Below are 44,956 nucleotides of genomic sequence, written 5' to 3'. Positions count from 1 at the left end.
CACACCGCAGAATTGATGGCGCTCATACCAGCCTCTTCCCGGCTGAAGCCAGTCCGACGTCGGGTTGTGTCGTGGGACCGGCTTAAGCCGGGAAAGCGTTGAGCATGCTCGACCTGCACGGCCCAGGCTCCGACATTTCCGGATAACCATCATCAATGTCTATAGCGTCACAGTGCTCTTATTCTTTGCCTTCAGATCCAGAAGGGAAGCAAAGGAATGCAAGGATATGCCCACGAACGTCTTCTTCGCACCAATCGATTCTCCAGGCCTGGCCACAGCTACCTGATAACTTGCGTCATAAAAGATCGCCACCCCGTATTCAGCGACTTCCATATTGGTCGCATGCTAGTCAGTGAAATGAAGCGCCTGCACAACTCTGATGTCGTGAACTCACTGGCATGGGTGATTATGCCGGACCATTTTCACTGGCTGCTTGAGTTGAAGTCAGGATCGCTGGCGACGCTCATGCAGTCGCTGAAAGGCGGTAGCTCCTTCGCAATCAACAAGGCATACGGTGCCAAAAAGCTCACATGGCAGAAGGGTTATCACGATCGCAGGGTACGGGTCGAAGATGACTTGGCGGAGATGGTTCGGTACGTCATAGCCAATCCGGTAAGAGCCGGGTTGGTTGAGCACAAAGGGGATTACCCATTATGGGACTGTGTATGGACATGGGACGTGCTCTAGCCGGGAAGGTGTGAGGCGTCACACCGCATAATTGATGGCGCTCATACCGGCCTCTTCCCGGCTGAAGCCGGTCCCACGTCGAGTTGTGTCGTGGGACCGGCTCTAGCCGGGAAAGCGTCAGGTTTCACACCGCAGAATTGTGGCTCCCCTATCAACCCATCCACCATCGGTCTGCGCGAGTCTCCGCGCCCGGCGAGGCCGCGTAATTCCTTATTCAGGTACCAACCAGAATAAAACGCCGACACCCCATAGCCCCTCGCAATAACAATATTGTATCTCGCGATAAAAATCTCGAAACCACTTCAAATGATTCTCACACACAACATAGCAAACAGCACATCCCCAAAATCAACGTACTACACTAACACTCGAGTACACACGCCAAACGACCGAATAACACCACCCACCAACACGGAGATATAACTCCATGTTTAAAACTTTACTAAATCGCCACTACCATAATACTGACAAGTTGCACTTACACATCAGAACAACTAAATAGACCTGCTCAACATATGCCGCCCAAAGCTATGTCATATAGCACGGGAGAATTGGTAGCATGGCAAATTACCGAACGCTTTAACGAGACGCGCGTCAACTGTGGAACTGCAACACAACCGGCGTTTCTATGTAGTGGCGTGCTCATCAGATATGCCGATTTTTACCCAACTTACCATGTCTGGGATAACTCTATAGAGGCCCACACGAAAGGCGGCGTTTCCTTTGGCTGGCTGAGAACAGACTCACAATTCATAGAGCTACTGGGGGAGGACGGCTATCTCTTCTCACCGCCCTTTTATGCCATTGGGAAATTGGCGCCAGAAGTGCTTTGCTCGTTCCCACAGACTGCGCTCTCGTTCCTTCGGGAGGGAACAGGCTGTGGCGCAATGCCTAATTTTCCGACCAGTGAACCCTGCCAATCCCAAGGCGTTACTAGCGCAAGCGGTTGGTATGACCATTTTACGACGAGCCAAGGAGGACAGGAAACTACGTGCGGCTTCGATGTAAGGCGTGCCTTAGGTGCTGGCGCAACGACCGCTTTTATCGCAACACTAGAGGCAATGGAGCTTTATAAACGCAATCACGGAGAGGGCGTTTTCGCGCGTAGCAATGAATTAGTGCTTGCGGTATGGCCTGACGGCGAGGGCCGCAACCTGCCCTTACAAGCGTTTTGGTATAACACCGCCTGGAATTTTGGGGCACGTGAAAATGCGCAACGCAATCAGCTCGATTTTAAAAATGTGACAGGCCTCAGTGTACCTATCACTGCTATTCAAACCCTACATACGGCGGAGGAGTTCAGATTCGACTACCTACCCGAGGATCAAGTTATTGATATCCCTTAATCTCATGATTGATCTGAACGCTTTTCTGGTCACTCCATGACCCTCTAGTGTAAAGGTGATTATATCCAGCAAGCGTTAACTCGTTAGCGAGCGCCTGTGCAGAGCAATCAAAACTATTGCATGCTGAAAATCAGGCTCTTATTAGATTAGACGCAAAATGATTATCTGAATTGACATGCTTTCCTGCAAGAGCGTAGACGCGCCTGGACGACGGGTGATCTCACCGCAGCTCTCCAGACGCGCCCCACAAGCCTCTCATCACTCAGCAATCAACCAATCCATCTTCCAGTCACCCTTGGTTTGTCCCAGCTTCTGCGCCAGATACGGCAGCAGCTCGCGCAGTTCTTCTTCCAGGCCCCAAGGTGGGTTGGCGATGGCCAAACCTGAGCCGTTGAGGCTGGCGGGGGTGTCGAGCGGGTGGACGTACAGCTCGACGCGCAGCAGTTTCGGCGCGCCGGTTTCGGCCAGGTCTTGGTAGAAACGCTTGAGCAGGCGCTGATCCTTGACTGGATACCAGATGGCCGCCACGGTCTGGCGCATACGGCCGATGGTTTCTTTCAGGGCGACTGCGCAGCGCTTCATTTCGTCGAGCTGCTCAAAAGGCGGATCAATCAGCAGCACCGCCCGCTTCTCGCCTACCGGCAACAGCGCGCGGGGCACATGCCAGCCTTCCCCCAGATGCACTGCCACGCGACGATCGCCCTTCATGTTTTCTTTCAACAGGCGCCCGTCTTCCGGGTGTTTTTCGTTGAGCAGAATACGGTCGTTGGCGCGGGTCGAGCGGCGGGCGATTTCGGGGGAGCCGGGGTAGTAACGCAATTCCCCATCGGGGTTCATGTCATGCAGCAATTGCATGTAATCGGACGCCAGCGCAGGCAAATCCGGCGCATCCCACAAGCGGGCGATGCCTTCCAGGTATTCGCCGGTGCGGCTGGCCTGATCGCCTTTGAGGTCATACAGCCCTAGCCCGGCGTGGCTGTCGATATAGGCGAACGGCTGCTCCTTGCGTGCCATCAGGGCAAACAAGCGAGTCATGATCAGGTGTTTGAGCACATCGGCGTGGTTGCCGGCATGGAAAGCGTGGCGGTAATTCATGGCAGCTCCTCGAAGGCTGCGCAGTTTAGCAAATTGACGCGGGCATTATTTGATCGCAGCCTGGGCTATCCGAAAACGACCTGATCATAGGCATGACGGCCATCCCTGCAAACGGACCTTGCCGATGCCCCCTGGCACTACCAGAATCACCCCATACCTAAACAAAAAGGAGCGCATGGGATGATGCACGTGGACTTGATTGACCAGGAAGATTTGATCAGCCAGCTCAGGGCAATCGGCTTCGAGATGCCCTCCGGCGCAACTGCCGAGCAAGCCTGCGCACAAGCCGTCTGCGGCCTCACCGACGACCGAGCCACAGCCCTGCGCCGCCTGGTAGAACAAATGCTCAGCGGCAGCGCAACGATCTTGCCAGCAGTAAGGCAGGCGATCGATAAACAGTTGTTGCCGGCATTGGTCGAGTACAAGCAGGCGCGTGGGTGAACTCAATTTCGTCACGGGCCCCATATTGGCGTGGGACCGGCTTTAGCCGGGAAGGCGTCGCGCGTCATAACTCAGAACAGCGCTCAGACCGGCCCGTTCCCGACTGAAGTCGGTCCCACGACAACAGTGGCGTCTTACAACCGCACACTCGCAAAGGTCGACTCGTTCCGGGCCTGGCTCAAGGCCGATAGCGGGCCTGACAGCGGAGCGAGGACCATGGCTTGCGGGATTGGCATCATGGCGACTTGCTGGGTGGTGTTGGAGCCCACGCGTTCGTCACGCGGCGGGATGCCGAAGTATTCGCGGTAGCATTTGGAGAAGTGTGGCGTTGAGACAAAGCCGCACACGGAAGCCACTTCGATGATCGACATCGGCGTTTGCTTGAGCAATTGCCGAGCGCGGATCAGGCGCAGTTTCAGGTAGTAACGCGACGGCGAGCAGTGCAGGTATTTCTGGAACAGCCGCTCCAGCTGACGCCGGGAGACGGCGACGTAGACCGCCAGCTCATCCAGGTCGATGGGCTCCTCAAGATTGGCTTCCATCAGCGCGACGATTTCCTGCAGTTTCGGCTGATTGGTGCCCAGCATGTGCTTGAGCGGCACGCGCTGGTGATCCTGCTCATTGCGGATGCGCTCGTAGACAAACATCTCGGAAATCGCGGCCGACAGTTCACGACCATGATCGCGACTGATCAGGTGCAGCATCATGTCCAGCGGCGCGGTGCCGCCCGAACTGGTGAAGCGGTTGCGGTCCAGGGTGAATAACCGAGTGCTCATGGCGACCCGGGGAAAGGCTTCCTGCATCGAGGCCAGGCATTCCCAGTGCACGCTGCAATCAAAACCATCGAGCAGACCCGCGCAGGCCAATGCCCAACTGCCGGTGCACACCGCACCCAGACGCTTGGACTGACGCGCCTGGCTCTGCAGCCAGCTGACGTGCTCACGGGTAACCGTGCGCTGAATGCCCACACCGCCACAGACAATGATTGTGTCCATGGCTGGGGCCTTTTGCATGGCGGCGTCAGGGGTGATCTGCAGACCGTCGCTGGCCCAGACCTGACCGCCGTCGGCAGTTAGTGTGGTCCAGCGATACAGCTCACGACCGGACAACTGGTTAGCCATGCGCAGAGGTTCAACCGCTGATGCGAGAGAGATCAGAGTGAAGTTATCCAACAGCAGAAAACCGATGGATTGTGGTGCGCGATTCTGGGGTTGCGCCCCGGAGTTGAACGAAGTCATCACGGTATCTCCTCACACAATGCGGTTGGAGGCCTCAGGTGGAGGCTCTTGTTATTGCCCCATGTAAAGCAGGGCTTTGTGATGACAACGCAAATGCCATGCCTAAACTTGAATGGCCATTCAATAACCCCTGAAAACGACGTCGTGATGTGTCTATTCAGCAGCGACGCGGGTTGTCGATTTGCGACGCGAGCAAGCTATGCGAGCCGCATGGCATGGGTTGGGTGAGCACTTCGGTAGCACTTGTGTAGGTGAGAAACCGGCCGTCGCACGGCAGTGTCACTCAACGCACGGAACGGCCTGACTGCAGCGCGCCCATAGACATAGCATTGCGCCATATTCATTGGCTTTCGCGCCAAAAGGTCGCAGTGGATGAGGTCGGTGACCAATAAGAGCGCAGCCTATGGCATGACGCCAAAATCCTGTGGGAGCGACCGGGGTGGCGCTCCACCTTGCTCGCGAAGACACCGGCACATCCGACACATCATCTGGGTCGGTTAGACCGTCTTCGCGAGCAAGCTCGGCTCCCACAGGGATATGCATCGTTCGATCCATTAGGGAACGTACCACTCAAATGACCATCCAAAACCACCGGGGCGGGTGAATTGAGGGGTCAGCAGACGTTAAATGCAGCTGCTACGCTGCATCATCGGGCCATTGCAAGTGCTTGCATCACCCCATACCGACTCACTCATACCCACCAACGCCGCCCGCCAGTCAAAGGGTCGTCACGCGCCGGTTTTCGCCGCTTTTACGCAGCAAAAGTGTCCTTGCGGCATGGAAAAAAGCTGTAAGCGACGTCACCGGCACTGGATACGACTCCCTATGTACTGGTTACGACCCCCCCTGTAGGCGTTTGATTTTTGCTGTTACATGATCGCTATCGACTCAATCGCCAGCCGCAGTGAAAGAGCCTTGATCAAACGCTTTGTACTACAGCCGAAAAAAACACAAACCGCATTGGCTCGCGTAGCTGATGACGAGAAGAAAATCCAAAGGGAGTGCTCTTGATGAAAGGTTCTAAATCGCTGCTACTGGCTGTTGCTTTAGGCATGCCGGTGCTGGCCCAGGCCGCCGAGCCCGCGCAGTGTCATACGGTCAATTTTTCCGACGTGGGCTGGACTGACATCACCGTGACCACGGCCGTGACCAGCGCAGTGCTCGAGTCTTTGGGCTACAAGACCAAGACCACCATGATCTCCGTACCCGTGACCTACAAGTCCCTGGCTGACGGCAAGAACATGGACGTGTTCCTCGGCAACTGGATGCCGACCATGGAAAACGACATCAAGCCGTATCGTGATGCCGGCACCGTGGAAACCGTGCGCGCGAACCTGGAGAACGCCAAGTACACCCTGGCGGTCCCAGAGGCCCTGTATAACAAGGGCCTGAAGGATTTCTCCGACATTGCCAAGTTCAAGAAAGAGCTGGACGGCAAGATCTACGGCATCGAGCCAGGCAACGATGGCAACCGCCTGATCCAGAGCATGATCGACAAGAATGCTTTCGGCCTGAAAGACGCCGGTTTCAAAGTGGTCGAGTCCAGCGAAGCGGGCATGCTTTCGCAGGTTGATCGTGCATCGCGCCGTAACACCGACGTGGTATTCCTGGGTTGGGAACCGCATCCGATGAACACCCGTTTCAAGATGAAATACCTGACTGGCGGTGATGAGTTCTTTGGCCCGAACTTCGGCCAGGCGACCATCTTCACCAACACGCGCAAAGGCTACGCTCAAGAGTGCAGCAACGTGGGTCAATTGCTGAAAAACCTGTCGTTCACCCTGCCGATGGAAAGCACCCTGATGGGGAAAGTCCTGGACGACAAACAGAAGCCTGACGTAGCCGCCAAGGCGTGGCTCAAAGCCAATCCGCAGGTGCTCGACACCTGGCTGGCCGGTGTAACAACAGTGGACGGTAAACCAGGCCTGGAGGCCGCCAAAGCCCAGCTGACGAAGTAATCCGACAGGCAGGCGGGTTCGCTCGCCTGTTGTCCCCTTTCCTCCCGCAAGCGGAAAATCGATACCATGCTGACTGATCATAAAATCCCTCTAGGCGAATACATCGCGGCCTTCGTCGACTGGCTGACCCAACACGGCGCCAGTACTTTCGACGCGATCGCCTCAACGCTGGAAACCATGATCCATGGCCTCACGTTTTCGCTGACCTGGTTCAACCCTTTCGTTCTGATCGGCCTGATCGCCGTGCTCGCCCACTTCATCCAGCGCAAGTGGGGCCTGACGGCTTTCGTGATCCTGTCGTTCTTGCTTATCCTCAATCTGGGGTATTGGGAACAGACCATGGAAACCCTGGCGCAGGTGCTGTTCGCAACCTTCGTCTGTGTATTGATCGGCGTGCCGCTGGGCATCATTGCCGCGCACAAGCCGATGTTCTACACCATCATGCGGCCGGTTCTGGACCTGATGCAGACGGTGCCAACCTTCGTATACCTGATCCCTACCCTGACCCTGTTCGGACTGGGCGTGGTGCCCGGCCTGATTTCCACAGTGGTGTTTGCCATCGCCGCGCCGATCCGCCTGACGTATCTGGGTATCCGCGATGTGCCCCACGAATTGCTGGATGCCGGTAAAGCCTTTGGCTCTTCACGCAGCCAACTGTTGACCCGCATCGAACTGCCTTACGCCATGCCAAGCATTGCCGCCGGTATCACCCAATGCATCATGCTGTCGCTGTCGATGGTCGTGATCGCGGCACTGGTAGGCGCTGACGGCCTGGGCAAACCCGTGGTCAATGCACTCAATACCGCCGACATCGCTCTAGGCTTCGAAGCGGGTCTGGCGATTGTATTGCTGGCCATCATGCTCGACCGCATCTGCAAACAACCCGAAGCTAAAGTGAGGGCTGACGCATGAGCATTATTAAATTCGATAACGTTGACGTTATCTTTTCCAAAGACCCGCGCGAGGCGCTCAAGCTGCTCGATCAGGGCATGACCCGCGATCAGATCCTGAAAAAAACCGGGCAGATCGTCGGTGTTGAAAAGGCCACGCTGGAAGTCGAAAAAGGCGAAATCTGCGTGCTGATGGGCCTGTCCGGCTCGGGTAAATCCAGCCTGTTGCGCTGCATCAATGGCCTCAATACGGTGAGCCGTGGCGCGCTCTATGTGGAGCACGAAGGCTCGCAGATCAATATCGCGAACTGCACCCCCGCCGAGCTGAAACTGATGCGCACCAAGCGTATCGCCATGGTGTTCCAGAAGTTCGCCCTGATGCCCTGGCTGACGGTGCGCGAGAACATCAGCTTCGGCCTGGAAATGCAGGGCCGTCCTGAAAAAGAACGTCGCAAACTGGTGGATGAAAAACTCGAACTGGTCGGCCTGACGCAGTGGCGCAACAAGAAGCCTGACGAACTGTCCGGCGGCATGCAGCAGCGCGTGGGCCTGGCCCGTGCGCTGGCCATGGACGCCGACATCCTGTTGATGGACGAACCGTTCTCGGCCCTGGACCCGTTGATCCGCCAAGGCTTGCAGGACGAACTGCTGGAGCTGCAAAACAAGCTGAGCAAGACCATCGTTTTCGTCAGCCACGATCTGGACGAAGCCCTCAAGCTCGGCAGCCGTATCGCGATCATGAAAGACGGCCGGATCATCCAGTACAGCGTGCCGGAAGAAATCGTCCTCAACCCGGCCGATGATTACGTGCGCACTTTCGTCGCCCACACCAACCCGCTCAACGTCCTGTGCGGTCGCAGCCTGATGCGCACGCTGGATAATTGCACCAGGGTCAACGGCTCAGTGTGCCTGGACCCAAGCGTCGATTCGTGGCTGGAGCTGGCAGAAGGCAACACCATCAAAGGCGCACGCCAGGGCGCGGGTCAGCTGGATCTGCAGAACTGGACGCCGGGCCAACCGATGGACAGCCTGGACCGCAAACCGACCCTGGTGCATTCCAACATCGGCATGCGCGACGCACTGCAAATCCGCTACCAGACCGGCAACAAACTGGTGCTGCAGGATGGCAATCAGGTGGTGGGGATACTGGGCGATAGCGAGTTGTACCACGCGCTTCTTGGTAAAAACTTGGGGTAACAGCCTGACACTGTAGGAGCGCGCTTGCCCGCGATGGCGGTGTGTCAAACGCCAGATTTGTCGCAGACAGACCGCCATCGCGGGCAAGCGCGCTCCTACAAAAGAATTGCATTCCATTGACTGACAGGGTGCATTTTAGAGGCTTTGCACGCGTCCACCCTTTTTTATTGATTGAACGTTCAATAAAAAACCTTTAGAGTAGCGGAGCCTTTTCGGGCAGTGCAGCAGCCCGACGAACCAGGAGATTTCAGCTAATGCCCAAGGTCGGTATGCAACCCATCCGCCGTCAACAGTTGATCCACGCCACGCTAACCGCGGTGGACCAAGTCGGCATGGGCGAGGCCAGCATTGCGCTGATTGCTCGTCTGGCAGGTGTTTCAAACGGCATCATCAGTCACTACTTTCAGGACAAGAATGGCCTGATCGCAGCCACCATGCGCCACCTGATGAATGCCTTGATCGAGAACGTCGGCGAACGCCGGCTGGCCCTCACCGATGACAGCCCACGGGCGCATCTGCAAGTGATCATCGAGGGCAACTTCGACGCCAGCCAGGTCAATGGCCCGGCGATGAAAACCTGGCTGGCCTTCTGGGCCTCCAGCATGCACCAGCCGTCATTGCACAGGCTGCAGCGGATCAACGATCACCGCCTGTATTCGAACCTGTGCTGTCAGTTCCGTCGTGTACTGCCACTGGAGCAAGCGCGAAGCGCGGCTCGTGGCCTGGCGGCTCTGATCGATGGTCTGTGGTTGCGCGGCGCACTGTCGGGCGACGCCTTCGACACTGAACAGGCGCAACAGATCGCCTACGAATACATGGATTTCCAACTGGCGAAAGCGGTGAGCTGAAACGCTTCACTTTCCTGAAGCGAGCACCGAACGACTGCATGACGGCGTTGCCCAATCTCACATGGCAAGCTGACAACAGTCATCGCCAGCCACTGAAGAATTTGCGAGGACTTTATGGCCCGTTTCGAACAGCAAAAACTCTACATCGACGGCAACTACGTAGACGCCACCAGCAATGCGACCTTTGATGCCATCAACCCAGCCAATGGTGAGGTGCTGGCTCAAGTCCAGCGCGCCTCCAAAGACGACGTTGAACGCGCTGTAGTCAGCGCCGAAAAAGGCCAGAAAATCTGGGCCGAGATGACCGCCATGCAGCGTTCACGAATCCTGCGCCGCGCCGTGGAGATCCTGCGTGAGCGTAACGATGAACTGGCAGCGCTGGAAACTCTGGACACCGGCAAGGCGTTCTCGGAAACCAAATACGTCGACATCGTGACCGGTGCCGATGTGCTTGAGTATTACGCAGGCCTGGTTCCCGCCATTGAAGGCGAACAGATCCCGCTGCGTACCTCTTCCTTCGTTTACACCCGTCGCGAGCCATTGGGCGTAGTGGCCGGTATCGGTGCCTGGAACTACCCGATCCAGATCGCCCTGTGGAAATCCGCACCCGCCCTGGCGGCTGGCAACGCGATGATCTTCAAGCCAAGCGAAGTCACTTCCCTGACTACCTTGAAGCTGGCCGAAATCTACACCGAAGCCGGCGTTCCGGATGGTGTGTTCAACGTATTGACCGGCACTGGTGCAGAGGTCGGCAACTGGCTGACAGAGCATCCGCGTATCGAGAAAGTCTCGTTCACCGGTGGCGTTCAGACCGGCAAAAAAGTCATGGCTGCTGCTTCCAGTTCTTCTCTCAAGGAAGTGACCATGGAGCTGGGCGGCAAGTCGCCGCTGATCATCTTCGACGACGCCGATCTGGATCGCGCCGCCGACATCGCGATGATGGCCAACTTCTACAGCTCGGGTCAGGTCTGCACCAACGGTACTCGGGTGTTCGTGCCCAATGCCTTGAAGGCAGCGTTTGAAGCCAAAATCGTCGAGCGGGTGAAGCGTATCCGTGTCGGTAACCCGGAAGACGAAAACACCAACTTCGGTCCGCTGGTCAGCTTCGCTCACATGGAAAACGTGCTGGGCTACATCGCCTCCGGCAAAGAGCAAGGCGCACGCCTGCTGATCGGTGGTGAGCGCTTGACCGAAGGCGAGTTCGCCAAGGGCGCGTACGTAGCCCCAACAGTCTTCACCGACTGCAGCGACGACATGAAAATCGTCCGCGAGGAAATCTTCGGCCCAGTGATGAGCATCCTCGGTTACGACACCGAAGAAGAAGTCATCCGTCGCGCCAACGACACCGAATTCGGTCTGGCGGCGGGCATCGTCACCAAAGACCTGAACCGCGCCCACCGCGTGATTCACCAGCTCGAAGCCGGCATCTGCTGGATCAATGCCTGGGGCGAATCGGCCGCAGAAATGCCAGTCGGTGGCTACAAACAATCGGGCGTCGGCCGCGAGAACGGCATCAGCTCGCTGGCGCAGTACACGCGGATCAAGTCGGTGCAGGTTGAGTTGGGTGAATACGCGTCGGTGTTCTAGTCAGTGTAGACGTGGGACCGGCTTCAGCCGGGAAGAGGCCCTTACATCCAATGCATCTCTGTGATCAGGAATGCAGTCTTCCCGGCTAAAGCCGGTCCCACGACCTAAGCAGCACCGCGCACTTGTATGGGGTGCAAGGGGTCGAATGAGTACGTCATTCCCCCTCCCCGACTACTTTCAAAGAGGGTGCAGTAATGTCCCAGGAATTCGATTACATCATCATCGGCGCAGGATCGGCCGGTAACACTTTGGCAGCCCGTCTCACCGAGGACGCAGGCGTCACCGTTCTGCTGCTTGAAGCAGGCGGCCCGGACTATCGTCTGGATTTCCGCACACAAATGCCTGCCGCACTGGCATTCCCGCTGCAAGGCCGTCGCTACAACTGGGCCTATGAAACCGATCCAGAGCCACACATGGGCGGCCGCCGGATGGAGTGCGGGCGCGGGAAAGGCCTTGGCGGTTCTTCGCTGATCAACGGCATGTGCTACATCCGTGGCAACGCCATGGATTACGACGGCTGGGCGAAAAATCCGGGCCTGGAAGACTGGACCTACGCCGACTGCCTGCCGTATTTCCGCAAGGCGGAAACCCGTGACATCGGCCCCAACGATTACCACGGCGGCGATGGCCCGGTCAGCGTGACCACGCCAAAAGCCGGTAACAACCCACTGTTCCACGCCATGGTTGAAGCGGGCGTACAGGCCGGTTACCCGCGCACCGATGACCTCAACGGTTATCAGCAGGAAGGTTTCGGCCCCATGGACCGCACCGTAACGCCCAGAGGTCGTCGGGCCAGCACAGCTCGCGGTTATCTGGACGAAGCCAAGAAGCGCTCGACCCTGACTATCGTCACCCATGCCCTGACCGACCGGATTCTGTTCGACGGCAAAAAAGCTATCGGCGTTGCGTATCTGGTGGGCGACAGCGATGCACGCATCGAGGCCCGAGCCCGCAAGGAAGTCTTGCTGTGCGGTGGCGCGATTGCCTCGCCGCAGATCCTGCAACGTTCAGGTGTCGGCCCGGCTGAAGTCCTGAATGCGCTGGACATCCCCGTGGTGCATGACTTGCCCGGCGTTGGCCAGAATCTTCAGGATCACCTGGAGATGTACCTGCAATATTCCTGCACCAAGCCGGTGTCGCTGTACCCGTCTCTGCTGTGGTGGAACCAGCCTGCCATCGGCGCAGAGTGGATGTTCCTTGGCACGGGCATTGGCGCCAGCAACCAGTTCGAAGCGGGCGGTTTCATTCGCTCCCGTGAAGAATTCGAATGGCCGAATATTCAGTACCACTTTCTGCCGGTAGCGATTAACTACAACGGCACCAAGGGCGTACAGGAGCATGGTTTCCAGGCCCACGTGGGCTCGATGCGTTCGCCGAGTCGTGGCCGGGTGCAGGTCAAATCGAAGAACCCACGGGACTACCCGAGCATTTTGTTCAACTACATGTCCAGTGAGCAGGACTGGCAGGAATTCCGCGACGGCATCCGCCTGACCCGGGAAATCATGCAACAGCCCGCGCTTGATCAGTACCGTGGCCGTGAAATCAGCCCCGGCATTGAAGTGCAGTCTGACGAAGAGCTCGATACCTTCATTCGTGAACATGCCGAGACGGCCTATCACCCGTCGTGCTCGTGCAAGATGGGCACGGACGAAATGGCTGTAGTCGACGGCGAAGGCCGCGTAGATGGCATGCAGGGCCTGCGGGTTGTGGATGCGTCAATCATGCCGCTGATCACCACCGGCAACCTGAACGCGCCAACCATCATGATCGCCGAGAAAATCGCCGACAAGATTCGCGGCCGCGCCCCATTGCCACGCAGCACGGCTGACTACTTCGTCGCCGCTGGCAAGCCAGTGCGTGGCAAGCCGGTACGGGAAGTGAGTCGTACGGCTAACTGACACCCGTCCCGGCAGGTACAGCGCAAAGCCCCTGTGGGAGCGGTGCTTGCCCGCGATAAGGTCGCCGCAATTCTAAAGTGAACCGCGTCCAGCCTTATCGCGGGCAAGCACCGCTCCCACATTGGATCGTCGGTGCCTGCCCCCTACCGTTTTTATCTTGAGGCTTGAAGCTTGCCGCTTGAAGCTCCCGCGCCAGCGGCCTAATCTAGCGTCAGTCCCAAGATCAACCCCCCCGCTTCAATCGACAAGCCGGCAATGACTGGCCACGAGGCTTACACATGTTTGATGTAGTTTCTTCGAGCAAATGGCCCACCGGATATCTGATCAACCCCAACGCCGAGCCGCTGGACCCGAAGTGGCTGACCGCTTTCAGCAAGATTCCTGCTGCCGCCGTCAGTGACTGCCTGGGTCGTAACGTTGGTGGTCTGGGCCTCAAAGCCTTCCACGGCAATGCACCAATGCTCGGCAGCGCGCTGACCGTGCGTGTGCGTCCCGGCGACAACCTGATGATCCTCAAAGCCATGCAAATGGCTCGACCTGGCGACGTGCTGGTCATCGACGGCAGCGCCGACCTGACCCGTGCCGTATTCGGCGGCATCATGCGCGCCATGGCCCTCAAGGCTGGCATCGTCGGTGTGGTCATCAACGGTGCACTCCGTGACTTGGACGAATGGCAGACCGGTGAGCTTCCAGCCTACGCCATCGGCGGCGTGCATCGCGGGCCGAGCACTGACGGCGGCGGCGAAATCAACGTGCCGATTTCCTGCGCAGGCATGCTGGTCATGCCCGGCGACTTGATGATCGGCGATGGCGACGGCGTAGTTGCCGCAGCCCGCGCCGAATTGCCGGAACTGCTGGTGCGTTGTCAGGACCTGCTGGCTCGTGAAAAAGCCACCCTGGCGGCCATCGAAGCCGGCACCCTGGACCCGGATCGTTTCGACGCCATCCTGCGTGCCAAGGGTTGCCCTCTCTGATCCACCCCGCTCGACTGTAGGAGCGCGCTTGCCCGCGATAAGGCCGGAACGGCCTTCAATCTGATTTGGACTCAAATCTTTTGCCAGCGCTACGCACTGGATCGCGGGCAAGCGCGCTCCTACGGGCCATTAGTCCCGCATAGCATAGAGGCCACTCTGCATGTTCGATCTCTCCGCTCAGCTCTCTCAGCGGTTTGCCGCCCTGCAGAGCCGCGCCCAATTCTTTTCCCTGCGTTACGTCCGCCAGACCAGCCAGCACTTGTGCGTGCGCAAGAACGTCGCCGAGCCGCCGCACTTGAGCAGCGACGAAGGCGCAATGCTGACCGTGCGCCTCAACGGCGTGGAAGCCTACGCGGCGACCCGGGACTTATCGCAACGCGGCCTGCAAGCGGCTTTGGAACAGGCGGAACAACACGCCTCACGCCTTGCGCCCCATGCGCTGCTCGATCTCAGCGATCAGCCAGTGGCGACCGCGCGTGCCGATTACCTATCGCCGCATCTGCACGATGCCTTTGCGCCGCTCAGTGACTGCATCGCGCTGCTGATGAGCGAGTCCAGCGCCGTGCCCAAAGACGAACGCCTGGTGAACTGGCAAGTCAGCCTGGGCCTGGAAAACGTCGAGCAGATCTACCTGAACAACGCTGGCGCGCAGATTCGTCGAGCCCAGCGCTTTGTCTATCCGGGCATGACCGTCACCGCGTTCGACGGCAGCGACAGCCAGACCCGCAGCCTGGGTCGGGACAATTTCGGTCAGCAAGGCGGCGCGGAAGTCATCAGCAATTGCGGACTGGTGGGCGCAGCCGCTCAAGTTGCCGACCAGGCCTTGCAGCTAATCATGGCCCCCAACACGCCGAACGGGCCTCGCGACCTGCTGTTGATGCCCGACCAGATGATTCTGCAAATCCACGAATCCATCGGCCACCCGCTGGAGCTGGATCGCATCCTGGGCGATGAACGCAACTACGCCGGGACCAGCTTCGTCAAAGCCAGCGACTTCGGCCACTTGCAGTACGGCTCAGAGTTGCTCAACGTAACCTTCGACCCGGAAATCCCCGAGCAACTGGCCAGTTACAGCCACGACGACGATGGGACTCCGGCCAGCAAGCAATTCCTGATTCGCAACGGGCTGCTGGAGCGTCCGTTGGGTGGCGCGCTGTCGCAATACCGTGCCGACATGCCTGGCGTCGCCAACAGCCGTGCCTGCGGGTGGAACCGTCCGCCCATCGACCGCATGGCGAACCTGAACATCGAGCCTGGGGACAAATCCCTTGAGCAGTTGATCGGCGGTATCGAACACGGTGTGCTGATGTCCACCAACCGTTCTTGGTCTATCGACGACGCGCGCAACAAATTCCAGTTCGGCTGCGAGTGGGGCCAGTTGATCGAGAACGGCGAACTCAAAGGCGTGGTGAAGAACCCCAACTATCGGGCGATTTCCGCGCAGTTCTGGAAAAACCTCAGCGCCGTGGGCGACCGCAGCACGTTCAAAGTGCTCGGCACACCCAATTGCGGCAAAGGCGAACCCAACCAGGTCATACGCGTCGGCCATGCCTCGCCAGCCTGCGTATTCAAGCAAGTCGATGTATTCGGAGGGGATGCCTGATGTCGCATCAAGAGCAATTTCAGGCACTGGTGGAAACGCTCAAGGCCGCGATCACCGGGCAGGAACATTTCACCCTGGCCTACAACGCCGAAGAGTCGGATTTCATTCGCTTCAACCACGCCAAGGTGCGTCAGGTCGGCCACGTGCAGCAAGCCAGCGTGACCCTCAAGCTGATTGACGACGAACGTCATGCCGATCTGCAACTGACCCTTTGCGGCGATGGCACGGTAGACGCCCAGCGCTTGATTGAAGCGCTGCAGCAGTTGCGGGAAATCCTGACGCTGCTCGACAAGGATCCGTATCTGCAGCCCAACACCGAAGCCTGGCAGCACACAAATATTCAAGACGTTGCCTTGCCGGACAGCGAACATGTGGTCGAACACATTGCGCGGCTGGCACAAGGTCTGGATCTGGTTGGTTTCTACGCGGCTGGACCGCTGTACCGCGGCTTCGCCAGTTCAAGGGGCGCTTTTGGCTGGCATCAGGCCAACAGCTTCAATTTCGACTGGAGCCTGTTCCACGAGAACGGTCAGGCGGTTAAAGCCAACTACGCCGGCCATGAATGGAGCGACGCCGCTTTCACCCAGCGTTTTGCATCGGCTCGCGAGCAGTTGGAGTTTCTCGGCAGACCGCTGAAAACCCTGGCGCCCGGCCAATACCGCGCCTATCTGGCGCCAGCGGCCATGGACGAGATCGTCGGCATGCTGTGTTGGGGAGGTTTTTCGGCGCAGTCTCTGGCGACCAAGACCAGTCCGCTGCAACGGCTGTACAGCGGCGACGCACAGCTCAGCCCTTCGGTTAGCATTGATGAGCAAGTCACCGGTTCGCTGTCGCCAGCGTTTTCCGGCGAAGGTTATCCACGCAAGGATCTGGCGCTGATCGCCAACGGCCAGGGTCGCGAACAACTGGTCGGTTCGGCCAGCGCTGCGGAATATGGGTTGCGGGCCAATGGCGCCGAGCCGTGGGAGTCACCGAGCTCATTGAGCATGGCGGCGGGAAGCCTGGCGCTGGAGCAGATTCTGCAAAAGCTCGGCACCGGCCTGTACATCGGCAACCTCTGGTACCTGAACTACTCCGATCAGCCCGCTGCACGCCTGACCGGCATGACCCGCTTCGCCACGTTCTGGGTCGAAGACGGCAAGATTCAGGCACCAGTGAGCACCATGCGTTTCGACGACAGCGTCTACAGCTTGCTGGGCAGTGCACTGGAAGAATTGACCACCGACCGGGAACTGATTCTCTCCACAAGTACCTATAGTCAGCGCCAGACAGCTTCCAGCCAGTTGCCGGGGGCGTTGATCAGCAGGTTGACGTTGACGCTGTGACAGCAGCCGAAGGCAAACCTGTGGGAATGGGCGGCGATCCGTCGTGGGACCGGCTTTAGCCGGGAAGAGGCCAATGCAACCAAAATATTTGCTGCGTCTGGAATGCAGCCTTCCCGGCTAAAGCCGGTCCCACGACTGGTTGTCGTCCGCTCCTCCAACAATCACCGCAATAAAAACAAGGACCCCCATGCCGACCACCACCCCGCTTCTGGATGAAAAAACCCTTCGCTGGTTGCCCTGGGTTGTGGCTATCGCGTTCTTCATGCAGAGCCTGGACGGCACCATCCTCAATACCGCGCTGCCGTCCATGGCGCGGTCGCTGGCTGAAGACCCCTTGCGCATGCAGTCGGTGGTCATTGCCTACATGCTGACCATCGCCTTGCTCATCCCGGCTTCCGGCTGGATTGCCGACCGGTTCGGGATCAAACAGATTTTCTTCAGTGCCATCCTGCTGTTCAGCTTCGGTTCGCTGCTCTGCGCGATTTCCAACTCACTGGGCATGCTGATCGGCGCGCGAATCGTTCAAGGGCTTGGTGGGGCGTTGATGCTGCCCATCGGGCGGCTGATCGTATTACGGGCTTATCCGCGCTCGGAGCTGGTGCGGATCATGAGTTTCATCACCTTGCCCGGTCTGCTGGGCCCGTTGATGGGCCCGACCATGGGCGGCTGGATGGTCGAGTACCTGAGCTGGCACTGGATCTTTCTGATCAACATTCCGGTGGGCATTGTCGGTTGCTGGGCGGTGCATCACTTCATACCCAACCTGCCCGGCGGCGGGCGAACACGATTCGACGGGGTGGGCTTTGCGCTGTTTGGTGCAGCGATGGTCCTGATCACTATTGCGCTGGAAGGCCTGGGCGAATTGCACTTGCCGCACCTGCGCGTGGTGCTGCTGTTGTTCGCCGGCTTCGGCTGCCTGGCGGCTTATTGGCTGCGGGCCGGACACGTTGAATCGCCGCTGTTTGCTCCGTCATTGTTCCGCACCCGAACCTTTGCTGTTGGCATCCTCGGCAATCTGTTCGCCCGGCTGGGCAGCGGCGCCCTGCCCTTTCTCATGCCGTTGCTGCTGCAAGTGGCGCTGGGCTACTCGCCGTCCCAGGCCGGGATGAGCATGCTGCCACTGGCCGCTGCGGCGATGTTCGCCAAGTCGGTTGCGCGCTGGCTGATCGAGCGGCTCGGTTATCGGATCATCCTCACCGGCAACACCTTGATGCTGGGCATTCTGCTGTCGAGCATCGCTTTGGTAGATGCACAAACCCCTTACTGGATGCTGCTGGTGCATCTGGGTCTGCTCGGCGCGGTCAACTCCTTGCAGTTCACCGCGATGAACACTGTGACGTTGATCGACCTAGACGACGCCAGTGCCGCCAGCGGTAACAGTTTGCTGTCGGTGGTGGCGCAATTGTCGTTGAGCTTCGGCGTGGCGTGCGCAGCGGCGTTGTTGGGTGGCTTTACCGAGCAGGTCTCGACCGGCGAAGTCAGCAGCGTGCTGGGCGCGTTCCAGCTGACCTTCCTGACCGTGGGCGTGATGGCGATGCTGGCGGCGGGGATATTCCTGCAATTGCCGTCGCGTGAGTTGAAAGCCAAGGCAGCTTGACCCTGTGATCCCCTGTGGGAGCGAGCTTGCTCGCGAAGGGGCCAATCCATCCAATGACTTTGTAGCGCCTGAAAAATTTTCTTCGCAAGCAAGCTTGCTCCCACTGGGGATCCTATCCAGGAGTCAGGTAATCACCACCCAGCGGGAGCGAGCCTGATGGCCTCGTGACCTGATACACTGCGCGACATTTTGTTTTGCAGGTCCACTGTCGTGACTAACACCGCTTTCAATACTTTGCCTCTGTCTGCCGCCATGCTGGGTAACCTGGAGTCCCTTGGTTATGCCGAGATGACGCCGATTCAGGCGCAGAGCCTGCCGGTGATTCTCAAGGGCATGGACTTGATCGCCCAGGCCAAAACCGGTAGCGGTAAAACCGCAGCCTTCGGTATCGGTCTGCTCAATCCGATCAATCCGCGCTACTTCGGCTGTCAGGCACTGGTGCTGTGCCCGACGCGGGAACTGGCTGACCAGGTGGCGAAAGAAATCCGTCGCCTGGCCCGTTCGGAAGACAACATCAAGGTCCTGACCCTGTGCGGTGGCGTGCCGTTTGGCCCGCAGATCGGTTCACTGGAGCATGGCGCGCACATCATCGTTGGCACCCCAGGGCGCATTCAGCAGCATTTGCGCAAAGGTTCGCTGGTGCTTGATGGCCTGAACACGCTGATTCTCGACGAAGCCGACCGCATGCTGGACATGGGCTTCTACGATGCCATTGCCGATATCATCGAGCAGACCCCGAAAAAGCGTCAGACCCTACTGTTCTCCGCCACTTACCCGGTTGGCATCAAGCAACTGTCGTCCAAGTTCATGCGCGATCCGCAGACCGTCAAAGTCGAAGCGCTGCACGCCGACAGCCAGATCGAGCAGATCTTCTACGAAATCTCCCCGGAAGATCGCCTCGACGCAGTGGTGAAAGTCCTCGGTCATTTCCGCCCGCAGTCCTGCGTCGCGTTCTGCTTCACCAAGCAGCAATGCCAGGAGGTGGTCGATCACCTGACCTCCAAAGGCATTTCAGCTGTTGGCCTGCATGGCGACCTGGAACAGCGTGATCGCGATCAGGTATTGGCAATGTTCGCCAACCGCAGTACTTCGGTATTGGTTGCCACTGACGTCGCGGCCCGTGGTCTGGACATCGATGCGCTGGACATGGTGATCAACGTCGAACTGGCCCGTGACTCCGAGATGCACATTCACCGCGTCGGCCGTACCGGTCGTGCGGGCGAAAAAGGCGTGGCCGTGAGCCTCGTTGCACCGTCCGAAAGCCAACGTGCCCGCGCCATCGAAGAACTGCAGAAAGCCTCCCTGCGCTGGGAGCAACTGGACAGCCTGAAAAACGCTGGCGGTTCGCAGTTGATCCCGACCATGAGCACCCTGTGCATCGGCTCTGGCCGCAAAGACAAGCTGCGTCCGGGCGACATCCTCGGCGCGCTGACCGGCGAAGCTGGCATCCCTGGCGCTCAGGTGGGCAAAATCGCGATTTTCGACTTCCAGGCCTACGTGGCCGTTGAACGCGGCGTCGCCAAACAGGCGCTGGAGCGTTTGAACAACGGCAAGATCAAAGGCAAATCGCTGCGCGTCCGGATTTTGTAAGGTCGCAAACCCAGCGCAGGACCTGTGGGAGCGGTGCTTGCCCGCGATAAGAGCAACGCGATTCTAACGCGAACCGCGTCCAGCCTTATCGCGGGCAAGCACCGCTCCCACAGGGGCCGTGCTTAAACTCTCCCGAGGAAATCGCTTTGCCCGTTACTGACGTTGTGATCATTGGCGCTGGCGCCGCAGGTTTGATGTGCGCGCTGACCGCCGCTGCTCGGGGGCGCAAAGTGATGTTGATCGATCACGCCAACAAACCCGGCAAGAAGATCCTCATGTCCGGTGGCGGACGCTGCAATTTCACCAACATGTACACCGAGCCGAGTAATTTCCTGTCGCAGAACCCGCACTTCTGTAAATCGGCTCTGGCGCGCTACACCCAGTGGGATTTCATCGCCATGGTCGGCAAGCACGGCGTGCCGTACCACGAGAAAAAACTCGGCCAGCTGTTCTGCGATAACAAATCCAGCGACATCCTCGAAATGCTTCTGGACGAGTGCAAGCAAGCCGGTGCCAGCCTGCACATGGACACCTCCGTGCAGCAGATCGAGAAAACCGAAACCGGCTATATGCTGGCGACGACCCTGGGCAACATCAGCTGTGCATCGCTGGTGATCGCCACCGGCGGGTTGTCGATCCCGACCCTGGGCGCGACCGGTTTTGGTTATCAAGTCGGCAAACAATTCGGCCATACGCTGCTGCCGACCCGGGCCGGGTTGGTGCCGTTCACCATCACCGATCAGCTCAAGGAATTGTGCACCGAGCTGTCTGGCACCTCAGTGGATTGCCTGGTCAGCTGCAATGACACGAGTTTCCGCGAGAACATCCTGTTTACTCACCGGGGCCTCAGCGGTCCGGCGATCCTGCAGATTTCTTCGTTCTGGCATCCTGGCGATGCGGTGGAGATCAACTTGCTACCCGATCATGACGTCGCCAGCTGGCTCACTGAGCAACAAGCCGACCGGCCGAACAGCGAATTGAAAACCTTGCTGGGAGAAATCTTCACCAAGAAGATGGCCAACCTGATCGCCGAGCAGTGGTTCGTGTCCAAACCAATGAAGCAATACACCCATGCCGAGCTGGCTGATATCGCCGCAAAACTTGCGTCGTGGCAGGTTGTCCCAGCAGGCACCGAAGGCTATCGCACCGCCGAAGTGACGCTGGGCGGCATCGATACCCGCGAAGTGTCGTCCAAGACCATGGAATCGCTGAAATCACCGGGGCTGTATTTTGTCGGTGAAGTGCTGGACGTCAGCGGCCACCTGGGCGGCTTCAACTTCCAGTGGGCGTGGGCGTCGGGGTATGCGGCTGCGCAGTTTGTTTGATGAGCTGAACACAATTTTCTTCTGTGGGAGCGGTGCTTGCCCGCGATAAGGACACCGCAACTTTAAAGTGAACCGCGTCTAGCCATATCGCGGGCAAGCACCGCTCCCACAGGTTTAGATCTCGATCGCTCTTGCGACACAATAAATTTCACCCAGCCGATGTACAGACCCGGCTCATGCCTGTACATATCCACTCAGCCTTGATCAACCGTGAAACAGCCCCTCTATGGCCTCGAAATCTCTTCGTCATACTTTCCGCCGTCTGTGGGCGCTGGATAAATTCAGTTACAGCGTTCGGGTATTCATTGCCCTGACCGGCAGCATGGCGCTGTGCTGGTATCAGAATGAAATGGGCCTGCTGATCCCGCTGTTTCTGGGGATTATCGCCTGCGCACTGGCAGAGACCGACGATAGCTGGCAAGGCCGTCTGAATGCACTGGCGGTAACGCTGGTGTGTTTCAGCATTGCAGCACTGGCGGTTGAGCTGCTGTTTCCCTATCCATGGATTTTCGCCATCTCCCTGGCCGTCGCCAGCTTCGCGCTGACGATGCTTGGTGCGCTGGGCGAACGCTACAGCGCCATTGCGTATGGCACGCTGATTCTCTCGGTCTACACCATGATCGGCGTCGATCAGCGTGGCGGCCAGGTGCTGGACTTCTGGCATGAACCGATGCTGCTGGTGGCGGGTGCCGCCTGGTACGGTTTGTTGTCAGTGCTGTGGCAGATGCTGTTTTCCAACCAGCCAGTGCAACAGGCGCTGGCACGGCTGTTTCGTGAACTGGGCCAGTACCTGAAGCTGAAATCCAGCCTGTTCGAGCCGATCCGTCAGCTGGATGTGGAAGCCCGGCGTCTGGAGTTGGCGCAGCAGAATGGCCGGGTCGTTGCAGCCCTGAACGCCACCAAGGAAATCATTCTGCACCGGGTCGGCAGCGGTCGCCCCGGCTCGAAAGTCAGCCGTTACCTGAAGTTGTACTTCATCGCCCAGGACATCCACGAGCGCGCCAGTTCCTCGCATTACCCTTACAACTCCCTGGCCGAAGCGTTTTTTCATAGCGATGTGCTGTTCCGCTGCCAGCGTCTGCTGCGCCAACAAGGTTCAGCCTGCATAGCCCTGTCGGAATCGATCCAACTGCGCCAGCCCTTCGTCTACAACGACAGCTTCGCCTTCGCCATGGAAGACCTGCGCGCGTCGCTGGAGCACTTGCGCATCCAGAGCAATCCAGCATGGCGCGGGCTGTTGCGTTCGTTGCGTGCCTTGGCGAACAACCTTGAGACCCTTGACCGCCTGCTCAGCGACGCAAGCAACCCGGACGCAGTGGCCGACGCCACCGACAGCTCGCTGCTGGACCGCTCCCCACGCACCCTCAAGGACGCCTGGACTCGCCTGCGCCTGCAGATGACGCCGACGTCGCTGCTGTTTCGCCACGCCCTCCGACTGCCACTGGCGTTGATGGTTGGCTACGCGATGGTCCACTTGATTCACCCGTCGCAGGGCTACTGGATCATCCTCACCACCGTTTTCGTCTGTCAGCCGAGCTATGGCGCGACCCGGCGCAAACTGGGCCAGCGGATCATCGGCACTGCCATTGGCCTGACCATCGGCTGGGCGCTGTTCGATCTGGTTACCAGCCCCATCCTGCAATCGATGTGCGCGGTGTTGGCGGGGGTGGTGTTCTTCGTCAACCGCACCACCCGCTACACCCTGTCGACGGCGGCCATCACCATCATGGTGCTGTTCTGCTTCAATCAGGTCGGCGACGGTTATGGGCTGTTCCTGCCGCGCCTGTTCGATACCTTGCTGGGCAGTCTTATCGCAGGCCTGGCGGTGTTCCTGTTCCTGCCGGACTGGCAGGGCCGACGCTTGAACAAGGTGCTGGCCAATACGCTTACCTGCAACAGCATCTATCTGCGCCAGATCATGCAGCAATACGCCAAGGGCAAAAGCGACGACCTCGCTTATCGCCTCGCCCGACGCAACGCGCATAACGCCGATGCGGCACTGTCCACTACCCTGGCGAATATGCTCATGGAGCCGGGGCACTTTCGCAAAGAGGCGGATGTGGGGTTCAGATTTCTGGTGCTGTCACACACCTTGCTCAGCTACCTGTCAGGACTCGGCGCGCATCGGGAAACCCAGTTGCCTTCGGAGGTTCGCGAACACCTGATCGAAGGCGTCGGCGCGACGCTGGCGGCAAGTATCGACGAGATCGCCCAGAGCCTGGCCGAAAAGCAACCGGTGGCCATCCACAGCGATACTGAAGAAACCCTGGCCTCCGACCTTGAGCTGATGCCCGACGATCTGGATGAGAGCCAGAGGCTGGTGCAGACGCAATTGGCGCTGATCTGTCGTCAACTGGGTCCGTTAAGAACCCTCGCCGCGCACTTGATCAAAGCACCGACGCCGGTTACAGACCATGCCGTTTGAACGTCGCGTCATAGGTGCCGTCAGCTTTCATGGCGGCTATCTCCCGGTCGAAGTCGGCGACGATTTGGTGATGACGCGGGTTTTTCAGACTGACCAGAATATGCAGGCTGTTTTCGGTCAGTGATTTGGGCAGGAACGCTAGATTCTCGCGGATATTCTTCGGCTCCCGAGCCAGGTAGTAACGCGCGACGAACTCATCTTCCACCGCCAGATCCACTCGTCCGGCAGCCACCATGCGCGCAGCCATGATGAAGCTGGAGACCGGTACCTTTTCCAGCAACGGGTCGTTATCAAACTCCGGGGAATAGGAGTAGCCGCGCACCACCGCAATGGGCCGTGTGTAGAGCTGGCTGAGATCGCGAAACTCGACGCTGGACCGGCTGCGTTTCACGATGCGCACGCGATTGACCAGATACTCCGCCGAGAACTCACCCAGTCGCGTTCGGTCGTCGCTGTACCAGGCATTGATCAGCACGTCGTAATGGCCTTCCCCCAAACCGTGCATGGCTCGGGCCCACGGGACCTGATGGTATTCAGAGGTGTAGCCGGCACGAGCGAGCGCCGTGCTCACCAGATCGGTCGCCAGGCCGTTATTAAGCAGCGAAGCGTCGGTGAACGGCGCCCAGGCATCGGCAACCAAACGAAGTTTATCTGCAGCAGCGGCATGAGCCGTCAGCAGCATTCCCAGCAAACCCAAGGCTCGAAGCAAACACGGCATGCTCATGTTCCTGAGACGGGTATAACCCGATTAGTACACGCCAAAGATACTGGCATGTCGCCTTTATTGAAGCTGCATTCCACGGTTTTCACAACTCATACGAAGGTTGCGTTTGTGCGCTGGTGCAGCAAAAAATCCATTTAGCAATCTACTTACTGTTTCTTGACCCGCCAGCAGTGAATTCATCTCAGGGTTTTATTGGGTATCTGCCAGGATGCGTTTAGTATTCCCTCCAGATTTCCTCTGCGAGTCAGCGACATGTCAATCAACTGGATCTGCAAACACCATACCGACCTGAGCAAGGAACAGCTCTACGCCATCCTGAAATTGCGTGCTGAAGTGTTCGTGGTCGAGCAGCAGTGTGTGTATCTGGATGTCGATGGGCTGGATTTGATGGGCGACACCTGCCATCTGATGGCCTGGCAGGAAGACCGTCTGGTCGCTTATCTGCGCCTGCTCGACCCGATCCAGCAAGGCGGCGACGTGACCATTGGCCGCGTGGTGACCGCACCGTCCATCCGCAGCCGTGGCATCGGTCACGAGCTGATGGAACAGGCGCTGGAAAACGCAGAAAAAACCTGGCCCGACCAACCCATTTATCTGTCAGCCCAGGCGCACTTGCAGCGTTACTACGCGCGCTATGGCTTCGAACCGGTGGGTGAGGTTTATCTGGAGGATGAAATTCCTCACATCGGCATGCGCCGCGACCTTGAATGAAGCAACTGACTGCGCTCAGGGATAATTCAGCACCGTTTTGATTTGCCCCAGGTGGGCCGCAATCCAGCTTTTGTCGATCGCGCCCCAGTCACGAATCCGATAATGCCCGGCGTGATTACGGCCGCCATCGAGCTGTTCGAATTCGCACTGAATATCCAGATCTGCCAGCGCAGCAATGGTGTCCTGCGCCGTGCGCCGTGGCATGCCGGTGGCTTCTACCAGCGCAGGAACATTACTGGCAAGTTCGCTATCGATCAGATACGCCACGTACAGGCGGCGGTAGAAGCTGGTTTTGGTTTTGCTGATGTCCATGGTGATCCTTGATTGAGCGGCATGAACTGGACCTGTGGGAGCGGTGCTTGGTCTGGGCGGCATTCCGACGATAAGGCTGGACGCGAGTCAGGTTAGAATTGCGGTGCTCTTATCGTCGGAATGCCGCCCAGACCAAGCACCGCTCCCACAAGGGGTACGCCAAGCCTGTGTGTTATTGCATATCCCGCCAGGTCAGATAAATCCGTAGATCAAACTCTATCTGGTGATACCCCGGCTGCATGTGCTCGCACAGCTTGTAGAACGCCTTGTTGTGGTCCGACTCCTTGAAATGCGCCAGCTCGTGGACGACGATCATTTCCAGAAATTGCGGCGGCGCTTCCTTGAACAGGGAGGCCACGCGGATTTCCTTCTTGGCCTTGAGCTTGCCGCCCTGTACCCGGGAAATCGTCGTGTGCAGGCCTAACGCGCGATGGGTCAGGTCCAGGCGATTGTCGAACAGCACCTTATCGATGCTCGGCGCATTGCGCAGGTGTTCCTGCTTGAGGGCCAGTGCATAGGCGTACAGCGCTTTGTCACTTTGCACGGCATGGCGGTCGGGATAACGCTGCTGCAGGTAGTCACCCAGTTTGTTCTGGGCGATCAGCTGCCGCACCTGATCCTGAAGCGCCGGCGGGTAAGCCTGAAGGTATTTGAGAGGAGCGAGCATGAGCCGTGACACTAAGTTCAAAGCCGCCAGTGTACAGAACTCATTCGGACTTTATGGCCTGCCAGTCAAAAGTCGACGGGAATGCCAACGCCTCTTCGGCAACCACGGGTCGTGACACCAAAAAGCCCTGAATCAACTGACAACCGTTGTCGGCCAGCCATTGATACTGCTCGATGGTCTCCACACCCTCGGCAATCACCAACACATTCAGGTTGCGGCACAAATCGATGATGCTGCGCGCCACCGCCTTATCCCGCTGGGAGGCAAGCATGCCGGCGATGAAATGGCGGTCGATCTTCAAGGTGTCGATATCAAGGTTGCGCAGGTGCGTAAGCGAACATTCGCCCACGCCGAAATCGTCCAGCGCGACGCTCACCCCAATGTCATGCAAATGACGAATCTGGTTTCGACTGTGCACCAGGTTATGCACCAACGAGGCTTCGGTGATCTCGACTTCCAACTGGCCTGGTTTGAGATTGAAGCGCTGCATGGCGCGACGGATTTCCGCAGCGAGGTTAGGCATGCTGAACTGAGTCGGACTGACGCTGACGCTCAGCACCAGACCGGCGCCAAATACCTCATCCCAGCGGCTACGCTGCTCGGCGCCCTGCTCGAAAATCCAGCTGCCCAGCTTGTTGATCAGTCGGGTTTCTTCAAGCAGAGGAATGAACAATCCTGGTGGCACGTCCCCGGCGCTCGGATGCTGCCAACGCAGCAGCGCCTCGAAACCGCGCAAGCGACCGTCTGCGATGAACACTTGCGGCTGATAGACCATGGAAAAATCCTGGCCGTCGATGGCGGTCCGCACGCTGTTTTCCAGCATCAGGCGTGAGCGGGCACGGCCGTTCATATCCTGATCGTAGAAGCGATACTGCTGTCGCCCTGCCCGCTTGGCTTCGTACATGGCGATATCCGCTGCGCGCAGCAGGCCGTCCAGATTCGAGCCACAATCGGGGTAGGTTGCAATTCCGATGCTGGCTCCGAGGGTCACGTCCACACCGTCCACCTGGCGCCGCACCGAAACCCGTTCGATGAGTTTTTCTGCCACTTTGGCGGCGTGCTCCGGGAAATCCAGGCCCTCGATCACTACGGTAAATTCGTCCCCGCCCATGCGCGCCAGCACATCGTATGGGCGCATGCAGTCCTTGAGTTGCTGGGCCACCCAGAGCAGAACCTGGTCCCCCGCGTCATGGCCCAGGGAATCGTTGACCCGTTTGAAACCATCCAGATCCAGGTACAACACCACCAGAAACTTGCCGGCATGTTCGTTGCGCAACAACATGCCTTCGACCGCCTGATAAAAGCCACGCCTGTTCAACAGCCCGGTGAGGGCGTCTGTCACCGCCTGATGCTCTAGCTGCTGGTAGAGATCGCGCACCACCGACATGTCGAGAATGCTGAACACCATCGACTTCTGTTCCACCGGCAGCGGCGCGCAGGACAACGCAACCGGTACCTGGCAACCTTCGCGGGTACGCAGAACCGCATCATGCAGCCGATAGATTTCGGCGCTGCGGTAATGCCGGTAGAAGCCGGACTGAGTCCATTCAACCACGTGGGGCTCAGCCAGGTAATCAATCACGCTGGTCCCCGTCAGCTCGTCGACGCTGGCACCCAGCAGGCGGCAAATGGCCGGGTTGGCGAAGTTGATCAGACCGGCTTCATTGACCACCAGAATCCCTTCGTCAATGTTGTCCAACACCGAAGCATTGAAGGCCCGTGCGGTCTCCAGTTCATGGGAAAGCTTTTGCAGGGTACGGCGATTCTGCTGCTGCTCCAGCAGGGCTTGGACCTTGGGCTTGAGTACGTGGGGATCGAAGGGTTTGAACAGATAGTCGACGGCACCGCTGGCGTAGCCGCGATGCACTGCGTCCTGAGACTGTTCATTCGCGGTCAGGAAAATAATCGGCGTCAGCCGGGTCCGCTGACTGCCGCGCATGAGGCGGGCAACTTCGAAGCCATCCATCCCCGGCATCTGCACATCCAGCAACACCAGATCCACTTCCCGCTCCAGTAACACGGACAGCGCCTCGATGCCTGAGCTGGCCGTGACAATGCACCAGTCCTGCCTTTGCAGTACGGCGCGCATCGTCACCAGATTTTCCGGATAGTCATCTACAACCAATAGAACCGAACGGCCATCACCAGGCTTGGGTTGCGCGCATTCCATGCTGCTTCTCTTATGTAGTTCGACGCTAACAGCGGAGGCTAGGCCCCTCATCCGAGTGGATCCACTCTAGTCGGGTATTTGAGAAACCAGAAGTCGGCTAGCGAAATGCCACTAATAAAGCTCCAACAACCCGACTAACGGTAGGTATGCCCAGGTGTATACGGCATGTGACCTGCGGCGAATGTGACACCATTTTGACGCCAGCCGTCGGACGTTTTTCAGTTAACAGGAACTAATCAAAACCGTATAACAAAGGCCGCAAAGGCTTGAGCCAGACGCGTGCTAATAGCAATGAGACATAATGGAAACTGAAAAATGGTAGACATGGCATCTTGGAATCTGAGCATTCCTGTGGGTTCGCCCCCCAAAACCATCGAGACCTCTGCGCTGGTCAAAGGCTATGACGGCAAGTACTTTCGCTCTGAATCCGGGCACATCTTTTTTTGGTCGCCGGTGACCGGGTCACGCACCGCCAACGCCAAATTCCCCCGCAGTGAACTGCGAGAAACCTGGGCCGATGGCACCTTGCATAACTGGATGTATCCGGACGCGGACAACTTTCTCAATGCCACCCTGGAAGTCAATCAAGTGCCCTCGTCAGGCAAGATCGTCATCGGCCAGATTCATGCCTATGACAGCACCGAGCCCATGCTCAAGGTCGAGTACCAATATAAAGAAGCCACGCACAACGGAAACATCGTGGCCAAAGTGCGCAATCGCTTTGATGACAAGGAAAGTCGAGTGATTCAGGTCGCGGAAGGTGTGCCGCTCAACGAGCGATTCAATTACATCATCCACTTGAGCCCTGGTGGCGAACTGAGCGTCAGCGCCCGAGGCAAAAACTGGAGCACTCCGATCAGCGCAACCTGGCGTGACAAGCCGCTGTACTTCAAGGCAGGGGTTTATGTGCAGGACAATAGCGGCTACAGCAACGAAGGCGGCAAGGCCACCTTCTATAAGCTGGATATTGACCACAACAGGACCTGATAGACCAGGCACTGCTTGACTCGGCGGGACGTGGGACCGGCTTTAGCCGGGAAGGCAGCACTCCAGTCAACAAATATGTCGCGGATGTACTGGCCCCTTCCCGGCTAAAGCCGGTCCCACAGGTTATAGGTTGATTTACCGGGTAGCAGCCTTGAACTCCTGCTCTGCCAGATCAAAGCGGAACGACTTTTCTGCAATGGTGAGTCCGCATTTTTCACGACCGCTTCGCGGTCACTCGCACACCCCGACCCACCAGCACCCGTTGGAAACCAGCGCCCAGCAATCAATCGGGAACCAGTGTATTTAGCGAACAAGGCCTGCAAGTGATATTTTCCTCGGGCCGGTTAGTACAGTGCATAACCCGATCCAGATCAGTGCCGCCCTCAGAGCTCAGGTCAAGATTGCCGTCGGCATCTAGATAGATATCGGTGCCGTACCACTTCGGGATGACCTTTACACACCCTCTATATTCACTATTGATCCACCAATCGACCACCGTATAGAAATCTTCTCTGGGTATTAATTCACCTGGTTCAGTAGCCCGACCACCTGAAAGCATGTCACCTCGATAGATTCGGTTCCGCGTATTCCATTGGTAGCCGACCTCACCAACCCCGTCTGCTGGAAAATTAAGAGTGGCTCTAGGCATCGCGACAAACCAGACCGTCAAAAGAAAAAACAGGGCAATAAATAGCCTAGCCAGCCACCTCATATTGCCCTTCCTTTAGTTAACAAGGCCTGCAAGTGATATTTTCCTCGGGCCGGTTTGTGCAGTGCATAACCCGATCCAGATCAGTACCGCCTTCAGGACTTTGGTCAAGTTGGCCATTGGCATCCAGATAGATATCAGTGCCGTACCATTTCGGGATGACCTTGACACATTGCCTTCTTCCACCATCAGCCCACCAATCGACGACCATGAAAAAGTCCTCTTTCGGAAATATGTCACCCCAGTCAGTCACTCTTTCGCCGGGATAAAGCTCCCCTCGAAAAATCCTATGGCGTGCGTTCCACTGGTAGCGAATTTCGCCTATGGCGGTTTCCGGGAAATGCAGCGTAGCCGTGGGGGTTGCCGTGGTCCAAACAACCCAAATAATGTAAAGCACCCCGATTAACTTACCCAGAAACTTCATGTAACCGCCAACTTTGTTTTATAGCAATCGTGTACCTCAACGGCACTTCCCCAATCAGCCAAAGGTACTGCCAAGACCTCCTCCACGAGGATTGGTGACGTAAGCCCTCCAGTGGAATATCGCCGATAGAGCTTAATACCGATAGCGATTGAGATTCGATCAGGTGGGTCATCCCATGCTCGCCAGCCCTCAACGCCTTCAGAGCGGCGAGGACCCGGCCGCTCACGCCACTTCTTTATTTTTCTGACACTGTCAGAGCCGATCTGCTCTAGACCTGCCCCATCAAATAACCAGTCCTCGGAGAACCCGCAGGCAACACCAATATAGCCATAGTGAACATTGGACCAAATATCGTAGAAATAAGTGTGTCGTCCATATTTGTGCCAAGCGGCACCATTAAATCTAATAATTAACTTCGGCTTATGATCCCACTCTTGATCCTGCCCAACCATCTTCGCCCACAACACAGCTGCGGCCGCTTGCTTGCCCAGCGCTATGCCATGGAAGTCGGGAACTCTGCCGATTTTGCTATACCAGGGCTGTGCCAACCATTGGCGTTGTTCTTCAATAGGGTCATAGCTGAGCAGTGTTTTTATTTTCGAGACAACCGGGTGACTCAGGTTCCGGTTCATTTCCTCGGCGATGTAGCGCGCCGGTTCGTGCAATTGATCGGGGTGATTACAGACCACCCCTTGAGTTTCAGACCCGGGCAGGTTGAATGAAGCGGCGATTTTATCCGAAACCCAAGGGTTGGCTGGTTGAGCATTTGTCGCCGGAGGCCTGATTGGCGCGGCCATTGCTCTGGATACCTGCGGCCCTTCAACGGGAGCTTCCAGTCGGTTGCTGCCGGGTGGGCAGCCGCAGAGGATTTCCGCGCCATCCATGGCGACCGGAATCCCGTTGTATTTCATGGTAGGCATCAGGTTGCCGACGATTTCACCGGCCTTCCCGCATTTCGGGCAGGGAGTGGTTACATCGCCGAGTCGCAAAATCCCGCGACCTCCATTGGTTGCCTCGGGCAGGCTGGTAATACACACCGCGCCGGTGGTTGTCTTGTCACCGTCTAGACCTTTTCCTATTCCTTGAGCTGTGGAGCGCACCATGGCTCATCCCTCCACCACAGGTAGAAAATCATCCTTCATGGATATGCCGTCATGCAGCACGAACATACCTATGGCTTGCGGCGTATTGATGATCTGGTCGCCATTGCTGAGCAGACTGCCAACCAATGCTAAATGGTCATTATCCTGACCCGCCCCCGTCATGATCTGCGCTGTGCTGCCATCGGGATATTTGGCGCAATCCCCGACCCGAGCCACGCGCACGCATTGACCGTTTTCCAGGGTGATCTCTAACGGTGTGGTCCCCTGCTGGATCACGCCACCGTCACGGGTTTCGCTGCCATCGGTCGCTAGCCGAAAAATAGCAACAGCAGGATGGGCCTTGCGATGAACCTGTTGCTGGCGAATGAGCGCCACAGCCTCTTCGCTGAATTCAGCAAGCTGCCGATCAGTGAAGGGCGATTTATCAAGAGTGCTGAGAAGCTCTGACGAGGCTTCGTTGGTATAAGGGGCTTGCTGCGATCCTTTCATATTCATCATCCTGACATTCTGATTTAACGAGATACGCGCGCCGCAATTGCCCTGAAAAGAGGCATCTACGACGAGGCGGTAAGACGATAAACAAAAGCCAGGAAGGACTATGTAGGGATAATCCGCAAAGGCCGAAGGAAACTTCCTGAGTCGCTTGCATTGAGATATTTCTACCTACAACCCTTGAAGCAAAACACAGCCTGATCCAGTTGGGAAATACGATCCCGGAGCTCACAAGCAATGCGAGGCAGCGATGGCGGTGGGTCAGGCAGACCGCCATCGCGGGCCTCGTAACCTCGGTGCGCTCCTACCGGGCCGGGTGTGTCTGGAAAAACACCGGACCCGTAGGAGCGAGGCTTGCCCGCAAAAAAACGATGACGCGGTACATCTGGCTAACCGCGTCGTCTGATTCGCGGGCAAGCCTCACTCCAACAGAGCCCCCCACAGGTATAGATGCTCACTTAGCGCGTAGCAGCCTTGAACTCTTGCTCGGCCAGCTCAAAGCGTGTCTGCATGCCAGCCGACGGACCTTTACCGATGCTACTGAAGACCACGATCGCAATGCTGGCGAAGATGAAACCAGGGATGATTTCGTACAAGCCCCAGATACCCAGTTGCTTCCAGACAATCACAGTGATTGCGCCCACCAGTACACCGGCCAGCGCGCCATTGCGGGTCATGCCTTTCCACAATACCGAGATCAGCACCACTGGGCCGAACGCAGCGCCGAAACCTGCCCAGGCATAGCTCACCAGACCCAATACGCGATTTTCCGGGTTTGCCGCGAGGATGATGGCGATGATCGCGATCAGCAGCACCATGGCGCGACCGACCCAGACCAGTTCCTTCTGCGAAGCGTTTTTGCGCAGGAATGCTTTGTAGAAGTCTTCGGTCAAGGCGCTGGAGCACACCAGCAGCTGGCAGCTCAAGGTGCTCATGACTGCGGCAAGAATCGCCGAAAGCAGAACGCCGGTCACCCATGGGTTGAACAGCAGCTTCGCCAGCTCAATGAAGACACGCTCAGGGTTTTCAGTCACCGGCCCGGCCACATCAGGGTGCGCCGAGAAGTAGGCAATCCCGAAGAAACCCGCAGCGACCGTACCGGCCAGACACAGGATCATCCAGGTCATGGAAATGCGTCGCGCGCTGGCAATTGACTTCACCGAGTCTGCTGCCATGAAACGCGCCAGGATATGCGGCTGACCAAAGTAACCCAGACCCCAGCCCATCAAGGAAATGATGCCGATGATGCTGGTGTTCTTGAACATGTCGAAGTTGCCAGGATCCTTGGCTTCGATGGCCAGGAACGTCGCGTCGACACCACCCGTGGCGAGCAGCACGATGATCGGGGTAAGGATCAGCGCAAAAATCATCAGCGTCGCCTGCACCGTATCGGTCCAGCTGACTGCGAGGAAGCCACCTACGAAGGTGTACGCGATAGTGGCTGCCGCACCGGCCCACAACGCGGTCTCGTACGACATGCCGAAGGTGCTCTCAAACAGCCGCGCACCGGCAACGATTCCTGACGCACAGTAAATAGTGAAGAACACCAGAATCACCACAGCAGAAATCACCCGCAGCAGACCGCTTTTGTCTTCGAAGCGGCTGGTGAAATAGTCCGGCAGAGTCAGGGCGTCGCCGTTGTGCTCGGTCTGCACGCGCAACCGACCTGCTACGAACAGCCAGTTCAGATAAGCGCCAGCGATCAAGCCGATGGCAATCCAGCCCTCTGAGAGACCAGACATATAAATAGCGCCCGGCAAGCCCATCAAGAGCCAGCCACTCATGTCCGAAGCCCCTGCAGACAATGCCGTCACGACACTGCCCAGGCTGCGGCCGCCAAGAATGTAATCAGAGAGGTTATTGGTCGAGCGATAGGCCATAAGACCAATCAGAACCATTGCTGCGATATAAATCACGAACGTGATCAGGGTGGGATTGCTGACACTCATTGTATTTCGCCTGGGCATTGTTGTTATAGAACGCCAACTGCCGTCACCTCGTGACGTACCGAACCTGCGTCCGATCAAAAGCCAGCCATGCGGACCGGGTTTTTCTGTTGAAAACCTCAGTTATTGGAGCAATTCTCAATCGTGGTTGCGACATTGCGACGCATCCTATTCAACAAGTCACGAGCGGTGCAACCTATTTACCGACGAAAAGTTGCACCTGCGTGTCGTTTTTTTCGGATTTTGACGAGTGAACGCCTCGTTCCAGAGCATCAACTCCCTTCCGTCAGAACAACAAGCACCACGGTTGTGCAGGCTCAGCAGGCAAATCAACCGTCTGGCAGGCGAGAAAAATAATCAATCAAAAAAGGGTTGCACCCGGTTGCACCCGGACAGGCGCATCGATAATCTTGTCCGACAACCAAGGCCACATTGCAGTGGCACGATGAGGACAGCACATGGCGACCACCACCCTGGGTGTCAAACTCGACGACCCGACCCGCGAGCGATTGAAAGCAGCCGCTCAGTCCATTGACCGGACTCCGCACTGGCTTATCAAACAGGCAATTTTCAATTACCTGGAAAAACTCGAAGGTGGTGCGACCCTTTCGGACCTCAACGGTAGCGCTGCCAAAGACGGCGACGACCACGGCGATCTGCCGGTGGACGCGGTGCATCAGTGCTTCCTGGAGTTTGCCGAAAGCATCCTCCCGCAATCGGTATTGCGTGCGGCCATTACCGCCGCCTATCGCCGCCCGGAGCCGGAAGTGGTGCCAATGCTCATCGAGCAGGCGCGCTTGCCTGCTCCAATGGCCGAAGCCACCAACAAGCTGGCCGCCTCGATTGCTGAAAAGCTGCGCAATCAGAAGAGCGCGGGTGGTCGTGCGGGTATCGTGCAGGGCCTGCTGCAGGAATTTTCCCTGTCCTCTCAGGAAGGCGTGGCGCTTATGTGCCTGGCCGAAGCCTTGCTGCGCATCCCGGACAAAGGCACGCGTGATGCACTGATCCGCGACAAGATCAGCACCGGCAACTGGCATCCACACCTGGGCAACAGCCCTTCGCTGTTCGTCAACGCCGCGACCTGGGGCCTGCTGCTGACCGGCAAACTGGTCGCCACACACAACGAAGCCGGGCTGACCTCCTCCCTGAGCCGCATCATCGGCAAGAGTGGCGAGCCAATGATCCGCAAAGGCGTGGACATGGCGATGCGCCTGATGGGCGAGCAGTTCGTCACCGGTGAGACCATCGGTGAAGCCCTGGCCAACGCCAGCCGCTTCGAAGCCAAAGGCTTCCGCTACTCCTACGACATGCTCGGCGAAGCGGCACTGACCGAACATGACGCCCAGAAATACCTGGCTTCCTACGAGCAGGCGATCCACTCCATCGGCAAGGCGTCCCATGGCCGAGGCATTTATGAAGGCCCGGGCATTTCCATCAAGCTCTCGGCTCTGCACCCTCGTTACAGCCGCGCTCAATACGAGCGCGTCATGGAAGAGCTGTACCCGCGCCTTTTGTCCCTGACCCTGCTGGCCAAGCAATACGACATCGGCCTGAACATCGACGCAGAAGAAGCAGACCGCCTTGAGCTTTCACTGGATCTGCTGGAGCGCCTGTGTTTCGAACCGCAGCTGACCGGCTGGAACGGTATTGGCTTTGTCATCCAGGCCTATCAGAAGCGCTGCCCGTATGTGATCGACTACGTGATTGATCTGGCGCGTCGCAGCCGTCATCGCCTGATGATTCGTCTGGTGAAAGGCGCGTACTGGGACAGCGAAATCAAACGCGCTCAGGTCGAAGGCCTGGAAGGCTATCCGGTGTACACCCGCAAGGTGTACACCGACGTGTCCTACATCGCTTGCGCACGCAAACTGCTGTCGGTGCCTGAAGCCATCTATCCGCAGTTCGCCACGCACAACGCCCATACCCTGTCGGCCATTTACCACATTGCTGGTCAGAACTATTACCCCGGCCAGTACGAGTTCCAGTGCCTCCATGGCATGGGCGAACCGCTTTACGAGCAGGTTGTGGGCAAAGTCGCCGATGGCAAGCTGAACCGACCGTGCCGCGTCTACGCGCCAGTCGGCACCCACGAAACATTGCTGGCTTACCTCGTACGTCGCTTGCTGGAGAACGGGGCCAACACCTCGTTCGTCAACCGCATTGCCGACCAGTCGATCTCGATTCAGGAACTGGTAGCCGATCCGGTAGCCAGCATCGAGCGCATGGCGACCCAGGAAGGTGGTTTCGGCCTGCCGCACCCGCGTATCCCATTGCCGCGTGACCTGTACGGCCCGGAGCGCGCCAACTCCAGCGGTATCGACCTGGCCAACGAACATCGCCTGGGCTCACTGTCTTCAGCCCTGCTGGCGACGGCGCACAACAACTGGAAAGCCGCGCCGATGCTGGGTTGCCCGGCCAGCGAAGGTCCTTCGACTGCGCTGCTGAACCCGTCCGATCTGCGTGACGTAGTCGGTCACGTGCAGGAAGCCAGCCTGGCAGACGTCGACAACGCCCTGCTCTGCGCCTTGAGTTCCGGCCCGATCTGGCAAGCCACGCCGCCAGCCGAGCGTGCCGCGATCCTGGAACGCGCCGCCGACCTGATGGAAGCCGAAATCCAGCCACTCATGGGCCTGTTGGCTCGTGAAGCCGGCAAGACTTTCGCCAACGCCATCGCCGAAGTCCGCGAAGCGGTCGACTTCCTGCGCTATTACGCCGTGCAGGCGCGCAATGATTTCAGCAACGACGCCCATCGCCCGCTGGGTCCGGTGGTGTGCATCAGCCCATGGAACTTCCCGCTGGCAATCTTCAGCGGTCAGGTTGCCGCAGCGTTGGCAGCCGGTAACCCGGTCCTCGCCAAACCGGCCGAGCAAACACCGCTGGTGGCAGCGCAAGCCGTGCGCATTCTGTTGGAAGCTGGCATTCCGGAAGGCGTGCTGCAGTTGCTGCCGGGTCGCGGCGAAACCGTCGGTGCACGTCTGGTCGGCGACGATCGGGTCAAAGGCGTGATGTTCACCGGTTCCACCGAAGTCGCTCGTCTGCTGCAACGCAACATCGCCGGGCGCCTGGATGCTCAGGGCCGTCCGATCCCGCTGATTGCCGAAACCGGCGGCCAGAACGCCATGATCGTCGATTCCTCGGCGCTGACCGAGCAAGTGGTCATAGACGTCGTTTCCTCGGCTTTCGACAGCGCCGGCCAACGCTGCTCGGCTCTGCGGGTCCTGTGCCTGCAGGAAGACTCGGCAGATCGCGTTATCGAAATGCTCAAAGGCGCCATGGCTGAATGTCGCCTCGGCAACCCTGAGCGTCTGTCTGTGGACATCGGCCCGGTCATCGACGCCGAAGCCAAGGCAGGCATCGACAAGCACATTCAAGGCATGCGCGACAAAGGCCGCACGGTCTACCAGGTTGCCATTGCCGACAGCGACGAAATGAAGCGCGGCACCTACGTGATGCCAACCCTGATCGAGCTGGACAGCTTCGACGAGCTGCAACGGGAGATCTTCGGCCCGGTACTGCACGTGGTTCGCTACAAGCGCAGAGAACTGGACCAGTTGATCGGCCAGATCAATGCTTCCGGCTATGGCCTGACCCTCGGCGTGCACACTCGCATTGATGAGACAATCGCCAAGGTCATCGACAACGTCAACGCGGGCAACGTCTACGTTAACCGCAACATCGTCGGCGCAGTGGTAGGCGTACAGCCATTCGGTGGTGAAGGCCTGTCGGGCACCGGCCCGAAAGCTGGCGGCCCGCTCTATCTGTATCGCCTGCTCTCGACCCGCCCGGTTGATGCCATCGAGCAATCGTTCGTGCGTGGCGACACCCTCACAGCCCCGGATGTGCGGATGCGCGAAGCCATGAGCCAGCCGTTGCAGGCGCTGAAAACCTGGGCGACCGGCAATCAGCAACCTGAACTGGATCAGCTGTGCAGCCAGTTTGCGGCGCAATCGCAAAGCGGGATCACACGCCTGCTGGCCGGCCCGACCGGCGAGCGCAACAGCTACAGCATTCTGCCTCGCGAACATGTTCTGTGCCTCGCCGAAGCCGAAAGCGATCTGTTGATCCAGCTGGCCGCGGTTCTCGCGGTTGGCAGCAGCGCCATCTGGCCGGACAACGCCCTCTGCAAGCCACTGCGCGCTCGCCTGCCCAAAGAAGTCCAGGCGCGCATCAAGCTGGTGGCCGACTGGAGCAAGGATGAGGTGCTGATCGATGCCGTTCTGCATCACGGCGACTCGGACCAACTGCGCGAAGTCTGCGAGCAGGTTGCCCAGCGTGCTGGCGCCATCGTCGGCGTCAACGGGCTGTCCCATGGCGAAACCAACGTTGCACTGGAACGCCTGGTGATTGAGCGCGCACTGAGCGTCAACACCGCTGCGGCGGGTGGCAACGCGAGCTTGATGACCATCGGCTGATGGTTTGACTGGCAACTGAAAAGAGAGCTTCGGCTCTCTTTTTTTTGGACTTTTATTCGAGTTACTTGACAAACAACAAACTAATTGATTCGATACAAAATAAGCTTTATATATATTAGCCAATACATATATATACACACAGCAAAATACTCAAAAGACCACAAAAAAACATATTGCACTCTCTGAACTCCTGTGATTAAACGCATTATCGATTGATCAATAAGCATCTCTCGAAAATACATAATTACCGCAATTAGAGATCAAACAAATGACTCAAACTCAACGCAATGAGCTGGACCCGACATTTGGTGTTAATGGCAAACTCGATGTTCGCCCGCCAGGCAACTTCCGCAATGACCTGTCAAACCTGGCCCTGGATGCAACCGGCCGCCGCTTGATGATCTATGGCTCCTACGAGCGAGAAATTCCGAACCTGTCCATCCCGGGCGTTGGCGCCCTCATTGATGACGGCGCCTTTGACACCCGCTTCGGCGATACCCAGGATGGCCTGTCCACTGTGCCGCCCGTTAACCTTGCAGCCAGCGTCAGCAGCATTGCCAGGCTGGCGGACGGATCATTCTTTGTTACCGGCGCAGCGTACAGCCAACTTCCACTGATCAACTATGATCAGGACGGCAAGTTCATTTCTATCCGCGATATCGCCGAGGGTCCGCAATCCTCAACTCCGCGACTATTGGGACTGGACGACAAGTTCCTGCTCGCCACATCAAACCGCAGTGGCGGCGTCGTTCATCGTCGACACTTCGATGGGGAACAAGATGGTAGTTTCGGCACCGCAGGCATCGCAACTTTCCTGACCGGCAATACTTATGTATCTACTCTGCACATGGCGCGCAGTGTTAATACCACGTCATTTTATTTGGCCGGCGAAGTAGGTAATGACGGTTTTATCCTGCGCATGAATGACGCGGGCGAACTGGATCTGGATTTTGCCGACGGCGGCGTGTACGCGGTCAGGATGATCAATGCCCGTTACACGGCATGCCGCCGAGTGAACGAGCTCGACAACGGCAAAATCGTTGCACTTATCAACAGCTCGAACATCGACAATAGCGCGGCCAGTTACCTGATTTGCCTGACAAGCACCGGACAAATCGACGTGACATTTAACCGCGGCGAGCCATTGCGCGTACCGGGCGAGGTTGGCGAAGACATGACCCTGCAAGCAGACGGCAAAATCCTGGTAGCCCACCGCGGCGTGATAACCGCCAACAGGCTGACCCGCTACTTCCCGGATGGCGGTCTGGATAGTGAATTCGGTAGCGACGGCTCAGGCTCGATCACCTTCACCGACGAGCAGATCGGCTTCGTGAAAAGCGTGATGGTCCAGCCTGATGGCAAGATTGTCGTCGGCGGGACATCCGGATCGGTCACGACGCTGTTGAGGTTGTTGGCGTAACAACTCCGCTCCTTAGACGCCAGTAGGAGCGCGCTTGCCCGCGATCAGGGTTCCGCCCACGACACATTAGTCGACAGTGAGGACGCAATCGCGGGCAAGCGCGCTCCTACCGAGGTGTGGCGCAGCCCCCGCCATCACCCAAATCAATCATCCTGTGCAGCCCAAAATCAGCGGCCTAGACTCAACCCATTCCAACAAAAAGGTACAGGGTCATGTCCGAGTTGCTGCTCAGTTCCCGCAATCTGGCTTTCGAGCTTTACGAAGTGCTGGACGCCGAAGCCCTGACCCGGCGTGAGCGGTTTGCCGAGCACAATCGGGAGACGTTCGACGCTGCGATTGGCACGGCGCGGGCCATCGCTGAAAAATACTTCGCCCCACACAATCGCAAGGCCGATGAAAACGAGCCGCGCTATGAAAATGGCGAGGCGATCTTGATACCCGAAGTAAAGCCGGCGGTGGATGCGTTCCTTGAAGCGGGTTTTCTGAATGCAACCCGAGGCTTCGAAGACGGCGGCATGCAGTTGCCGACTCTTTTATCTCAAGCCTGTTTTGCTCATTTTCAGGCTGCGAATGCGGGCTCCACCGCGTATCCATTTCTGACCATGGGTGCGGCCAACCTGATTGAAAGTTTCGGTAGCGACGCGCAGAAGCAGCAGTTTCTAAAGCCGATGATTGAAGGCCGCTTCTTCGGCACCATGGCGTTGACCGAACCCCATGCTGGCTCTTCGCTTTCGGACATCCGCACCCGAGCGGAGCCCGCTGAAGATGGCACCTATCGTCTGCGTGGCAACAAGATCTTTATTTCCGGCGGTGATCATCAGCTTTCCGAGAATATCGTGCACATGGTGCTAGCCAAGCTGCCGGATGCGCCTGCCGGAGTGAAAGGTATTTCGCTGTTTATCGTGCCCAAGTTGCTGGTGAAAGAAGACGGCAGCCTTGGCTCGCGTAACGATGTGATTCTGGCCGGGCTGTTCCACAAGATGGGCTGGCGCGGTACGACCTCCACCGCGCTGAACTTCGGCGATAACGGCCAGTGTGTTGCTTATCTGGTGGGCAAACCACATCAGGGCTTGAGCTACATGTTCCAGATGATGAACGAGGCGCGCATTGGTGTGGGCATGGGTGCGGTGATGCTCGGTTACGCGGGTTATCTGTATTCACTGGATTACGCCCGCGAGCGGCCACAAGGTCGCTTGCCGGATAGCAAAAGCCCGGACAGTGCGCCGGTGCCAATCATTGAGCACGCAGATGTGCGGCGCATGCTGCTGACGCAAAAAGCTTATGTGGAAGGCGCGTTTGATCTGGGCCTGTATGCCGCCAGGCTGTTCGACGACACCACCACCGGGGAAACCGAAGCGGTTCGCCAGCAAGCCCAAAAGCTGCTGGACTTGCTAACGCCAATCGTCAAGGCCTGGCCTTCGGAGTTTTGCCTGAAGGCCAACGAGCTGGCGATCCAGGTCCTCGGCGGTCACGGTTACACCCGGGAATACCCGGTCGAACAGTATTACCGTGACAATCGCCTGAATCCGATCCACGAAGGCACCAATGGCATTCAGTCCCTGGATTTGCTGGGGCGCAAGCTAGCGCAAGACGGCGGCGCGGGCCTCAAGCAATTACTGCGGCTGATTGCCGAAACCTCGCAACGCGCTCAAGCCCACGAGACATTGACCGAGCTGCGCCAACCACTGGAGCATTTGGTGGCGCATCTGCAGACCGTGACCCTCGCGCTACTGGGCGATCTGGCGCAAGGCAAGGTCAACGCAGCGCTGGCCAACTCGGCGCTGTACCTCAAGGCATTCGGCCATACCGTAATCGGCTGGCGCTGGCTGGAACAGGCGATACACGCACAACAGGGCCTCGCCAATGGCAACGTGGCCGATAAGGACTTCTATCAAGGCAAACTGCAGGCTGCGCGTTACTTTCTGACCTGGGAAGTGCCGAGCTGCCATCACGAACTGGCGATTCTTGAAGCCCGTGATGACACCTGTCTTGCTATGCGGGACTGCTGGTTCTAAGTCAGGTCGCTGGCGGGAAGAACAAGTGCAACAGCGCTGCGCCCTGGGGCCCGAGCTTCGCCGCGTATTGCTCGCGATTGAAAGGCTCTCCGGTGCGCAGATCAAAAATCCGCCCTGCGGGTTCACCGGTGCGGTGCCGGCCGGGCGGACTTTCGCTTAAGCGCACCTTGATGAACTTGAAATGATCGCCTGCCACTTCCTCGATGTTCTCGATCCTGAAATAAGTGCCAGGTTTGAAGACCGACTCGGCCTCCTCCCAATCGCCCGAAAATGGCGCTATCGGCGTCGCCGTTCGATAGGCTTTGCTCGGCAATTCGAAAACGATGGAGGTGTCGTCAAACGTGATCGCAGCACCATCGTTGATGTGCAGCTGAAAAATATGCGATTGCACACCCCCTTGGCTGCTGGAAAAAATCCGCGCCACATAGGGATTTTCACTGAATGAGGTGAAGTCGGTATTGACCAGAATATCCCCGGCCTTGATCTTGCCGCTGCGGAACGTCAAGCCCGACGTACTACGATGGCCGCTGCCGCCGCGATACAGGTCCACGTCGTTGTTGCAACCAATGCTGTCGATATCCTCGGCGAGCTCCTCGATCATTTCGATCTGATTCGCAAGCTGCGACTCACCAGTGCGAAGGTAGACGTTGAAATCCGTGTCTCGCGCCGTGTAATCAGAAACACGCCCACCGATGTACTCATCCTCGGTTTTAAACAAGCGATGCTCGTCGCCCCAAGCGTCAACCAATAGCCGGTTATCGTCCTCATCCGTTGTAATGAAGCCACCGGAATCCATTTCCGAGTCAAAGTCCGACGCCGGGTCATACTCCCGAACGCAGTCATCCACCACCGCTTTTTGCCGCGCAAGGGCCATTTCGGAGAGTCGCTCCTCTTCGAGCAGGTCAAAGCGCATATGGGCATCCCAGAATGCGGATTTGGTCGAGACCAGGGGTTGTGATTGAAAGACTGTCGATGACGATGATCCTGCAACCTCATCAATGGGAGAGCCGCCAGCCAGACCAGGCGGAACCAATAACTCCCATTCCCCTTGAGCATTGAGCCGCACCGGCTTGAATCCAAAGAAGGCGAACGGGTTTTGAGGATCGACGACGGTCCAGGTTCGCAGCGAGCTGTTATACGAAACACGATAGGGCAGATGGTGGATTTCAATCCACGTCTCACCATTCGCGCGCACCCTGATGCCCTGCATGTGCCCGGACGCGACGCCAGGGTCCTCATCCAGAATCACATTGCCCCGCAGCTCGGCCAGAGATGCATCGCTGTTAGCGGCTGGCACCCAATCCTCCACCGTTTCAATTGCCGCCTCCGCTTCCGACAACTCCCTGCCCGGACCGGCAACGGCCGCGATTTCCGGCAGGTTGAACACCACAAAAACCGTACTGAGAATTGCGCTAATCACCCCTGCCTTGCGCAGCCTGGGCGTGTTGCCGTTAATGGCCTGATCAATGCTCAAACCGACATTGATCAGAGCGGCGCCAATCAGCGTCAGAGTCAAAGGCCACGCCAATGGGGCGACCCCATCGAACACTTGGGTGAAAGCGTTTAGATAGCCAATCATCATCTGTTTGCGCAGGTCGGCATTTGATGTCAGAAGCAGGTGGGCCTGCGCTTTCATATTGGCCTGAGCGAGTTCACGCAAATGCTCAAATACGTCGGTTTCAATCTCCTGATCGATACGATTGATGACTTTCTGATCAGACCACTCATTGCGTTGCAGCTGCCCGATCCAGCTGTCGAATACTCCGTTGTCCTGATCCTTGGCGGCCTGCGAGGAAAAGAAATGCAACGTGAAGGCCGATCGCGACACGTCAGTTGCGCATTGCGTCAGCACCCAGGCTTGCAGGGCGGCATCATCGGCAAAAAAATGGAAAGCGTGCTTCTGCGCAGGTACGTACAGAATTTGCCCACCCTTGCTATCGACAATTCGCACAATGTCATGGGCGACGTACTCGCCGATGTCGAAGCTGCGCAAAGTGACGCCCGGTTGCGGAGCAACACGCGCCTGAAGCACCGCCGGGGTCATGACATCCGGGATTGAGGCGGCTACGGCATGAATGATCGTCTGGTAGTGCTCATCTGGTAGCGCAAAGGCACGCTTTGCGTTGGCAGCAGCGGCGAGGTAATGCGCTTTGGCCAACGTGCGGAAGTTTTCGCTGTGCATGGCCCAGAAGTGCGACAGCCCCCTGGTGTAGGTGTCACTGAAATCGAGGGCCCAGAAATCACTCAGTACGTCGTGCGGCAAAAGGGCGACTTCATTGTGCTCGTTGAAAACCCTGTGCTCTGGCCCATCGGTGTAGAAACCTCCCGTTAGTTCAAGTGCACCGGGCTCGGCGTCTTGGTCCTGGGCGCTGAATCTGTGCATGACCAGTTCCACCAGGGTCATCGACTCTACGGGCTGACCCAAATGCTCCCAGCCAGTGAAGGTCCGGGGGCTGGAGCGAGTCCCGTCAGAGAAGCGGTGCCAGTAGATCTTGTCTGGATTGAGATGCCCGGCTGAGTGTTTTTTCAGGATCCTGTGTGCCTGGACATAGGCCAGCCCGTGAATGTCCGGGTAATCGGCGAGGAACCGCCGGGCCATTTTTTTGAGCCGAGACTCGTCGCTCGTGCTGCGCTCGTTGAGTGCAGCCGTATCAAAACCGGTAACTGTAGCGCCCATCCTGTCCATTCCCTTGGATATATTGGAGGGGATATCCAACCAGCTATGGGGGAAACAGGTGCGGTAGTTAATTACCTACATGCGCGCTGGTCCGCGATGCCATCGGCGTGGCGCGACGACGTGGGACTGGCTTTAGCCGGGAAGAGGCCAGTACATCCACCCG

General features: G+C 58.0%; 33 protein-coding genes. 21 read left to right on the top strand and 12 right to left on the bottom strand.

Going from position 1 to position 44,956, the window contains the following annotated elements:
• Nucleotides 1-216 precede the first annotated feature (216 nt).
• Together IV01_RS08105 and IV01_RS0125310 are read left to right on the top strand one after the other, a co-directional pair.
• Nucleotides 217-687 (top strand): REP-associated tyrosine transposase, encoded by a 471-nt coding sequence (locus IV01_RS08105; RefSeq protein ID WP_032630025.1) that lies wholly within the window; start codon nt 217-219, stop codon nt 685-687.
• A gap of 515 nt (nt 688-1,202) precedes the next feature.
• Nucleotides 1,203-2,033 (top strand): N-acyl homoserine lactonase, encoded by an 831-nt coding sequence (locus IV01_RS0125310; RefSeq protein WP_154232248.1) that lies wholly within the window; start codon nt 1,203-1,205, stop codon nt 2,031-2,033.
• A 258-nt stretch (nt 2,034-2,291) separates the two neighbouring features.
• Here the strand turns inward: IV01_RS0125310 and IV01_RS08110 are convergent, their stop codons facing one another.
• Nucleotides 2,292-3,128, bottom strand: a complete 837-nt coding sequence (locus tag IV01_RS08110; protein WP_032630024.1) for a 23S rRNA (adenine(2030)-N(6))-methyltransferase RlmJ — start codon at nt 3,126-3,128, stop codon at nt 2,292-2,294.
• Nucleotides 3,129-3,308: 180 nt separating this feature from the next.
• On the opposite strand from IV01_RS08110, the gene IV01_RS08115 reads away from it, so the two are divergent.
• Nucleotides 3,309-3,569 (top strand): hypothetical protein, encoded by a 261-nt coding sequence (locus IV01_RS08115; protein WP_032630023.1) that lies wholly within the window; start codon nt 3,309-3,311, stop codon nt 3,567-3,569.
• A 134-nt stretch (nt 3,570-3,703) separates the two neighbouring features.
• Here the strand turns inward: IV01_RS08115 and IV01_RS08120 are convergent, their stop codons facing one another.
• Complete coding sequence (locus IV01_RS08120; protein WP_032630022.1) at nt 3,704-4,807, bottom strand: GlxA family transcriptional regulator; 1,104 nt, start codon at nt 4,805-4,807, stop codon at nt 3,704-3,706.
• Between the two features lie 1,010 nt (nt 4,808-5,817).
• Between IV01_RS08120 and IV01_RS08125 the strand changes: the two genes are divergently transcribed.
• From IV01_RS08125 to yccS, 13 genes are all read left to right on the top strand, one after another.
• The gene (locus IV01_RS08125; protein ID WP_032630021.1) at nt 5,818-6,765 is read left to right on the top strand and encodes a choline ABC transporter substrate-binding protein; all 948 of its coding nucleotides are present in this window, start codon (nt 5,818-5,820) and stop codon (nt 6,763-6,765) included.
• 66 nt (nt 6,766-6,831) lie between these two features.
• The gene (choW, locus tag IV01_RS08130; RefSeq protein WP_032630020.1) at nt 6,832-7,677 is read left to right on the top strand and encodes a choline ABC transporter permease subunit; all 846 of its coding nucleotides are present in this window, start codon (nt 6,832-6,834) and stop codon (nt 7,675-7,677) included.
• The gene (gene choV, locus IV01_RS08135) at nt 7,674-8,852 is read left to right on the top strand and encodes a choline ABC transporter ATP-binding protein (protein WP_032630019.1); all 1,179 of its coding nucleotides are present in this window, start codon (nt 7,674-7,676) and stop codon (nt 8,850-8,852) included. Before choW ends, choV begins: the two co-directional genes overlap by 4 nt.
• 254 nt (nt 8,853-9,106) lie before the next feature.
• Nucleotides 9,107-9,700, top strand: a complete 594-nt coding sequence (gene betI / locus IV01_RS08140) for a transcriptional regulator BetI (RefSeq protein WP_032630018.1) — start codon at nt 9,107-9,109, stop codon at nt 9,698-9,700.
• Between the two features lie 114 nt (nt 9,701-9,814).
• The gene (betB, locus tag IV01_RS08145) at nt 9,815-11,287 is read left to right on the top strand and encodes a betaine-aldehyde dehydrogenase (protein WP_032630017.1); all 1,473 of its coding nucleotides are present in this window, start codon (nt 9,815-9,817) and stop codon (nt 11,285-11,287) included.
• Between the two features lie 194 nt (nt 11,288-11,481).
• The gene (betA, locus tag IV01_RS08150) at nt 11,482-13,185 is read left to right on the top strand and encodes a choline dehydrogenase (protein ID WP_032630016.1); all 1,704 of its coding nucleotides are present in this window, start codon (nt 11,482-11,484) and stop codon (nt 13,183-13,185) included.
• A gap of 278 nt (nt 13,186-13,463) precedes the next feature.
• Nucleotides 13,464-14,159, top strand: a complete 696-nt coding sequence (locus tag IV01_RS08155) for an RraA family protein (protein ID WP_032630015.1) — start codon at nt 13,464-13,466, stop codon at nt 14,157-14,159.
• Nucleotides 14,160-14,319: 160 nt separating this feature from the next.
• Nucleotides 14,320-15,762 carry a TldD/PmbA family protein gene (locus tag IV01_RS08160; protein WP_032630014.1) on the top strand — a complete coding sequence of 481 codons (1,443 nt, stop codon included), beginning with the start codon at nt 14,320-14,322 and terminating at the stop codon, nt 15,760-15,762.
• Nucleotides 15,762-17,087 carry a TldD/PmbA family protein gene (locus IV01_RS08165; protein ID WP_032630013.1) on the top strand — a complete coding sequence of 442 codons (1,326 nt, stop codon included), beginning with the start codon at nt 15,762-15,764 and terminating at the stop codon, nt 17,085-17,087. The genes IV01_RS08160 and IV01_RS08165 overlap by 1 nt, the downstream gene beginning before the upstream one ends.
• A gap of 187 nt (nt 17,088-17,274) precedes the next feature.
• A complete protein-coding gene (gene mdtD / locus IV01_RS08170) occupies nt 17,275-18,684 on the top strand; it encodes a multidrug transporter subunit MdtD (RefSeq protein WP_032630012.1) in 1,410 nt (469 codons plus the stop codon).
• A gap of 210 nt (nt 18,685-18,894) precedes the next feature.
• The gene (gene dbpA, locus IV01_RS08175; protein WP_032630011.1) at nt 18,895-20,274 is read left to right on the top strand and encodes an ATP-dependent RNA helicase DbpA; all 1,380 of its coding nucleotides are present in this window, start codon (nt 18,895-18,897) and stop codon (nt 20,272-20,274) included.
• Between the two features lie 146 nt (nt 20,275-20,420).
• On the top strand, nt 20,421-21,599 hold the full coding sequence (locus IV01_RS08180) for an NAD(P)/FAD-dependent oxidoreductase (RefSeq protein ID WP_032630010.1): 1,179 nt from the start codon (nt 20,421-20,423) through the stop codon (nt 21,597-21,599).
• Nucleotides 21,600-21,825: 226 nt separating this feature from the next.
• Nucleotides 21,826-24,024: a YccS family putative transporter gene (gene yccS, locus IV01_RS08185; protein ID WP_032630009.1), complete on the top strand. Its 2,199-nt coding sequence runs from the start codon at nt 21,826-21,828 to the stop codon at nt 24,022-24,024.
• Here the strand turns inward: yccS and IV01_RS08190 are convergent.
• Nucleotides 24,005-24,742: a substrate-binding periplasmic protein gene (locus IV01_RS08190; protein ID WP_032630008.1), complete on the bottom strand. Its 738-nt coding sequence runs from the start codon at nt 24,740-24,742 to the stop codon at nt 24,005-24,007. The two genes, yccS and IV01_RS08190, sit on opposite strands and share 20 nt — an antisense overlap.
• Before the next feature lie 258 nt (nt 24,743-25,000).
• Between IV01_RS08190 and IV01_RS08195 the strand changes: the two genes are divergently transcribed.
• Nucleotides 25,001-25,459, top strand: a complete 459-nt coding sequence (locus IV01_RS08195) for a GNAT family N-acetyltransferase (protein WP_032630007.1) — start codon at nt 25,001-25,003, stop codon at nt 25,457-25,459.
• A 15-nt stretch (nt 25,460-25,474) separates the two neighbouring features.
• Here the strand turns inward: IV01_RS08195 and IV01_RS08200 are convergent, their stop codons facing one another.
• The 3 genes from IV01_RS08200 to IV01_RS08210 form a co-directional block, all read right to left on the bottom strand.
• A complete protein-coding gene (locus IV01_RS08200) occupies nt 25,475-25,771 on the bottom strand; it encodes a winged helix-turn-helix domain-containing protein (RefSeq protein WP_032630006.1) in 297 nt (98 codons plus the stop codon).
• A gap of 172 nt (nt 25,772-25,943) precedes the next feature.
• The gene (locus IV01_RS08205; protein WP_032630005.1) at nt 25,944-26,438 is read right to left on the bottom strand and encodes a YgjP-like metallopeptidase domain-containing protein; all 495 of its coding nucleotides are present in this window, start codon (nt 26,436-26,438) and stop codon (nt 25,944-25,946) included.
• A 40-nt stretch (nt 26,439-26,478) separates the two neighbouring features.
• Nucleotides 26,479-28,608, bottom strand: coding sequence for a putative bifunctional diguanylate cyclase/phosphodiesterase (locus IV01_RS08210; RefSeq protein ID WP_032630003.1), 2,130 nt, complete (start codon nt 28,606-28,608; stop codon nt 26,479-26,481).
• 315 nt (nt 28,609-28,923) lie between these two features.
• Here IV01_RS08210 and IV01_RS08215 point away from each other — a divergent pair, with 315 nt between their 5' ends.
• Nucleotides 28,924-29,595: a polysaccharide lyase family 7 protein gene (locus tag IV01_RS08215; protein ID WP_032630002.1), complete on the top strand. Its 672-nt coding sequence runs from the start codon at nt 28,924-28,926 to the stop codon at nt 29,593-29,595.
• A 283-nt stretch (nt 29,596-29,878) separates the two neighbouring features.
• On the opposite strand, the gene IV01_RS0125305 is transcribed toward IV01_RS08215, so the two are convergent.
• The 5 genes from IV01_RS0125305 to putP form a co-directional block, all read right to left on the bottom strand.
• Complete coding sequence (locus IV01_RS0125305; RefSeq protein WP_050507785.1) at nt 29,879-30,307, bottom strand: hypothetical protein; 429 nt, start codon at nt 30,305-30,307, stop codon at nt 29,879-29,881.
• A 16-nt stretch (nt 30,308-30,323) separates the two neighbouring features.
• Nucleotides 30,324-30,728, bottom strand: coding sequence for a hypothetical protein (locus IV01_RS0125300; RefSeq protein WP_050507783.1), 405 nt, complete (start codon nt 30,726-30,728; stop codon nt 30,324-30,326).
• Nucleotides 30,725-31,831: a polymorphic toxin type 44 domain-containing protein gene (locus tag IV01_RS08220; RefSeq protein ID WP_032630001.1), complete on the bottom strand. Its 1,107-nt coding sequence runs from the start codon at nt 31,829-31,831 to the stop codon at nt 30,725-30,727. The genes IV01_RS0125300 and IV01_RS08220 overlap by 4 nt, the downstream gene beginning before the upstream one ends.
• Nucleotides 31,832-31,834: 3 nt before the next feature.
• Nucleotides 31,835-32,320, bottom strand: a complete 486-nt coding sequence (locus IV01_RS08225) for a hypothetical protein (RefSeq protein WP_032630000.1) — start codon at nt 32,318-32,320, stop codon at nt 31,835-31,837.
• 461 nt (nt 32,321-32,781) lie between these two features.
• Nucleotides 32,782-34,272, bottom strand: coding sequence for a sodium/proline symporter PutP (gene putP, locus IV01_RS08230; protein ID WP_032629999.1), 1,491 nt, complete (start codon nt 34,270-34,272; stop codon nt 32,782-32,784).
• A gap of 455 nt (nt 34,273-34,727) precedes the next feature.
• Here putP and putA point away from each other — a divergent pair, with 455 nt between their 5' ends.
• From putA to IV01_RS08245, 3 genes are all read left to right on the top strand, one after another.
• Nucleotides 34,728-38,681, top strand: coding sequence for a trifunctional transcriptional regulator/proline dehydrogenase/L-glutamate gamma-semialdehyde dehydrogenase (gene putA / locus IV01_RS08235; protein WP_032629997.1), 3,954 nt, complete (start codon nt 34,728-34,730; stop codon nt 38,679-38,681).
• 268 nt (nt 38,682-38,949) lie between these two features.
• Entirely contained in the window at nt 38,950-40,101 is a 1,152-nt protein-coding gene (locus IV01_RS08240; RefSeq protein WP_032629996.1) for a hypothetical protein, read from the top strand.
• 212 nt (nt 40,102-40,313) lie between these two features.
• Nucleotides 40,314-42,116 (top strand): acyl-CoA dehydrogenase, encoded by a 1,803-nt coding sequence (locus IV01_RS08245; RefSeq protein WP_032629995.1) that lies wholly within the window; start codon nt 40,314-40,316, stop codon nt 42,114-42,116.
• 1 nt (nt 42,117) lies between these two features.
• Here the strand turns inward: IV01_RS08245 and IV01_RS08250 are convergent, their stop codons facing one another.
• Nucleotides 42,118-44,793, bottom strand: a complete 2,676-nt coding sequence (locus tag IV01_RS08250; RefSeq protein ID WP_032629994.1) for a dermonecrotic toxin domain-containing protein — start codon at nt 44,791-44,793, stop codon at nt 42,118-42,120.
• Nucleotides 44,794-44,956: the final 163 nt, after the last annotated feature.

It is taken from the genome of Pseudomonas syringae, assembly GCF_000737245.1.
Taxonomy (GTDB): domain Bacteria; phylum Pseudomonadota; class Gammaproteobacteria; order Pseudomonadales; family Pseudomonadaceae; genus Aquipseudomonas; species Aquipseudomonas syringae_J.
The sequence above is the reverse complement of the archived record's forward strand: the minus strand, read 5'-3'. Positions and strand labels throughout refer to the sequence as shown.

Coding starts and splice junctions, on each gene's coding strand:
- IV01_RS08115 (WP_032630023.1), top strand. CDS start 3,309: ATGATGCACGTGGACTTGATTGACCAGGAAGATTTGATCAGCCAGCTC.
- IV01_RS08205 (WP_032630005.1), bottom strand. CDS start 26,438: ATGCTCGCTCCTCTCAAATACCTTCAGGCTTACCCGCCGGCGCTTCAG.
- IV01_RS0125310 (WP_154232248.1), top strand. CDS start 1,203: ATGCCGCCCAAAGCTATGTCATATAGCACGGGAGAATTGGTAGCATGG.
- IV01_RS08240 (WP_032629996.1), top strand. CDS start 38,950: ATGACTCAAACTCAACGCAATGAGCTGGACCCGACATTTGGTGTTAAT.
- IV01_RS08195 (WP_032630007.1), top strand. CDS start 25,001: ATGTCAATCAACTGGATCTGCAAACACCATACCGACCTGAGCAAGGAA.
- IV01_RS08225 (WP_032630000.1), bottom strand. CDS start 32,320: ATGAAAGGATCGCAGCAAGCCCCTTATACCAACGAAGCCTCGTCAGAG.
- IV01_RS08250 (WP_032629994.1), bottom strand. CDS start 44,793: ATGGGCGCTACAGTTACCGGTTTTGATACGGCTGCACTCAACGAGCGC.
- betI (WP_032630018.1), top strand. CDS start 9,107: ATGCCCAAGGTCGGTATGCAACCCATCCGCCGTCAACAGTTGATCCAC.
- choV (WP_032630019.1), top strand. CDS start 7,674: ATGAGCATTATTAAATTCGATAACGTTGACGTTATCTTTTCCAAAGAC.
- IV01_RS08125 (WP_032630021.1), top strand. CDS start 5,818: ATGAAAGGTTCTAAATCGCTGCTACTGGCTGTTGCTTTAGGCATGCCG.
- IV01_RS08110 (WP_032630024.1), bottom strand. CDS start 3,128: ATGAATTACCGCCACGCTTTCCATGCCGGCAACCACGCCGATGTGCTC.
- IV01_RS08190 (WP_032630008.1), bottom strand. CDS start 24,742: ATGCCGTGTTTGCTTCGAGCCTTGGGTTTGCTGGGAATGCTGCTGACG.
- choW (WP_032630020.1), top strand. CDS start 6,832: ATGCTGACTGATCATAAAATCCCTCTAGGCGAATACATCGCGGCCTTC.
- mdtD (WP_032630012.1), top strand. CDS start 17,275: ATGCCGACCACCACCCCGCTTCTGGATGAAAAAACCCTTCGCTGGTTG.
- IV01_RS08165 (WP_032630013.1), top strand. CDS start 15,762: ATGTCGCATCAAGAGCAATTTCAGGCACTGGTGGAAACGCTCAAGGCC.
- IV01_RS08245 (WP_032629995.1), top strand. CDS start 40,314: ATGTCCGAGTTGCTGCTCAGTTCCCGCAATCTGGCTTTCGAGCTTTAC.
- IV01_RS08220 (WP_032630001.1), bottom strand. CDS start 31,831: ATGGTGCGCTCCACAGCTCAAGGAATAGGAAAAGGTCTAGACGGTGAC.
- IV01_RS08105 (WP_032630025.1), top strand. CDS start 217: ATGCAAGGATATGCCCACGAACGTCTTCTTCGCACCAATCGATTCTCC.
- betB (WP_032630017.1), top strand. CDS start 9,815: ATGGCCCGTTTCGAACAGCAAAAACTCTACATCGACGGCAACTACGTA.
- IV01_RS0125300 (WP_050507783.1), bottom strand. CDS start 30,728: ATGAAGTTTCTGGGTAAGTTAATCGGGGTGCTTTACATTATTTGGGTT.
- IV01_RS08155 (WP_032630015.1), top strand. CDS start 13,464: ATGTTTGATGTAGTTTCTTCGAGCAAATGGCCCACCGGATATCTGATC.
- yccS (WP_032630009.1), top strand. CDS start 21,826: ATGGCCTCGAAATCTCTTCGTCATACTTTCCGCCGTCTGTGGGCGCTG.
- IV01_RS08120 (WP_032630022.1), bottom strand. CDS start 4,807: ATGACTTCGTTCAACTCCGGGGCGCAACCCCAGAATCGCGCACCACAA.
- IV01_RS08210 (WP_032630003.1), bottom strand. CDS start 28,608: ATGGAATGCGCGCAACCCAAGCCTGGTGATGGCCGTTCGGTTCTATTG.
- putA (WP_032629997.1), top strand. CDS start 34,728: ATGGCGACCACCACCCTGGGTGTCAAACTCGACGACCCGACCCGCGAG.
- IV01_RS08160 (WP_032630014.1), top strand. CDS start 14,320: ATGTTCGATCTCTCCGCTCAGCTCTCTCAGCGGTTTGCCGCCCTGCAG.
- betA (WP_032630016.1), top strand. CDS start 11,482: ATGTCCCAGGAATTCGATTACATCATCATCGGCGCAGGATCGGCCGGT.
- IV01_RS08215 (WP_032630002.1), top strand. CDS start 28,924: ATGGTAGACATGGCATCTTGGAATCTGAGCATTCCTGTGGGTTCGCCC.
- putP (WP_032629999.1), bottom strand. CDS start 34,272: ATGAGTGTCAGCAATCCCACCCTGATCACGTTCGTGATTTATATCGCA.
- IV01_RS0125305 (WP_050507785.1), bottom strand. CDS start 30,307: ATGAGGTGGCTGGCTAGGCTATTTATTGCCCTGTTTTTTCTTTTGACG.
- IV01_RS08200 (WP_032630006.1), bottom strand. CDS start 25,771: ATGGACATCAGCAAAACCAAAACCAGCTTCTACCGCCGCCTGTACGTG.